Source organism: Streptomyces sp. JH34 (assembly GCF_029428875.1).
Taxonomy (GTDB): Bacteria; Actinomycetota; Actinomycetes; order Streptomycetales; family Streptomycetaceae; genus Streptomyces.
Genome location: NZ_JAJSOO010000001.1, coordinates 4615889 through 4670668, shown reverse-complemented (window position 1 = coordinate 4670668; position 54780 = coordinate 4615889). Strand labels below are relative to the sequence as shown.

General features: G+C 72.4%; 54 protein-coding genes and 3 tRNA genes (2 of these 57 only partly in view). 27 read left to right on the top strand and 30 right to left on the bottom strand.

From position 1 onward, the window contains the following. Together LWJ43_RS20900 and LWJ43_RS20895 are read right to left on the bottom strand one after the other, a co-directional pair. Positions 1 to 307, bottom strand: the 5' end (the start) of a protein-coding gene (locus LWJ43_RS20900; protein WP_277333746.1) for a sensor histidine kinase. It extends 1154 nt beyond the left edge of the window; the window shows 307 of its 1461 coding nt (coding positions 1-307); the start codon lies at positions 305 to 307; its stop codon lies beyond the left edge, outside the window. Beyond that, positions 304 to 1011 carry a response regulator transcription factor gene (locus tag LWJ43_RS20895; RefSeq protein WP_277333745.1) on the bottom strand — a complete coding sequence of 236 codons (708 nt, stop codon included), beginning with the start codon at positions 1009 to 1011 and terminating at the stop codon, positions 304 to 306. Before LWJ43_RS20895 ends, LWJ43_RS20900 begins: the two co-directional genes overlap by 4 nt. A gap of 78 nt (positions 1012 to 1089) precedes the next feature. Between LWJ43_RS20895 and LWJ43_RS20890 the strand changes: the two genes are divergently transcribed. Beyond that, entirely contained in the window at positions 1090 to 1644 is a 555-nt protein-coding gene (locus LWJ43_RS20890) for a hypothetical protein (protein ID WP_277333744.1), read from the top strand. Between the two features lie 54 nt (positions 1645 to 1698). Here the strand turns inward: LWJ43_RS20890 and LWJ43_RS20885 are convergent, their stop codons facing one another. Together LWJ43_RS20885 and LWJ43_RS20880 are read right to left on the bottom strand one after the other, a co-directional pair. Beyond that, complete coding sequence (locus tag LWJ43_RS20885; protein ID WP_277333743.1) at positions 1699 to 2586, bottom strand: spermidine synthase; 888 nt, start codon at positions 2584 to 2586, stop codon at positions 1699 to 1701. 87 nt (positions 2587 to 2673) lie between these two features. After that, positions 2674 to 3036: a hypothetical protein gene (locus tag LWJ43_RS20880; RefSeq protein WP_277333742.1), complete on the bottom strand. Its 363-nt coding sequence runs from the start codon at positions 3034 to 3036 to the stop codon at positions 2674 to 2676. A gap of 253 nt (positions 3037 to 3289) precedes the next feature. On the opposite strand from LWJ43_RS20880, the gene LWJ43_RS20875 reads away from it, so the two are divergent. Then, entirely contained in the window at positions 3290 to 4642 is a 1353-nt protein-coding gene (locus LWJ43_RS20875; protein ID WP_277333741.1) for a tetratricopeptide repeat protein, read from the top strand. A 33-nt stretch (positions 4643 to 4675) separates the two neighbouring features. Here the strand turns inward: LWJ43_RS20875 and LWJ43_RS20870 are convergent, their stop codons facing one another. Next, a complete protein-coding gene (locus LWJ43_RS20870) occupies positions 4676 to 5272 on the bottom strand; it encodes a histidine phosphatase family protein (RefSeq protein ID WP_277333740.1) in 597 nt (198 codons plus the stop codon). A gap of 311 nt (positions 5273 to 5583) precedes the next feature. On the opposite strand from LWJ43_RS20870, the gene LWJ43_RS20865 reads away from it, so the two are divergent. The 7 genes from LWJ43_RS20865 to LWJ43_RS20835 all read left to right on the top strand — a co-directional run bounded on the left by LWJ43_RS20865 (position 5584) and on the right by LWJ43_RS20835 (position 11947). Continuing rightward, positions 5584 to 6543 carry a phosphatase PAP2 family protein gene (locus LWJ43_RS20865; RefSeq protein ID WP_277333739.1) on the top strand — a complete coding sequence of 320 codons (960 nt, stop codon included), beginning with the start codon at positions 5584 to 5586 and terminating at the stop codon, positions 6541 to 6543. Beyond that, entirely contained in the window at positions 6440 to 7624 is a 1185-nt protein-coding gene (locus LWJ43_RS20860) for a hypothetical protein (protein WP_277333738.1), read from the top strand. The genes LWJ43_RS20865 and LWJ43_RS20860 overlap by 104 nt, the downstream gene beginning before the upstream one ends. Next, positions 7615 to 9261: a hypothetical protein gene (locus LWJ43_RS20855; protein WP_277333737.1), complete on the top strand. Its 1647-nt coding sequence runs from the start codon at positions 7615 to 7617 to the stop codon at positions 9259 to 9261. Before LWJ43_RS20860 ends, LWJ43_RS20855 begins: the two co-directional genes overlap by 10 nt. Then, entirely contained in the window at positions 9258 to 10592 is a 1335-nt protein-coding gene (locus tag LWJ43_RS20850; RefSeq protein ID WP_277333736.1) for an AAA domain-containing protein, read from the top strand. The genes LWJ43_RS20855 and LWJ43_RS20850 overlap by 4 nt, the downstream gene beginning before the upstream one ends. 73 nt (positions 10593 to 10665) lie before the next feature. After that, on the top strand, positions 10666 to 11007 hold the full coding sequence (locus tag LWJ43_RS20845) for a hypothetical protein (RefSeq protein ID WP_277333735.1): 342 nt from the start codon (positions 10666 to 10668) through the stop codon (positions 11005 to 11007). A gap of 171 nt (positions 11008 to 11178) precedes the next feature. Beyond that, positions 11179 to 11883, top strand: coding sequence for a hypothetical protein (locus LWJ43_RS20840; protein WP_277333734.1), 705 nt, complete (start codon positions 11179 to 11181; stop codon positions 11881 to 11883). Further along, a tRNA-Lys gene (locus LWJ43_RS20835) sits at positions 11874 to 11947 on the top strand. Before LWJ43_RS20840 ends, LWJ43_RS20835 begins: the two co-directional genes overlap by 10 nt. 61 nt (positions 11948 to 12008) lie before the next feature. Here the strand turns inward: LWJ43_RS20835 and LWJ43_RS20830 are convergent. After that, complete coding sequence (locus LWJ43_RS20830; protein ID WP_277333733.1) at positions 12009 to 13250, bottom strand: M6 family metalloprotease domain-containing protein; 1242 nt, start codon at positions 13248 to 13250, stop codon at positions 12009 to 12011. 423 nt (positions 13251 to 13673) lie between these two features. On the opposite strand from LWJ43_RS20830, the gene LWJ43_RS20825 reads away from it, so the two are divergent. Continuing rightward, complete coding sequence (locus LWJ43_RS20825; protein ID WP_277333732.1) at positions 13674 to 15512, top strand: putative bifunctional diguanylate cyclase/phosphodiesterase; 1839 nt, start codon at positions 13674 to 13676, stop codon at positions 15510 to 15512. A gap of 5 nt (positions 15513 to 15517) precedes the next feature. Here the strand turns inward: LWJ43_RS20825 and LWJ43_RS20820 are convergent, their stop codons facing one another. Next, a complete protein-coding gene (locus tag LWJ43_RS20820; protein WP_277333731.1) occupies positions 15518 to 16618 on the bottom strand; it encodes an LLM class flavin-dependent oxidoreductase in 1101 nt (366 codons plus the stop codon). A 90-nt stretch (positions 16619 to 16708) separates the two neighbouring features. Continuing rightward, positions 16709 to 17473, bottom strand: coding sequence for a maleate cis-trans isomerase family protein (locus tag LWJ43_RS20815; RefSeq protein ID WP_277333730.1), 765 nt, complete (start codon positions 17471 to 17473; stop codon positions 16709 to 16711). 184 nt (positions 17474 to 17657) lie between these two features. On the opposite strand from LWJ43_RS20815, the gene LWJ43_RS20810 reads away from it, so the two are divergent. From LWJ43_RS20810 to LWJ43_RS20780, 7 genes are all read left to right on the top strand, one after another. Then, complete coding sequence (locus tag LWJ43_RS20810) at positions 17658 to 18617, top strand: D-2-hydroxyacid dehydrogenase (protein ID WP_277333729.1); 960 nt, start codon at positions 17658 to 17660, stop codon at positions 18615 to 18617. Positions 18618 to 18837: 220 nt separating this feature from the next. Further along, positions 18838 to 19740 carry an ectoine/hydroxyectoine ABC transporter substrate-binding protein EhuB gene (ehuB, locus tag LWJ43_RS20805; RefSeq protein WP_277333728.1) on the top strand — a complete coding sequence of 301 codons (903 nt, stop codon included), beginning with the start codon at positions 18838 to 18840 and terminating at the stop codon, positions 19738 to 19740. Between the two features lie 19 nt (positions 19741 to 19759). After that, complete coding sequence (ehuC, locus tag LWJ43_RS20800; RefSeq protein WP_277333727.1) at positions 19760 to 20494, top strand: ectoine/hydroxyectoine ABC transporter permease subunit EhuC; 735 nt, start codon at positions 19760 to 19762, stop codon at positions 20492 to 20494. After that, positions 20491 to 21135 (top strand): ectoine/hydroxyectoine ABC transporter permease subunit EhuD, encoded by a 645-nt coding sequence (gene ehuD / locus LWJ43_RS20795; RefSeq protein ID WP_277333726.1) that lies wholly within the window; start codon positions 20491 to 20493, stop codon positions 21133 to 21135. The genes ehuC and ehuD overlap by 4 nt, the downstream gene beginning before the upstream one ends. After that, positions 21125 to 21958: an ectoine/hydroxyectoine ABC transporter ATP-binding protein EhuA gene (gene ehuA / locus LWJ43_RS20790; protein WP_462100898.1), complete on the top strand. Its 834-nt coding sequence runs from the start codon at positions 21125 to 21127 to the stop codon at positions 21956 to 21958. The genes ehuD and ehuA overlap by 11 nt, the downstream gene beginning before the upstream one ends. A 176-nt stretch (positions 21959 to 22134) precedes the next feature. Continuing rightward, on the top strand, positions 22135 to 22893 hold the full coding sequence (locus LWJ43_RS20785) for an IclR family transcriptional regulator (RefSeq protein ID WP_277333725.1): 759 nt from the start codon (positions 22135 to 22137) through the stop codon (positions 22891 to 22893). A gap of 136 nt (positions 22894 to 23029) precedes the next feature. Beyond that, positions 23030 to 23103 (top strand) — tRNA-Lys (locus LWJ43_RS20780). 63 nt (positions 23104 to 23166) lie between these two features. On the opposite strand, the gene LWJ43_RS20775 is transcribed toward LWJ43_RS20780, so the two are convergent. From LWJ43_RS20775 to LWJ43_RS20765, 3 genes are all read right to left on the bottom strand, one after another. Continuing rightward, the gene (locus LWJ43_RS20775) at positions 23167 to 23757 is read right to left on the bottom strand and encodes a lytic polysaccharide monooxygenase auxiliary activity family 9 protein (RefSeq protein ID WP_277333724.1); all 591 of its coding nucleotides are present in this window, start codon (positions 23755 to 23757) and stop codon (positions 23167 to 23169) included. Between the two features lie 165 nt (positions 23758 to 23922). After that, positions 23923 to 25755 (bottom strand): SPFH domain-containing protein, encoded by a 1833-nt coding sequence (locus LWJ43_RS20770; protein ID WP_277333723.1) that lies wholly within the window; start codon positions 25753 to 25755, stop codon positions 23923 to 23925. A gap of 37 nt (positions 25756 to 25792) precedes the next feature. Then, positions 25793 to 27076 carry a peptidoglycan-binding protein gene (locus tag LWJ43_RS20765; protein ID WP_277333722.1) on the bottom strand — a complete coding sequence of 428 codons (1284 nt, stop codon included), beginning with the start codon at positions 27074 to 27076 and terminating at the stop codon, positions 25793 to 25795. Between the two features lie 170 nt (positions 27077 to 27246). Here LWJ43_RS20765 and LWJ43_RS20760 point away from each other — a divergent pair. Further along, positions 27247 to 27320 (top strand) — tRNA-Lys (locus LWJ43_RS20760). 319 nt (positions 27321 to 27639) lie between these two features. Then, the gene (locus LWJ43_RS20755; RefSeq protein WP_277333721.1) at positions 27640 to 27999 is read left to right on the top strand and encodes a hypothetical protein; all 360 of its coding nucleotides are present in this window, start codon (positions 27640 to 27642) and stop codon (positions 27997 to 27999) included. A gap of 109 nt (positions 28000 to 28108) precedes the next feature. On the opposite strand, the gene LWJ43_RS20750 is transcribed toward LWJ43_RS20755, so the two are convergent. The 9 genes from LWJ43_RS20750 to LWJ43_RS20710 form a co-directional block, all read right to left on the bottom strand. Next, positions 28109 to 28420, bottom strand: coding sequence for an SCO5918 family protein (locus LWJ43_RS20750; protein WP_277333720.1), 312 nt, complete (start codon positions 28418 to 28420; stop codon positions 28109 to 28111). A gap of 49 nt (positions 28421 to 28469) precedes the next feature. Further along, positions 28470 to 28874 (bottom strand): CBS domain-containing protein, encoded by a 405-nt coding sequence (locus tag LWJ43_RS20745; protein WP_277333719.1) that lies wholly within the window; start codon positions 28872 to 28874, stop codon positions 28470 to 28472. Between the two features lie 313 nt (positions 28875 to 29187). Continuing rightward, entirely contained in the window at positions 29188 to 29391 is a 204-nt protein-coding gene (locus LWJ43_RS20740) for a cold-shock protein (RefSeq protein ID WP_277333718.1), read from the bottom strand. 479 nt (positions 29392 to 29870) lie between these two features. Further along, on the bottom strand, positions 29871 to 30206 hold the full coding sequence (locus LWJ43_RS20735) for a MerR family transcriptional regulator (protein ID WP_277333717.1): 336 nt from the start codon (positions 30204 to 30206) through the stop codon (positions 29871 to 29873). 924 nt (positions 30207 to 31130) lie between these two features. Continuing rightward, on the bottom strand, positions 31131 to 31808 hold the full coding sequence (locus LWJ43_RS20730; protein ID WP_277333716.1) for a class F sortase: 678 nt from the start codon (positions 31806 to 31808) through the stop codon (positions 31131 to 31133). Position 31809: 1 nt separating this feature from the next. Next, the gene (locus LWJ43_RS20725; RefSeq protein WP_277333715.1) at positions 31810 to 32373 is read right to left on the bottom strand and encodes a hypothetical protein; all 564 of its coding nucleotides are present in this window, start codon (positions 32371 to 32373) and stop codon (positions 31810 to 31812) included. A gap of 66 nt (positions 32374 to 32439) precedes the next feature. Then, entirely contained in the window at positions 32440 to 33234 is a 795-nt protein-coding gene (locus tag LWJ43_RS20720) for an HAD-IIA family hydrolase (protein ID WP_014156087.1), read from the bottom strand. 147 nt (positions 33235 to 33381) lie between these two features. Beyond that, positions 33382 to 34248: a hypothetical protein gene (locus LWJ43_RS20715; RefSeq protein WP_277333714.1), complete on the bottom strand. Its 867-nt coding sequence runs from the start codon at positions 34246 to 34248 to the stop codon at positions 33382 to 33384. A gap of 173 nt (positions 34249 to 34421) precedes the next feature. Then, entirely contained in the window at positions 34422 to 35615 is a 1194-nt protein-coding gene (locus LWJ43_RS20710; RefSeq protein ID WP_277333713.1) for an ROK family transcriptional regulator, read from the bottom strand. Positions 35616 to 35671: 56 nt separating this feature from the next. Between LWJ43_RS20710 and LWJ43_RS20705 the strand changes: the two genes are divergently transcribed. Continuing rightward, positions 35672 to 36778: a Gfo/Idh/MocA family oxidoreductase gene (locus LWJ43_RS20705; protein ID WP_277333712.1), complete on the top strand. Its 1107-nt coding sequence runs from the start codon at positions 35672 to 35674 to the stop codon at positions 36776 to 36778. Next, on the top strand, positions 36775 to 37254 hold the full coding sequence (locus tag LWJ43_RS20700) for a heme-degrading domain-containing protein (RefSeq protein ID WP_277333711.1): 480 nt from the start codon (positions 36775 to 36777) through the stop codon (positions 37252 to 37254). The genes LWJ43_RS20705 and LWJ43_RS20700 overlap by 4 nt, the downstream gene beginning before the upstream one ends. Positions 37255 to 37334: 80 nt before the next feature. Here LWJ43_RS20700 and LWJ43_RS20695 read toward each other — a convergent pair whose 3' ends face one another. From LWJ43_RS20695 to LWJ43_RS20680, 4 genes are all read right to left on the bottom strand, one after another. Continuing rightward, complete coding sequence (locus LWJ43_RS20695) at positions 37335 to 38195, bottom strand: fumarylacetoacetate hydrolase family protein (protein WP_277333710.1); 861 nt, start codon at positions 38193 to 38195, stop codon at positions 37335 to 37337. A gap of 125 nt (positions 38196 to 38320) precedes the next feature. Further along, on the bottom strand, positions 38321 to 39091 hold the full coding sequence (locus LWJ43_RS20690) for a YidC/Oxa1 family membrane protein insertase (RefSeq protein WP_277333709.1): 771 nt from the start codon (positions 39089 to 39091) through the stop codon (positions 38321 to 38323). Between the two features lie 85 nt (positions 39092 to 39176). After that, a complete protein-coding gene (locus LWJ43_RS20685) occupies positions 39177 to 39509 on the bottom strand; it encodes a DUF6412 domain-containing protein (protein ID WP_277333708.1) in 333 nt (110 codons plus the stop codon). Positions 39510 to 39552: 43 nt separating this feature from the next. Further along, positions 39553 to 40086 (bottom strand): winged helix-turn-helix transcriptional regulator, encoded by a 534-nt coding sequence (locus LWJ43_RS20680; protein WP_147963612.1) that lies wholly within the window; start codon positions 40084 to 40086, stop codon positions 39553 to 39555. A 132-nt stretch (positions 40087 to 40218) separates the two neighbouring features. On the opposite strand from LWJ43_RS20680, the gene LWJ43_RS20675 reads away from it, so the two are divergent. Both LWJ43_RS20675 and LWJ43_RS20670 read left to right on the top strand, forming a co-directional pair. Then, on the top strand, positions 40219 to 41622 hold the full coding sequence (locus LWJ43_RS20675; protein ID WP_462100955.1) for an MFS transporter: 1404 nt from the start codon (positions 40219 to 40221) through the stop codon (positions 41620 to 41622). Between the two features lie 125 nt (positions 41623 to 41747). Beyond that, positions 41748 to 42755, top strand: a complete 1008-nt coding sequence (locus LWJ43_RS20670) for an SEC-C domain-containing protein (protein WP_277333706.1) — start codon at positions 41748 to 41750, stop codon at positions 42753 to 42755. Positions 42756 to 42795: 40 nt separating this feature from the next. Here LWJ43_RS20670 and LWJ43_RS20665 read toward each other — a convergent pair whose 3' ends face one another. From LWJ43_RS20665 to LWJ43_RS20655, 3 genes are read right to left on the bottom strand one after another with little or no spacing between them, the layout of a single operon-like run. Continuing rightward, positions 42796 to 44232 (bottom strand): extracellular solute-binding protein, encoded by a 1437-nt coding sequence (locus LWJ43_RS20665; RefSeq protein WP_277333705.1) that lies wholly within the window; start codon positions 44230 to 44232, stop codon positions 42796 to 42798. Continuing rightward, entirely contained in the window at positions 44229 to 46871 is a 2643-nt protein-coding gene (locus tag LWJ43_RS20660; protein WP_277333704.1) for a vWA domain-containing protein, read from the bottom strand. The genes LWJ43_RS20665 and LWJ43_RS20660 overlap by 4 nt, the downstream gene beginning before the upstream one ends. Positions 46872 to 46876: 5 nt before the next feature. After that, positions 46877 to 47416, bottom strand: coding sequence for a hypothetical protein (locus LWJ43_RS20655; RefSeq protein WP_277333703.1), 540 nt, complete (start codon positions 47414 to 47416; stop codon positions 46877 to 46879). A gap of 237 nt (positions 47417 to 47653) precedes the next feature. Between LWJ43_RS20655 and LWJ43_RS20650 the strand changes: the two genes are divergently transcribed. Beyond that, positions 47654 to 47881 carry a DUF4287 domain-containing protein gene (locus LWJ43_RS20650; protein ID WP_277333702.1) on the top strand — a complete coding sequence of 76 codons (228 nt, stop codon included), beginning with the start codon at positions 47654 to 47656 and terminating at the stop codon, positions 47879 to 47881. Positions 47882 to 47892: 11 nt separating this feature from the next. On the opposite strand, the gene LWJ43_RS20645 is transcribed toward LWJ43_RS20650, so the two are convergent. Further along, positions 47893 to 50205, bottom strand: a complete 2313-nt coding sequence (locus tag LWJ43_RS20645) for a SpoIIE family protein phosphatase (protein ID WP_277333701.1) — start codon at positions 50203 to 50205, stop codon at positions 47893 to 47895. Positions 50206 to 50401: 196 nt separating this feature from the next. On the opposite strand from LWJ43_RS20645, the gene LWJ43_RS20640 reads away from it, so the two are divergent. Continuing rightward, entirely contained in the window at positions 50402 to 50959 is a 558-nt protein-coding gene (locus LWJ43_RS20640; RefSeq protein ID WP_277333700.1) for an SMI1/KNR4 family protein, read from the top strand. 95 nt (positions 50960 to 51054) lie between these two features. Here LWJ43_RS20640 and LWJ43_RS20635 read toward each other — a convergent pair whose 3' ends face one another. Both LWJ43_RS20635 and LWJ43_RS20630 read right to left on the bottom strand, forming a co-directional pair. Then, positions 51055 to 51234 carry a hypothetical protein gene (locus tag LWJ43_RS20635; RefSeq protein ID WP_277333699.1) on the bottom strand — a complete coding sequence of 60 codons (180 nt, stop codon included), beginning with the start codon at positions 51232 to 51234 and terminating at the stop codon, positions 51055 to 51057. 82 nt (positions 51235 to 51316) lie between these two features. Then, positions 51317 to 52885 carry an MFS transporter gene (locus LWJ43_RS20630; protein ID WP_277333698.1) on the bottom strand — a complete coding sequence of 523 codons (1569 nt, stop codon included), beginning with the start codon at positions 52883 to 52885 and terminating at the stop codon, positions 51317 to 51319. Positions 52886 to 52999: 114 nt separating this feature from the next. On the opposite strand from LWJ43_RS20630, the gene LWJ43_RS20625 reads away from it, so the two are divergent. Next, positions 53000 to 53917, top strand: coding sequence for a TetR/AcrR family transcriptional regulator C-terminal domain-containing protein (locus tag LWJ43_RS20625; RefSeq protein WP_277333697.1), 918 nt, complete (start codon positions 53000 to 53002; stop codon positions 53915 to 53917). 87 nt (positions 53918 to 54004) lie between these two features. After that, positions 54005 to 54780, top strand: partial view of a DUF3427 domain-containing protein gene (locus tag LWJ43_RS20620; protein WP_277333696.1) — the beginning only. It continues 2362 nt past the right edge of the window; the window shows 776 of its 3138 coding nt (coding positions 1-776); it begins with the start codon at positions 54005 to 54007; the stop codon falls past the right edge of the window.

Sequence of the window (54780 nt, the reverse complement as noted above, 5' to 3'; positions counted from 1 at the left end):
CGGTCTCCAGGTCCTCGCGGGTGACGCGGCTGGTGCCGATCTCCAGCCGGGGACTGCCCGTCCCGGCGGGGACGTGGACCGCGAGGCGCCCCCGGCCGCCCGGCTCGGTGGACAGGACGGCGCGGGTCAGCTCCTCGCGGTCGGTGGTGATGGTGAGGGTGGGGCCGATGGTGGCGGCCTGCCGCTCGGCGTCGGAGAAGGCACGGTCGCGGGCCATCTCCTTGATCACGAGCCCGAGCGGCACCGCGAACGCGATGACCACCATGGCGGTGACGGCCAGGCAGACCTTGACCAGGGCCCATCTCATGCGCCGGGTCCTGCTGCGGCCGGTGGTTCGAGCTTGACGCCGACTCCGCGCAGCGTGTGCAGATAGCGCGGCCGGGCAGCCGTCTCGCCCAGCTTCCGGCGCAGCCAGGAGAGGTGGACGTCGATGGTCTGGTCGTCCCCGTACGACTGCTTCCAGACCTCGGCGAGAAGTTCGCGGCGGGGGACGACGACCCCGGGGCGGCCCGCGAGGAAGGCCAGCAGGTCGAACTCGCGGCGGGTCAGGTCCAGGGCCCTGCCGTCCAGTTCGGCCTGGCGGCGCAGCGGGTCGATGGAGAGCCCGCCGACCTGGAGGACGCGCGGGGGCGGTGCCTGCCCGCCGGCGCCGCGGGTGCGGCGCAGGACGGCCGCCATGCGGGCGGAGAGGTGCTCCACCGAGAACGGTTTGGTCAGGTAGTCGTCGGCACCGTCGTTGAGGAGCCTGACTATCTCGGCCTCGTCGTCCCGCGCGGTCGCGATGATCACGGGTACGTCGGTGATGGAGCGCAGCATCTTCAGTGCCTCGGCGCCGTCGAGGTCGGGAAGTCCGAGGTCGAGTACGACGACGTCGAAGCGGAAGTGCGCGACCTCGCGCAGCGCTTCGAGGGCGGTGCCGACGCTGCGCACCGTGTGCGAGGCCTCTGTCAGGTGCCGGATGAGGGCGGAACGTACGAACTGGTCGTCCTCGACCACGAGCACACTAGGCATGCGCCGCACCGTAGCCCATCCGGAGTAACGGGGTCCCCTCCAGGACGGGGCCCGTGCGGGTGGTGCAGGATGTGCCCGATGCGACGAGGACTCGTACACGCGATCGCGTGGTCGCTCGCCACGGGTGCGGCGGTCACCCTGTCGTGGTGGGGCGTGCACACGGTCATGTCCGGAACCGTGTACGACCCGCCCCGCGCCGTTCCGATCTCGGTGGGAGCCGGGGGCGGTCAGGTGTCGGAGGAGCCGGTGTCGTCCTCGACGCACCGCGCCCTGCCGTCGACCTCGCCGAGCCCGACGGCCTCCCGCGCCACGCCCACCCCTTCGGCCACACCCTCCCGCCGGCCGTCCTCCCGGCCGTCGGACCGGAGCCCGGGCCCCGCGAAGTCCTCGTCGCCCCCGGCGGACGCGGGCGATGTGAAGAGCTATCCGACGCGCGGCGGCAGGGTCGTCCTGGAGCTGGCGGACGACTCGGCGAAGCTGGTCTCGGCGACACCCGAGCCGGGGTGGTCGATGCAGGTGTGGACGAACCCGGAGTGGATCCGGGTGGACTTCAGCGACGGGGCGGGCGCGACGGTCTCCGTCTTCTGCACCTGGAACGGGCATCCGCCGACGGTCGAGGTCGTCGACCAGTGACCGTGCCGGCCGGCGGCTGTCACCCGCCGTCCTCCACGGTCACGCGGATCCGGTTCAGTCGAAGGCGTCCGGCGGCGGGGCCGGGGACGCCTTGGCCGCCGCGTCGGTGACGACGGCGGCACCACCCGTGAAGTCGGCCAGCACACGGCCCTGTTCGACGCGGCCGGGGTGCGGGTCGCTCGCGACCCGCCTGGTCAGTTCGGCGACCGCGATCGGCAGGTCCGAGGCGACCAGGACCGCGTTGCCGAAGCGCCGGCCGCGCCAGACGGCCGGATCGGCGGCCAGGGCCAGCTCGGGGAAGAGGGAGGCGGCGGTGGCGACCTGTCCGCGCAGGTGGGAGAGCGGCGGGCCGTCGGCGAGGTTGGCGGCGTACTGGCCGCCTGGCTTCAGCACCCGGCGTACCTCGGCGAGGAATTCGACGGAGGTGAGGTGCGCGGGGGTGCGGGCGCCGCCGAACACGTCGGCGATGACGAGGTCAGCCCAGCCGTCCTGGATCCTGCCGAGCCCTGCGCGTGCGTCCGCCGAGCGGACCCGTATCCGGGCCTGCGGGTCCAGGGGCAGCTCCCGGCGCACCAGTTGGACGAGGGGCGCGTCGATCTCCACGACCTGCTGGGTCGAGCGGGGGCGGCTCGCGGCGACGTACCGGGCGAGCGTGAAGGCTCCGCCGCCGAGGTGGACCGCCTGGACGGGACGGCCGGGCGGCGCGGCGAGATCGATGACGTGGCCGAGTCTGCGCTGGTACTCGAACGAGAGGTGGGAAGGGTCGTCCAGGTCCACGTGGGACTGCGGGGCGCCGTCCAGCAGCAGGGTCCAGGCGCGCGGGCGTTCACGGTCGGGCACCAGCTCCGCGACGCCGCCGTCCACCGTCGCCGTGACGGGCTCCGGACGGCGCTCGGACCGCTTGCGGTCACCCGCGCCCCTGGCGGGTCCTCGACGTGCCACGCGCGTTCTTCCTCGCTCACCTCTCGGGCCGGCCGCCTGGGACGTCCGGCTGCGGCGGGAACTCCGCCCACCTGGCCATTATGGGCCTCAGCGGCAGTTGTCGGCCGCCTCGATGAGCCGGGCCGCCTGGTCGAGGGCGGCCCGGAGTACGGCCGGGTCGGTGACGGGGGTCTCCGCGGCGGGCGGCAGGAGCCAGCCCCCTCCGACGGCGGGCGGCTCGGCCGGGATGCGCAGTCCGCGGCCGTCCGTCCGCGTGCAGGCGCTCCCGGGGACGTCCCACGCCTCCGCCGTGCCGGGCGGGACGAGGAAGCCGAGTACGGCGCAGGCCCCGTCGTGCAGGACCGGTCCGACGGGCTCGTTCTCCGCTCCCCTGCGCAGGATGTCCACGGCTTCCAGACCCTGACGCGCGGGGACGGTCACCAGATCGCACGGCGTGGTTTCCGGGCCCATGTGAGGCAAGGGAACCCCTCCTCTCGTCTCGCCGAGTCGGGGCCACGCCCCGTCTCCGCATGGACCAACGCGCCGACGGCGTCAAGGGCTACGGCGGCACGCCGCCGCAAAGGGTGGCAGTTCATGGCAGATCAAGGGTGAGATGTCCGCTTTGTTGCTAAACGCTGCGCGTGCGCGTCGTCACAGCCGGTACGTTCTTGCTCCGCCGGGACACCGGAAGCAGGAGCCCGGCCGCACCAGAGAGGGCCCCGCCATGGTGTCGACACGGGCAGTTCCCAACCTCGTCTTCCGTCGGCTGCGCGGTCAGCGCTCCGCCGGGGAGTTCGCGGCCGCGGTCCGCCGGGCCGCCCGCGAGATCGGTGAACAGGTCGCGTGCGACGCCCGGTACATCGGACGCGTGGAGTCCGGCGAGATCCGTTGTCCCAACTACGCGTACGAACGGGTGTTCCTGCACATGTTCCCCGGGGCGAGCCTCGCGGACCTGGGCTTCTCGGACCGCGGGAGCGTGCGCGGCCGGGGGGCCCGCACGGCATCCGCGCCTCCGTCCACCACACCTCCCACGCTCGACAGCGACATCCACGAGGAGAGCGACGTGCTGCGTCGCGTGTTCATGACCGGCGGTACCGCCACGGTGGCCGCGTCCCTGGGGCTGGGCGGCCGTTCCGCCGCCGCCGACCCCCTCGCCGTCCCCGCCCAGCGCCGGGTCGGCGAGGCCGAGGTCAGCGCTGTGGAGAAGGCGGTGCGCCGGATCCGCCTGCTGGACGACCGCCACGGCGGGGACGGCCTCTACCGGCAGGCCTCCCAGCCCCTGCGGGCCGCCTACGCCCTCCTCGACTCGGGGGCCGTCACGCGGGGCAGCACGGCTGACCGTCTGCACGCGGGCGCCGGTGAGCTGGCGATCTCCGTGGGATGGCTGGCCCACGACTCGGGCCGCTTCGACGACGCGCGTTCCCACTACGCGGAGGCGCTGGCGACGGCGCGGCTGGCCGGGGACGCGGCGCTGGAGGCGCACGCGTTCTGCAACGCGTCGTTCCTGGCCCGCGACACGGGGCGGGCCCGCGAGGCGGTCCGCGCCGCGGAGGCCGGCCGGAGGGCGGCCCGCCCGCTGGGCTCACCGCGGCTGCTGGCCCTGCTGGCACTGCGGGAGGCGGGGGCCAGGGCGTGGCTCGGGGACCGTACGGGGTGTGAACAGGCGATCGGGCGTGCGCGTGCCGCCTTCGACCGCGGTGCGTGCGACTCCGACCCGGAGTGGATGTCCTTCTTCCGGGAGGCCGAACTGGAACTGCTGGAGGCCCAGTGCTGGTCGGCTCTGGGTGACTGGGCGCGGGCGGCACGGCACGCACGGCGGGCGACCCGGCTGCAGGACCCGCACTTCACCCGGAACCTCGCGCTGTACCGCGCGCAGCTCGCAGGCGACCTGGCGCGCGCCGGCACGGCAGACGAGGCCGCGGCGGCGGGGCACCAGGTGCTGGACCTGCTGGACCGGGTCCAGTCCTCCCGGATCCGCGGCATGCTGTCGAGCGCCGTACGGGTGCTGAGGCCGAGGGGCGGGCCGGAGGTGACGGCCCTTCTGGCCCGCTACGAGGAACTGCCGCCCGGCGCCTGAGGTCCGCCCCGCCCGGGGCCGTCCACCTCCGGTTCAGCGGTCCAGGTGGCCGGTGTCGTTCCAGCGTTCCAGCGCGGGGAGGCCGTACGCCCAGCCCAGCACCGAGAGGGACGTGGGCTCCAGGCGGATCCGCGCGGCGAACGACACGTCCTCCCCCAGCCAACGCGCCCCCAGCACGCGCAGGATGTGCCCGTGGGCGAAGACCAGCACGTCACGGTCGGCGGATCGCGCCCACTCGACGACCTCGTCGGCGCGGGCGGATACCTCGGCGAGCGTCTCGCCCCCGGGGACGCCGTCGCGCCAGATGAGCCAGTCCGGCCGGTCCGCCTTGATCTGCGCGGGGGTCAGCCCCTCGTAGTCCCCGTAGTCGAACTCCATCAGCGCGTCCCACGGCTGTGCCCGCTCGCCGAAACCGGCGATCGCACAGGTCTCCGACGCGCGGACCAGTGGACTCGTCCGCACCTCGACGCCGGGCAGGCCGCCCCAGGGCTCCCGGTGCAGCCGCTCGCCGAGCAGTTCGGCGCCCTTACGGCCTGCGTCGAGGAGGGGAATGTCGGTCCTGCCGGTGTGATTGCCCTGGACGGACCACTGGGTCTGTCCGTGCCGGGCCAGCAGGATGCGCGGTGCCATGACGGCTCTCCCTGAAATTACGAAGATCCGAAGATGCGAGGACCCTAGGATCTGGTGGGTCCGGGACAGCGGCGTCCGGGACGGCGAAGGGGCGCGAACGCGGGCGTCCGGCGGAGGACCGGAGCGGGCCCGGGCCCCGCCCCATCATCCCGCACCCGTCCCAGGAGCAACCCACGGGGCGTCGGCGGCGTCCCTCCGTGCGCATGACCGGGGCCTCGGCGGGGGAATGCCCCGGCGGAAATCGAGGCATACGACCACCGTACGGTTGAACGCCCGCCGTCGACCGAATGAACCATGGGGAGAGCTGCCGGATGCCGCACGCCACCGCCGCGACACCGTCCTCCGGTCACCGGCCCCGCTGGTGGACGGAGCTTCCGCTGATCGCGGTGGTGTACGGCCTGTACTCCCTGGGCCGGCTGCTGGTCCACGAGAACATACCGGCGGCCGTCGACAACGGCCTCGCGATACTCCGCCTGGAGAAGGCGCTGCGTCTCAACGCCGAGCACCCTCTCAACCGGCTGCTGACCGCCCACCCCTCGCTCGGCATACCCGCCGACTTCGCGTACGCCTCCCTGCACTACCTGGTCACCCCGGCCGTGCTGGTCTGGATCTTCCGGCGCCGCGGCGCCGCCTACCGGGCGGCCCGCACCTGGCTGATGACCTCCACGCTCCTCGGGCTGGTCGGCTTCACGCTGATGCCCACCTGTCCGCCGCGGCTCCTCGACGCCCACCACGGCTTCGTCGACACGATGGCCCAGTACAGCTCCTACGGCTGGTGGGGCGCGGGAGCCAGTGCCCCGCGCGGGCTCAGCGGGATGACCAACCAGTACGCGGCGATGCCGAGCCTGCACGTCGGCTGGGCGGTGTGGTGCGGCGTCCTGCTGTGGCGCCACGGCCGTCACCCGCTCGTGCGCGCGGCGGGCGCCGCCTATCCGCTGCTCACCGTCCTCGTCGTGATGGGGACCGCGAACCACTACTTCCTCGACGCCGTGGCCGGAGCCGCCGTGATGGGCGTGGGCGCCCTGCTGACCAGGCCGTTCATGCGGCTCGCGGACCGCGTCAAGGACCGGGTGCGGGTGGTGTCCGCACGGGTTCCCGCATCCCTCACCCCCGCGAGCATCCCCGCGAGGTCCACGATTGTCAGTGACGGATGCAAGACTTCCGCGGGTGAGCGAATACCCGGCCAGCGGACCGCCTCCGCAGATTCCAGCGACGCGCGCACCCTCTCCGCAGCCGAGGCCGACGACGACGCTCCGGCAGCGGCTCGCTGAGCTGCGCGGCCCGTCCGTCGCGCCGCATCCGCTCGACGCCCGCGCGCTGGCCGCGCTGGCCGCCAACCCGGGATGCAGACGGCGCGCCCTGCTCGACGGCGCGGGTGTCGACAAGGCCGGGCTGGCCACCGCGCTCGGCTCCCCCGCCGCGTTCGGCCAGTCCCAGTTCGCGTTCGTGCGGGGAAACGCCTTCGAGGCGAAGGTCAAGGCCGACGGCGGCACGGAGCTGCTGCGCCTCCTCGTCGAGCGGCTCGGCGGCGGCGCCGAGGCCCCGGCCGAGGCGAAGGTGCCCGATCTGACGGCCGCCGGCCCCGAGGGCCGCGCCGCGCGCACGGCGCTGGCGCTGCGCGAAGCCACGGCGGCGGGCGACTGGGCCCTGCTCGACCATCCGATGCTGGCGCTCGAGGTCGCGGGCTCGCCCGCCTACCTGGAGCCGGACGCCGTGGTGGTGCACCCCGACGGCACCTGGACGGTCGTCGAGATCAAGTCCTTCCCCATGATCGACGGTTCCGCGGACGCGGCGAAGGTCGGTGCGGCGGCCCGTCAGTCCGCCGTCTACGTCCTGGCGCTGGAGCGGATCGCGGCAGTGACCGAGGGCGCCGAGGTCTGCCATCAGGTCCTGCTCGTCTGCCCGAAGGACTTCTCCAACCTGCCCACGGCCTCCGTCGTGGACGTGCGCAAGCAGCGTGCCGTGACCGACCGTCAGCTGACCAGGCTGACCCGTGTCGAGGACATCGCGGCCGCCCTGCCCGAAGGCACGACCTTCGACCCGGACCGCTCCCCCGAGGAGCTCGGCACCGCCGTCGAGACGGTCCCCGCCGCGTACGCCCCCGAGTGCCTGGCCGCGTGCGAGCTGGCCTTCCACTGCCGGGCGAAGGCCCGCGCGGAGGGCGCGGTGGAGTCCCTGGGCCGCAGTGTGCGCGGCGAGCTCGGCGGCCTGACGACGGTCGCCGGGGTCCTGGCCGCGGCGGCCGGCAAGGAGGGCGACCCCGCCGACCCGACGGTGGCCGCGCTCCGCAGGGCCGCCGCCCTGCGCGCCGAGGCCCTGGCCGGAGTGAGCGGCGGTGTCGCATGTCGCTGATCAGCACCCTCGCCCGTCTTGAGGCGGTCGACAGCGGGCGTGCCCAGCCGCTGGCCACCGTGCGCCACCGGCATCTGACCGATCAGCCGCTCGTGCTCGTGCCGCTGACGACCGCCGGTGAGGCGGGGGCCCCGCTCGGCGCGCTCGTGGGCACGGACCGTGCGGCGCCCCGGCTGCTGGCTGTGCCGCAGCCCCGCGACCGCGATCTCCGGTTCGCCTTCCTCGCCGAGCTGGCCGAGGCGGTGCTGCCGCACATCGAGTCGTACGCCGACGCCGTCGAGCCGGCCGAGCGCAACGAGGTCGATCCCGGGACCGGCAAGAAGGTCAAGGTCGAGGTGGAGCTGTGCGCGGACGCCGCCCAGCTGATCGTGCCCAGCAGGGCGGGCGTCGACTTCGTCCGCCTGCTCGGTCGGTCCATGCGGTTCCGGCGGACCGCCGAGGACGATCCGGACACCCCTTTCCCGGCTCCCGCCCGCGTTCCGCTCCTCGGGCGCTGGCTGACGCACTACGGCGAGCGGTCCAGGGTGCCGGGTTCCTCACTGCTGCTCGCCGCGACGGACCTGCTGAACCGCCACTGGGCGACCGGGCAGAGCAGCCTGGAGGACCAGCACCTCGGCGCGCTCCTCGCCTGGGTCGACCCGCCGGTGGGCGGGTCGGGCGCGGAGGCCGCCCTCCGCGCGGAGCTGGAGCGAGACCGGGACGGTCAGCTCCTCTGCCCGCCGGCCGGGCCCGCGACGGATCCGGCGTTCGACAACAGGCTGCTGGCGCCCGCGATCGAGAAGTACGACCGGGCGCGCTCGGCGCTGGCCGCCGCGGAGGACGGCCTCGACGCGGACACCCGGCTCGGCGAGCTGAGCGCCGCCGAGCGGGAGATCAGGTCACTGCTGGCGGGGGTGCTGCTGCCCACCTGGGACGCGGTGTGGCGGGGACTCGACCTGCTGCGGGAGCTGCCGGAGGGGGCCAGGGCGCAGGACCGCTGGACCAGGGACCGCTGGTCGTTCACCGGGCACCGGGACCGGGTGCTGGCGGGCGAGCCGCCGCAGCCGCGCCGGGACGACGCGGTGACGGCGGCGCAGAAGCTCGCCTCGCGGGAGACGGCCCAGGCGCAGCTGGACGCCCAGGAGGCCCTCGACGATCCGCTGGTGCTGGCGGGGCGGAGGCTGGCGGGCGAGGCGTTCGTCGGGGTGGTGACGGAGGTGGAGATGGCGTACAGCGAGTCGAAGCGGCCCTCGCCCCGCCCCCTAATCACGGTGCGGACGGAGGAGCGCCCGCATCTCGGTGAGCGGACCAAGGTGTACCGCTCCCTGGACGGCGATCCGGGCAGGGCGCAGACGGCGGAGTTCGTGACGTACGCGTCCGGTGCCACCGGGGAGCCCGAAGACGGGGACGGGGAGGGGACGGCTGTTCTCGTGCTGCGGATCATGGACCGGATGGGCCGGGGCAAGGAGCCCGCGCCCGGTTCGGTGCCCGGGCCCGGCGACCGGATCGCCTGGACCCTGTTCGAGCACGACCAGCGGGGCGGCCCGAAGCTGCCCGACCCGGAGGACACTCCGTGGACCCATGGCGGCCCGCCGGGCGCCGCCGGCACCGGGCCTGCCGAGCGGCCCGATCCCGTGACCGCGGAGGACCTCCTGTGACATCCGTTCTCGACCCGGGTGCCGCGGCCGCGCGGGCGACCGACGCGATCCTCGGCGACACCCTGCGCGGCACGGCGCGCGGCGTCGTGGTGGACTCGCCGCCGGGCGCGGGCAAGTCGACGCTGGTGGTGCGGGCCGCGCTGGAGCTGGCCTCGGCGGGCCGCCCCCTGATGGTGGTCGCGCAGACCAACGCCCAGGTGGACGACCTGGTGGTGCGGCTGGCCGAGAAGGCACCGAGCCTGCCGGTGGGCCGGCTGCACAGCAGCGACTCCGATCCGTACGACAAGGTCCTGGACGGCCTGGACAACGTGCGCACGTCCGCGAAGGCGGCGGATCTGGCGGGCCTGGACGTCGTGATCTCCACGGCCGCCAAGTGGGCGCACGTGAAGAACGTGGAGCCGTGGGGCCACGCCATCGTCGACGAGGCGTACCAGATGCGGTCGGACGCCCTGCTGGCCGTGGCCGGGCTGTTCGAGCGGGCGCTGTTCGTGGGGGACCCGGGCCAGCTGGACCCGTTCTCGATCGTGGGCGCCGACCAGTGGGCCGGCCTCACGTACGACCCGTCGGCGAGCGCCGTCTCGACCCTGCTGGCGCACAATCCGGAGCTGCCGCAGCACCGGCTGCCGGTGTCGTGGCGGCTGCCCGCGTCCGCCGCGCCGCTGGTCTCGGACGCGTTCTACCCGTACACCCCCTTCCGCAGCGGCACGGACCACGGCGACCGGCGGCTGTCGTTCGGCGTCCCCTCGGACGGCTCGGGTCCGGACCGGGTGCTGGACGAGGCGGCGGAGTCCGGCTGGGGGCTGCTGGAGCTCCCCGCCCGCCACACCCCCCGCACGGACCCCGAGGCGGTCCGGGCCGTGGCCCTGGTGGTCCGCAGGCTGCTGGACCGGGGTGGTGCGGCGACGAGCGAGCGCGGCCCCGACCCGGTTCCGGTGACGGCGGAGCGTGTCGCGGTCGGCACGGCCCACCGCGACCAGGCGGCCGCGGTGCGGGCGGCGCTCGCCGAGCTGGGTGTGACGGGCGTGGCGGTGGACACGGCGAACCGGCTCCAGGGCCGCGAGTTCGATGTCACGGTGGTCCTGCACCCCCTGTCGGGCCGTCCGGACGCCACGGCGTTCCACCTGGAGACGGGCCGCCTGTGCGTACTGGCCTCGCGGCACCGGCACGCCTGCGTCGTCGTGTGCCGGGCCGGGGTGGCCGACCTGCTGGACGAGCACCCGTCGACGGAGCCGGTGCAGCTCGGCGTGACGGTGAAGTTCCCCGACGGCTGGGAGGCGAATCACGCGGTCATGTCCCATCTCGCCGAGCATCGCGTGCATTGGTCGCCCTGATCCTGGGCAGCGCTCTTGCGCCGGGCTGGACAATGGAAGGTGGCCGTCCGGCCGTACGAGAAGGGAAGACCACATGGCACAACCCGAGCGGAACGAGCGGCAGAGGCTACGTCCGGCGCCGCTGCTCTTCGAGCCGTCGGAGGCGGCAGCCGACCCGGAGCACTTCTTCGACCTGGAGTCGATGGAGGATCCGAAGGAACTGCTGGCCCGTGCGACGGAGCTGACGCTCGCCTTCCGGGCGGCGACCGACCGGGCCGTGGAGTTCCAGGCGGTGGCCGCCGCCCAGCTTGCCGATCCGCGCCGGTTCGACCGGCTGACGGCCGCGGAGATAGCCGGGCGCGCGGAGTGGACCGAGGACTACGCCAAGAAGATGATCGAGTTCGGCCGGTCCCTGCTCGACGACCCCGCGCGCTGACCCGGGCACCGCGCGGGCCGGGTACCGCGGCCCGGGTACCGCACGACCGTCCGTCACCGTGGGTACACCCCTGGCATATTCAGCGGGGCAAGATACTCCGTCACTCCGCGCCCTGTCCCGCTTTCGGCGACTCTGCGGGACAGGAGCGTCACAGCCGGTAGACATGACGCCATGAGCGCCTGGCTGAACGACGAAACGACCCTGCGGACCGGCACCGCCGCCGCCCCGCACCGCGGTGTCGACATCTTCGCCCTGCTGCGGGACCGTACCGACCACCGCGCCGACGACCGGGCCGCCCAGGTCACCGCGTCGGGAGCCGCGTGGCTGGCGGGCGCCTCCTCCCACCCCCGCAGCACGCTCTCGCAGTGGGAGACCCGCCCCTCCGCACCCGGGGTGCTGCCGTGCGGCTCCGTCTTCGACGTGGTGAACGTGCCGGCGCTGTTCGGCAGGCGCATGCTGGAGCGGCTGTGGGCGGAGGGCCCCGGGTCGGGCCCCGTCGCCACGCATCGGGGCCGGATGCTGCTGTTCGCGGCTCCGGGGACGGCCCAGCGCCTCCCGTCCCTCCTGGCGTGGGAGGAGTGGGGCACCGGTTCCGCCGACGGGTTCCGCGCGCACCAGGGCGCCCTGGTGCCGGTGCTCTGTCACGGCACGGGTGACGCGGTCACCGTCCCGCCCCTGACCGGCGGCGCGGACGCCGGCGGACCCCGCTGGGTGGTTGCCCCCGACACGCGTAGCCCCTGGCTGCCGGGGCCGGACGTGCTGTTGTGGGCCTGCGTGCGGGTGGGCCGGTCGGCGGCCCCGTCGACCACCGGGAATTCGATTTTTCCTCCCGCCGATCCGGGTGCTAATGTCTACGACGTCAGCAGGCGCCGTTAGCTCAGTTGGTTAGAGCAGCTGACTCTTAATCAGCGGGTCCGGGGTTCGAGTCCCTGACGGCGCACCGACGGAAGAAGCCCCCTCGCGGAAGCGAGGGGGCTTCTTCGTGTGCGCGTCCTCCCAGGTCAGACGCCGGTGGTGACGCGGACGGTCCAGGCTCCCGACGGGGTCCGGTCGGCGACGTCGATACGGATGCGCTCGCCCGGCACGGTGTAGCGCTCGCCCTCCCGGAGGGGGGCGTCGGCGAGCGGCGGATAGACCGACCGGTCCCAGCAGGCGTCCGACTCGGGGTGGGTGTCCAGCACCTCGACCGGGCCGCCACCGGACGGCGTCGCGTTGCGGATGCGGTAGACGAGCACACCCTCGGTGCAGGTCGTCCGGTCGTTGCCCGTGGCGCTGCGGGCCTCGATGGCCAGGGCGCTGTCCGTGCCCGTCCTGACGACCGCGAGCCGGGTCCCGACGGACGCCCCGGGCAGGGGCACCTCGGCCATGGGCTGCAGCGTGAGGTCGGCGGCGCCCTGCACGCACACCACCTCCTCGCCCTCCAGCCAGCCGAGCTTCCACTTGTGCCAGCCGAACAGGTCGGGCGACAGTCCGAACTGGCTGCCCATCACGTCCCAGTCACCGACGTAGGTGTCCCAGTCGCCCTTCCCGTCCTCCGGCCGGTGGTACAGGTCCGCCAGGTCGAAGACGTGCCCGGTCTCGTGCGCGAGGACGTTCCGGTCCGGCGGGTGCTCCTCGAACACGGTGACCACGCGCCTGATGTCCGTGCCGTCCGCGCGTACCGGCCGGTCGAAGTTGACGACCTTGGTGGCGTCGGAGTCGACGCCGGGGGCGTCCGGGTCGGCGACGAGGTAGACGACGTCGTGCGCGGCGAAGTCGGTCTGCTCGTCGGCGGCCCTGATCGCGTCGCGCAGGTAGGCGCTGCGGCGCTCGGATCCCCAGTCACGCTGTATGCCGTACCAGGTGGACGGATGGGGCATGGCGGTCCACTGCCGCTGCGGGTGGGCGCGCAGGGTGAACTTCCCGTACGAGGCGCGCCGGAAGAAGCGGGTGGTGGAGGGGAAGTAGTCGGCGGCGAGCACCTCCGGGGACACCACGGGCTCGGAGTCGGGGAACGAGAGGAAGACCATGACCGCGTCGAGACCGTGTTCGGGGCGCGGGTAGGCGCCGTTCCAGGTGTCGAGCCCGAGGGAGTGGTGCGCTCCGGTCCTGGGCAGGGCGCACGGTCCCGCGTCGCGCGTGGCCGCCACGGCCGGCCCTGCGACCAGTCCGGTGGCGGCGAGCGCCAGGAGGGAGGTGAGGGCAGCCGCCGCACTGCGCAGTCTCGGCCTCTCCGGTCCCCCGGGTCCGTGCTGACGCGGCACATCTACCTCCGGGTGGCGAATGCGGGGCTTCCTCCTCACCCTGTGCCGATCCGGTGGCGCACGCCCTGTTGTGCTGCCCCACACGGGTCAGGGGAGGCCTGGCGGGCCATCCCCAGAAGGACGATCACATACACAGACAGTCACATTTGCTCACCCAGAAATTCGCAGGGAACAGATCGCCAGAAAATAGATCATCTCTGACCAATTCGCTGGAGCGCACCCTGACCGGCGCGGGCGCCACGCGGGCGTGGGCCATGCGCGTACCACGTGTCCGAAACGGTGGGCGCGCTGGAACGGCCGGCGCGCGACCCTCTATGCTTCACCTCGCTTTCCTGCGTGGTTGCCGCCCCTGGGACGGCGCTCCACTCCACGCGCCTGCCCGGCCATACCTGTTCACGACAATCTGCACAGCGGGAGCGAGCGGTGAGCGGAACCGACGAAGGGCCGACACCCCGGGCGGGCACGCCTCCCGGCTCCGGGCCACCAGAGGTCACACAGCGTGATCACCCGAGGCCGGGTCTCTCCGAGTTGCGCGACTACCGGGCCGCGTTCGCGGCGGCCGCCCTCCCGATGGCCGTCGTCGACCTCCGCGGCCAGGTCGTGACTCCGAACGACGCGCTGGGCGGGCTGCTCGGCAGGGACCCGGCGGCCCTGACCGGGCAACCCGCGGCAGACCTCGTCGGGCTGTCCTCGGACGGCCCCACCTGGCGGGCGTACAACGAGGTGCTGCGCGGCACCCGGCCCAGGCTCCGGTGCACCAGGCGGCTCAAGCACGCCGATGGCCGGCCGCTGTGGGCGGAGGTCACCGTCGTGCCGATGGGCGACCCCGCCGACGGCGCGGAGCGCGTGCTGCTGTCCGTCGCCGACATCAGCGACCGGCGGGAGCTTCGGGAGCGGCTGCGTCATCTGCGGATGCACGACCCCGTGACCAGGCTGCCCAACCGCACACTGTTCTTCGAACGGCTCGCGAGCGCCCTGGAGGCGCCGGACGCCGCAGGTACGCCGGAGGCGCCGCCCGGCCGGATCGGTCTCTGCTACCTGGACATCGACGGCTTCAAGGCGGTCAACGACACCCTGGGCCACCGCACCGGCGACCGGTTGCTCGCCGCCGTCGCCGCGCGGCTCACCGACTGCGCCGAGGCCGACGGGCACCGCACCGGCGGCCATCTGGTGGCGCGCCTCGGCGGTGACGAGTTCGCCATCCTCGTCGAGAAATCGTCGGGGACGCACCAGCTCACCGAGCTCGCCCGTTCGGTATGCGCCGCCCTCCAGCGGCCGTTCGAGGTGTCCGGACACCGATTGTCGGTCTCCGCGTCGATCGGTGTGGTGGAGCGGTCGTCCGCCGACACCTCGGCCACCGCCCTGATGCAGGCGGCGGACACCACGCTGTACTGGGCCAAGGCCGACGGCCGGGCCCGCTGGACCCTGTTCGACCCGGAGCGCAACGCCCACCGGATGACCCGGCAGGCGCTCTCCTCCACGCTCCGCCCGGCCGTCGACCGCGGGGAGTTCACGCTGGAGTACCAGCCGCTGGTCGGCATGGCGGACGAGGTCGTACGGGGTGTGGAGGCCCTGGTCCGCTGGAACCACCCGCGGTTCGGGCTGCTGGCTCCCAGCCGGTTCGTCCCGATCGCCGAGGAGGACGGCACCATCGTCCAGCTCGGCCGCTGGGTGCTGCGCACGGCCTGTCTCCAGGCGCGCCGCTGGCAGCTCGAACACCCGGAGGATCCCGCGCTCTTCATCAGCGTCAACATCGCCGTGCGGCAGCTCCGGGACTCGGATCTGGTCGCCGACGTCGCGGAGGTCCTGGCCGAGACCGGTCTGGAACCCGGTCTGCTGCAACTGGAGCTGACCGAATCGGCGGTCATGGGCTCCCCGGGCCGGCCACTGCGGGTGCTCGAGGCGCTCAGCGACATGGGGGTCCGCATCGCGATCGACGACTTCGGTACGGGCTACTCCAACCTCGCCTATCTGAGCCGGCTGCCCGTGTCCGTGCTGAAGCTGGACGGCTCCTTCGTACGCGGGTTCCGCCACGAGGGCGGCGCCCACCCCAGCCCGGCCGACGAGACGATCGTCGAGGCGATGGTGCAGCTGGCGCACCGCCTGGGCCTGACGGTCACCGCGGAGTGCGTGGAGACGTCGGGCCAGGCGGAGCGGCTGCGCCGGATCGGCTGCGACACCGGGCAGGGCTGGCTGTACTCACGTGCGGTGGCCCCGGAGCGGATCGCCGAGCTGATCGGCGCCAGGCCGCCGGAGGGCTGACCGGGTCAGCTCGCCCGGGGCAGGCCGTAGGCGTCGGCGATGAGCTCGTACGAGCGCAGCCGGGCCTCACCCCCGTGCGCGTTGGCCGTGATCATCAGCTCGTCGGCGCCGGTGCGCTTGGCCAGGTCGTCCAGGCCCGTGCGGACCTCGTCGGCCGTGCCGTGGACGATGTCCTTCAGCCAGCCGTCGACGAACTCGCGCTCCATGGGGCTGAAGTCGTACGCCTCCGTCTCCTCCGGGCTCGGCACGAGGCCCGGGCGTCCGGTGCGCAGCCGGACCATGGACAGGGCTCCGGTGAGCACCTGGCGCCTGGCCTCGCGCTCGTCGTCGGCGGCGAGTGCCGCGACCCCGATGAGGGCGTAGGGGGCGTCGAGCACCGCGGAGGGCTTGAAGGACTCCCGGTACAGGTCGAGGGCCGGCACCGTGTTGCGGGCCGAGAAGTGGTGGGCGAAGGCGAAGGGCAGGCCGAGGACACCGGCCAGCCGGGCGCTGAAGCCGGAGGAGCCCAGCAGCCAGACGGGCGGCCGCGCGGGCGACTGGACGCCACCGGGCGAGGTGGCCTGCACGGGTCCGGGGACGGCGTGGATGCGGGCGTAAGGGTGCCCGTCCGGGAAGTCGTCGTCCAGGAAGCGGGTCAGCTCGGCGAGCTGCTGAGGGAAGTCCTCGGCCCCCTCGTTCAGCCGGTCCGTGCGGCGCAGGGCGGCGGCGGTGGCGCCGTCCGTGCCGGGAGCGCGCCCCAGGCCGAGGTCGACGCGGCCGGGGGCCATCGCCTCCAGGGTCCCGAACTGTTCCGCGATCACCAGCGGGGCGTGGTTGGGCAGCATCACGCCGCCGGAACCGAGCCGGATGCGCTCGGTGTGGGCGGCCAGGTGCGCGAGGATCACGGCGGGGGACGAGGAGGCCACGCCGGGCATGGAGTGGTGCTCGGCGACCCAGAAGCGGTGGAAGCCACGGCTCTCGGCGAGCTTGGCGATGTCCACACTGGTGCGCAGGGCCTGGGTCGCCGTGCGGCCCTGGCCCACGGTCACCAGGTCGAGCACGGAGAGGGGCACGGAGGCCGTACCGCCCTTCGTGCCGCGAATCTGGTCGCCTCGGTTCTCGTCCACGTGTTCGGCCTCTCCGGTGCTACGTCTGTGTACCGGAGGGCAAACAGGAGGATGACTCCGCTTATTCCCGCGGCGGCCCGTCCGGGGCGTCTACTCCCGCACTTCGATGCCCTTGGGTTCGGCGGCGCCCAGCGGGGGCTCACGGGTGGCGAACAGGGTGCCCAGGGTGGGCGCCCAGATACGGCGTTCCGCCAGCCGGAGGCCTTCCCAGACGGCCACCTGGTTGGCGGTGAGCACCGGCTTGCCGAGGAGTTCCTCGAGCTCGGGGACGTGGGCGGCGGTGTGCAGGGCGTTGTCCGGGAGCAGGACCACCTCGGCGTCGGGGTGGTCCCCGGCCACGGCCAGCTCCTTCACGAGCTCCACGTCCGCGGCGGCGGCCTCGGACGCCGCGATGATGCCCCTGCCCCGGGTGGCGGCCACCTCGACGCCACCGGACTCCAGGAAGCCGGCGAAGAGCGCGGCGATGTCCTCGGAGTAGGTGGCGGCGACCGCGACCCGCGAGGCGCCCAGCTCACGCACGGCCTGGACGAAGGCGACGGAGGAGCTGGACGCGGGGAGCCCGGCCGCCCTGGCCAGGCCCGCCGCCTGCTCGTGCGCCCCGTCCCAGCCGTAGGCGAAACTGCCGCCCGAGCAGGCCCAGACGAGCGATTCGGCGCCTGCCAGGCGGAGTTCCTCGACACCGGCGCTGAGACGGTCGGGCGCACCCGCCTCGCGCAGGTTCTCGACCCTGCGGGCGTCCTCGTCGATGTCCGTATGGAAGAGCGGCACTCTGATGTCGCTGTCGAGCATGACCTCGATCCGCGGGAAGTCGTCCTCCGCGGCATGGCCCGGGTACAGAAGTCCTACGGTCGTCATGTCCGTCCTTCCCGTACGTTCCGGATGTCCCGCGGGCGCTCGCGCCACCGCTGCCCCTGCTGGGACAAGTATTCCCCTTCCGGCCCCCTGCCGTCGCCCGCAACGGGCGTGACCTGCGGTTCCTCCCGCAGGGTGAAGGCCCTGTTGACGGGCGTGTGCCCCGGTGCGAGCGTGGTCATTCCTGATGGCCACTCCCGTGATCCTCGTCCTGGACACCGACCCGCCACCGCGCCTGGGCAGGCTGACGGGCCGGGCCGTCGTGCGGCACGCCGACGGGCGGACACTGGCCGGACTGCTGCCCGAGGCGGACGTGCTGCTCGTCTGGGACTTCGCCTCCGACGCGGTCCGCGCGGCCTGGCCGGGGGACGGCCCCCGCCCCCGCTGGGTGCACACCGCGAGCGCCGGGGTGGACCGGTTGCTCTGCCCGGAGCTGGCCGCCTCCCCCACCGTCGTCACCAACGCCCGGGGCGTCTTCGAGCTGCCGATCGCCGAGTACGTCGCGGGGCTGGTGCTGGCCTTCGCCAAGGACCTCCCCCGCACCCTGGAACTCCAGCGGCAGCACCGGTGGGGCCACCGGGAGACCCGAGGGCTCGCCGGCACCCGCGCCGTGGTGGTCGGGGCGGGTCCGGTCGGCCGGGAGATCATGCGGCTGCTGGACGGCCTCGGCGTCCAGGTGGCACTCGTCGGGCGTACGGCACGGCGCACGATCCACGGCGTCGAGGACCTGGACCGGCTGGCGGCCGGTGCGGACTGGGTGATCGGCGCGGCCCCGCTGACGGACGCCACGCGCGGCATGTTCAACGCCCGCTTCTTCGGGCTGCTCCAGCCCTCCGCGCACTTCGTCAACGTGGGGCGCGGAGCGCTCACCGTCGAGGAGGACCTGGCCGAGGCCCTGCGCCGGCGGTGGATCGCTGGCGCCGCCCTCGACGTGTTCCAGCGGGAGCCCCTGGGTGCCTCCAGCCCCCTCTGGGGCGTGCCCCGTCTGCTGGTATCCCCGCACATGAGCGGGGACACGGCCGGCTGGCGCGACCGGCTGGGCGAACAGTTCGTCTCGATGTACGAACTCTGGGCCTCCGGTGCGCCGTTGCCCAACGTCGTGGACATGAGGAGCGGTTACGTACCCTCCACCGACATTCCGGACTGACGATCGGACATAACGGGTAGTCATGAAGACGGACCGCACGGGGAATACGCGCTGCGACCCGGCCGTCGCCCTGCGCCCATGACGAGACACGGGAAGGTCACCCTCCGGCCACCGTTCGATTACATGGCGGCGCTTGCTGCATAGGCGCCCCGGATCGGGCAGGTGCTCACCCTGTCCGGACCGTTCGAACATCCCCGATTTCTCCAGGAGACCGCGAACCATGGCTGACTTCCCTCACCTGTCCCGCCGGGGCTTCCTCAATCGATCCGCGGCCGTGGGAGGTCTGCTCGTCGTTCCGGGCCTGCTCTCCGCGTGCAGCAAGACCGACGCCGGCGCCGCTGACGGTGAGGGCGCGCTCGACAAGCTCCGCAAGCAGGGCTTCGTCCGGGTCGCGTACGCCAACGAGGCCCCGTACGGCTTCATGGAGGGCAAGGAGCTCAAGGGAGAGGCCCCCACCCTGCACCGGGAGATATTCAAGGCGCTCGGCGTCGACGAGCTGAAGCCCACCCTCTCGGAGTGGGACGGCCTCATCCCCGGCCTGCAGGCGGGCAAGTACGACGTGGTCAGCGCGGGCATGGCGATCACCCCCGAGCGGTGCGCCAACGCCCTCTTCTCCGAGCCGGAGTTCATCTCCCCCACCGCCCTGATGGTGAAGAAGGGCAACCCGAGGAAGGTCACCGACCTGGCGTCCGCGAAGGCGGCGGGGATCACCGTCGGCGTGATGTCGGGCGCGGTCGAGGCCTCGTACGCCAAGGGCGCGGGCATCGCCGAGGGCAAGATCAAGACGCTGCAGAAGCCGCAGGACGGCGCGGACGCCGTCAAGGGCGGCCGGATCGACGCCTTCCTGCTCACCGGCATCTCGCTGCGCTGGCTCGCCAAGACCAACCCGGACACCGAGGTCACCGAGGCGTTCGTCCCCGAGCTGGACGGCGAGCAGCAGTTCTCCCCGGGCGGCGCGGTCTTCCGCCAGGGCAACGAGGACCTGCGCGACTCCTTCAACCGCGAGCTCAAGAAGATCGTCTCGGACCGGTCGCGCTACGTCGAACTGCTCCAGGACTACGGCTTCGGCGCCACCGAGATCCCGCCGGCCACACTCAAGACGGCCGACCTGTGCAAGGGCTGACAAGGGCGGACCACACCGTATGAGTGACTTCTTCTCCACCCTTCTCGACGAACTGCCCCAGGTCGGCGCCGGCCTGTGGGTGACGGCCCAGGCCACCGTCCTGGGCTCCCTGCTCACCCTCCTCCTGTCGTTCACCCTGGGTCTGGCGGCCGGCAGCAGGCTGCTGCTGGTGCGCGGGGTCTCCCGGACCGTCGTGGAGTTCTTCCGCGGCACCTCGCTGTACATCCAGCTGTTCTGGCTCTACTACGCCATGCCTCAGCTGACGGGCTACGAGCTGACCCCGCTGCTCTGCGGTGTCGTCGCGTTCGGCCTGAACTACGGGGCGTACGGCGCCGAGATCGTGCGCGGCGCGGTCAACTCCGTGCCCCGCGCCCAGTACGAGGCGGCCGTGGCGCTGAACATGACGCCGCTGCACCGGATGCGGAAGGTGATCCTGCCCCAGGCATGGGTGCAGATGATCCCGCCCTTCACCAACCTGCTGATCCAGCTGCTGAAGTGCACGCCGCTGCTGTGGCTGATCTCCGCCGCCGACTTCATGACCACGATCGAGCACATCCGCAGCCTCACCGGTGAGACCGTCACCGCGTATCTGCTGCTGCTGGTCGTCTACTTCGTGCTCGCCTACACACTGACCCTGCTGATGAACCTGCTGGAGCGGTCGGCCAAGCGCCGGCTCGGCCTCCACACCGGCGGGCGCGGCCTGTTCAGGACCCGCACGGCGGAAGCCGTCACCACGGCCGGAGGTGCCCGGTGAACCGGACATTCGACTGGGACGCCGCCGGGGACGCCCTTCCCCTGCTGCTCGAAGGATTCCGGGTCACCCTGCTCGCCACCGTGCTCGGCACGCTCGTGGCGGCGGTGCTCGGGCTCGCCATCGCCGTGGCCGGCCGTGCGCCCTCCCGGTTCGTGACGGTGCCCGTGAAGGCGGTGATGGAGTTCGTGCGCGCCACCCCTCTGCTGGTCCAGCTGGTCGGCGCGGCGGCCCTCTTCACCTCCGTGGAACCGCTGACGATCGGCATCGTGGTCCTGGGCGTCCACTACGCCACGTACACCTCCGAGGTGTACCGGGCCGGGATCGACGGCGTGCCGAAGGGCCAGTGGGAGGCCTGCCGGGCGCTCTCGATGTCGCCCCGCCGGACCTGGCGGGCCGTGATCCTGCCGCAGGCGGTGCGCAACGTGCTGCCCGCACTCGGCAACTACGCGATCTCGATGTTCAAGGAGACCCCTTTCCTCGCCGTGATCACGGTGCACGAAATGGTCTTCGAGGCCCGCGGCTACGGCGCCGACCACTTCGCCTACACCGAGGCATTCACACTCGCCGGACTGGTCTTCCTGGTCGCGAGCTACCCCACGTCGCTGCTGATGAGAAAGCTGGAGAAGCGCCTTGGCCACTGAACCCGCCCCCCTCGAGAAGGTCACCGACGCGGCTGCGGACCCGCTGCTCACCGGTGTCGAGCCGCTCGTCCGCTTCGACAAGGTCGTCAAGCGCTACGGCGACCACGTGGTCCTGGACGAGCTGGACTTCGGCGTGCGGCGCGGCGAGCACGTCACGCTGATCGGGCCCAGCGGATCGGGCAAGACCACCATCCTGCGGCTGCTGATGACGCTGGAGAAGGTCAGTGACGGCGTGATCTGGGTGGACGGCTCGCCCCTCTCGCACGTGCGCAGGCCGGACGGTTCGCTGAGGCCCGCGGGCGAGAAGGAGCTGCGCGAGTCCCGGAAGAAGATCGGGATGGTCTTCCAGCAGTTCAATCTCTTCCCGAACATGAAGGTCCTCCAGAACATCACCGAGGCGCCGGTCAACGTCCTCGGCATGGACAAGGACGAGGCGGAGTCGCGGGCCCGGGAGCTGCTCGACCTGGTCGGGCTCTCCGGGAAGGTCGACGCCCACCCCTCCCAGCTCTCCGGCGGTCAGCAGCAGCGCGTCGCCATCGCCAGGGCGCTGGCCATGCGGCCGGAGATCCTGCTGCTCGACGAGGTGACGTCGGCCCTCGACCCCGAACTCGTCGCCGGGGTGCTGGACCTGCTGGGCGACATCGCCAGGACCACCGACATCACGATGCTCTGCGTGACCCACGAGATGAACTTCGCCCGGGACGTCTCGGAGAAGGTCCTGATGTTCGACGCGGGACGGGTCGTGGAGTCCGGCACACCGGAGAAAATATTCACCGACCCCGAGCACGAACGTACGCGCGAGTTCCTCAACGCGGTGCTGTGACCTCCCCTTCGGCGTGAAGCTCATGACAACGGCATATGCCGACCGGATGCGCCCCAGCTGACGGAGCCGGGGTGTGACGCCAACTCCTCTACAGGGCCTGTAATTCGGCCACTTGGCGACTATCGTGGACCGCGAGCTTCCGGTCACAACCTGGTAGAGGCCCTGGAGGGGGAACCGTGGCGTTGAAGCCCGAGCCGCAGGCGCCGTTCCATTCGGTGCACTACGCCCTGCGGGTGCTGGAGTCGGTGTCCGCGCACGGCGACGGGGTGACGACGGCCCGGATCTCCCGGGAGACGGGCCTCCCTGCCGGGCATCTGGCCCCTCTCCTGCTGACCCTGCGCCGCGAGGGGTACGTCGAGCAGATCGCCGACGGCGCGTACGTCGCCGGATCCTCGCTGCTGGAGCTCGGCTCCGGCACCGCCCGCAGGCGGGCCCTGGAGGCGAAGCTCCAGCAGACGCTGGTGCAGCTGCGGGATTCGGTCGGCGCGGCGGTCTACGTCAGCCGCTACGTCGACGGCGAGATCCGCGTCACACAGGTGGCCGACGGACCGCGCACGCCCGCCGTCAACGAGTGGGTGGACTTCCGCTCGGCGGCGCACGCCAGCGCGATCGGCAAGTGCCTGCTGACACAGCTCGACCAGAACGGCCGCCGCGACCACATGGCACGCCACCGGATCGCGCGGCTGACGTCCCGGACGATCACGAGCGAGAAGGTGCTCTTCTCGAAGCTGGACAGCCAGCCGGCGACGGTGCCGGTGCTCGATCTGCAGGAGTACGCCGTGGGCACGGTGTGCGCGGCCGTCCCGCTGACGGCGGGCTCGTCGGCCGGTTGCCTGGCCCTGTCCCTGCCGATCGAGCACGCGCACCGGCTGCGGGCCGCCGCGGCCACCCTGAACCGGCGCGCGGCACCGGTCCTGCTGTCACTGGCCCTCTGAGCGGGGATCGTCCTGCCCGCGTCCACCCGGGGCGGCGCCGGGCCCAGGGGCGTGGGGCTTCCGGGCGGAGTGCGGCAGGGTGCGGGCGCGTGTCATCAGCACCCCTGGGGACCAGGTATTATTTTCGAGTCAGCAGGCGCCGTTAGCTCAGTTGGTTAGAGCAGCTGACTCTTAATCAGCGGGTCCGGGGTTCGAGTCCCTGACGGCGCACAGACACCACAGTGGGCGGTCTCCTTCCGGGAGACCGCCCACTGTGCTTCGTGCCGCGTCCTGTCAGAACTGGACGTCGGAGCACGCGTAGAACGCGTTGGTGGTGTCCGCGACGTTCCAGACGGCCAGGACGATGTGCCTGCCGGTCTTCTGGGTGGGCATCGAGCCCTGGTGCGTCAGCGTCGCCGGGGGCTGCTGGTTCCCGTACGGCACCGTCATGAAGGGCTGCGATTCCAGGGCGGCCCTGGTGAGCGGCTTGGTGGAGTCCCAGCCGTTCTTGGTGATGTAGTACCGGAAGTCGCTCGTGGAGTGCCGGGCGGTGAACTGCCAGCGGAAGCTGTAGCCCTGCCCCGCGGTGACCTTGGTGGCGGGCCAGGCCCCACCGCGCGGGTCGTCGAGCTGGGCGAACTGGCTGTTCCCGCCGGAGCAGATCCTGCCGTCCGCCGGTCCTGCCGCCGGGAAGCCCTTGGGCCCCTCGACGCTCTGCGGCTCCCACTGGATGTTGCCGCAGTTGGCGACCGTGCCGTTGGCACAGAGCTTCTGCCGGCTGATGGGGGAATCCGTGTAGCCGTGACTGGTGGCGCTGCCGGTCGCGAACATGGAGACGCCCGCTATCGCCAGGCCGATGACGGCCGCGCTTGCCCTTTTCCGCATGAGTGTCGCTCCTCGAGAACGTGGGGGAAGTTCTGGGGATGTCCGGAGCGGTGCCGCGCGTACCGCCCGTGCGGTCTAGACCAAGTCCAGATTATTGACACGACATGGACATGTCCAGACCGATGTGGGCCGGGTTTCGGCGCGCCCCCGGGCGACCGGAGGCGGTCACACCCCGTCCCCACCGCTCCGGCCGGTGTAGAAGGCCACCGTCAGATCTCTGACCAGCGCCTTGTGCTCGTAGGCGTCGAGCTCGACGATGCCGCGTGCCGTCAGCCTGCCGACCGTGTCGTCCACGGCGTCGACCACGGAGGTCAGCACCCCGTCCCGGTGCTTCGCGTCGATGGCCGCCACCCGGCACCGCCGCATCGCCGCGGCGACCTCCGGGGCGTACTCGATACCGGTCGGCTGCGCGGAGTACACCTCGACGCCCACGGGCGCGCAGTCCGCCTTCAGCATCCGGGTCAGGGCGTCGCCCACCGCCTCCGCGTCGCGGAGGGTGTGGGTGTCCTCGTGGAAGGCGTCGGCGGGCAGCTGCGAGAGGACCCGGGCCAGGGCCGCCTCCACCTGGTCGCGCAGATAGCGCTCGTGGTCCGCGACGCCGAGCGCGGCGCGCGCGGTGTCCTTCACCCGCCAGACGACGAGGATCTCGACCCGCAGCGCGGTGCCGCTGGCGTCCACGGCGGGCAGCGGCTCGCTGCGCCAGTGCCGCAGGCGCACGTCGATCCGTCGGCGCCGCAGCAGCGGGGAGATCCAGAGGAGGCCGGTGCGCCGGACGCTCCCCCGGTAGCCGCCGCAGAGTGTCAGCACCGAGGCGTGTCCGGCCCGGCCCCGCCCCAGACCGCAGCACGTGAACAGCACCACGACCACCAGCAGGGCGAGCAGGGCCCAGGCCCCGGTCCCGATGCCGCCGTCCGGACGCGCCCCCAGTCCGAGCCGGCCGGTCACGGCGGCGGGCAGCGCGCCCTGCCACCACAGCACGGCGAGCCCGGCGGCCACCCCGGCGGCCGCCGTGAACAGCGCGGCCCACCCGGGCAGCACGGGGCCGGGCCGCTCGGTGAGCCGGGGGTCGGCGAGGGGTGAGGGCCTGGTGGGAGCCTGCACCTGGGGCGATCGCGGCACGGGGGGACGGCGGTCGCCGGGGCGCCGCGCGGCGCCGGTCCCCGCGGTGGTGCCGCCCGGGCCGGCGACCCTGGTGCCGGGGCCGTCGTCGCGGAAGAGCAGGTGCACGGGGATGGTCGCGGTGGTCTCGGTGGCGATGACGGGCTGCCGCCGCGCGGTACCCCACCAGGCGACCGGGTCCGCGGCACCGACGGTGAGCGCCACGGGGGCGCCCATCTCGTCACCGGACAGCCGGGGCGTACCGGGCGCGGTCCTCCCGAGGCCAGGCACCCCGCCACCGGGGTCCTCCTCCGCGCCCTCGCCGGGGTCCGCCACCGTGCCGGGCAGCGAATCCGGCACCTGCTCCATCAGCGCCGGCTGCGGCAACAGCGGCTCCGGCGGCACCGGTCCGGGACGCGGGCCCGGGGCCGGCGCACTCGGACCGGGTTCCGGCCCCGCACCCACGTCGAGATCGAGTTCCACCGGTGCGGCCAGGCCGACCACTGCCACCGCGTCCAGGGCCGGTCCCAGATCGGCCGGGACGTCCTCGTCCGCCACGGCCGCGGGCCCGGGCTCCGGGGAGGATTCCGGGTGCTCCGGGCACCCGGAGCATGCCGCCGTCGCGCAAGGCGGGGCATCCACCGCGGGAAGCGCCTCCTCCACGAGGGGATCAGCCGCCGCCGGTACTTCCTCCGGAGGCACGGCGTCCACCGGGGCATCCGGCGGAACCACCACCACCACCGGCTCCGGCTCCGCGCCGGGCTCCGGGAGGCGTACCCCGTGGTCGCCCGTCACCGCCTGCCCCGGCGCGCCCCCCGTGCCGGGCCCGGGCACGAGCACCCGCGTCTCCCGCTCGCCCAGCTCGTCCCACTCGCCCCGTACGTTCTCCGTGGATCGCATTCCCGCCTCCGTCATGTCCGTTCCGTCACTTCAGCCGTCACGCGAAGAGCCGCCGCCATGTCTCCGGTCCCGGATAGCCGTCGGCCGCGCTGCCGCTCCAGCCCTGGGCACGCTGGAACGCCTCGACGTTGCGGCGGTCCGCCTCCGTCCAGTGCGGGCCGGGGCCCGTCACGTAGTGCGTGCCGTATCCCCTCTTCACCAGCCGGTCACCGAGCTTCCGCACGTGGTCGTTGGACTGCCCGGGAGCGAAGAACCTCTTCCCCGGGTAGGCCACGGTGCCGCCCGGGGTGCTGCCGGTCCCGGCGGCGGGGATCCTGTGCCCGGTGCCCTTGACCAGCAGGCTCCAGGTGCCCGGGCCCGGGAGGCCGTCCGCCTCCTCGCCCTTCCACCCCTGTGCCAGCTGGAACGCCTGCGTCGCCCGCTTGTCCGCGTCGCTCCAGCGCGGCCCCGCACCCGTCGTGTAGAAGCGCTTGCCGCCCTGGGCGATCAGCAGCTGCCCGAGCCGGGTCACGTGCGCGTTGTTCTTCCCGGGGCCGAACTTCGAGGCCCCGGGGAACCCGGTCGACCCGCTGCCGCTCGCGCCGCTGACGATCCCCTTGTAGCGGTAGGCGACGTACTTCGAGGAGTTGCTCCAGTACGCCATCGGCGTCGTCGCCTTCCTCGCGTGCGGGCTGGTCTGCTCGTAGGCGAGGTAGTGGGTGTGCGTGAGGTCGGTCCAGCCGCCGAAGACCGTGACGTGCGATCCCACCGAGGGGTCCGCCGGATTGTGGAAGAGGAGGATGTCGCCGGGCTCCAGATCGGCTCGGGCGATCTTCGTACCGAAGTCGGCGAGGCTGCCGGTCCACTCGTTCGTGCCGAGGTTCCACGCCATCGACACGAAACCCGAGCAGTCCTGGCGGTAGCCGTCCGACCAGTACGCCGCCATGTCGTACGGGACCTTCGCCGTCACCCACTTCTGGGCGCGGTTGACGATGTCGGTCCGGGTCGTCGTGCGCTGCGCGGTGCCCGGGGCGGAGGGCGGTCCCGAGGCTCCACTGCCACTGAGGGGCCCCACCGCGCCCTGCGGACTGCCCGGCTGTGGGTCCACCGCCGTGTCGGCGCGCGCGCCCCGTCCGGCGGCGGTCGCGGCGGCCTGGCCCGCCCCGCAGGACAGGACCACGCCGGCCGCGGTGACCATGACCAGCGCCCGCCGCGCGCCGTGCGCGCCGCGGTGGCCACCATGCCGTACGGGCAGCGTCGCGGCGGTACGACGACGCCGGGCGCAGCCCGGACAGCCGCAGTCGTCAGGGGGTTCGTACTCCTCGAAGACCGGCACAGTCATGCGGCTCCTCTTTCCCTTCGGCAGTCGTCCAGATCTTCCATCGATCAACATTCACGGCATATCTCATGTTGACTGACTAAAGGGACAAAACGACCATCCGACAGGCCGCATCGAAGAGGAATTGGTCAGGAGCAGTCCCGCACGTCGGGTAAAGTTCTCCAGGTCAGCAGGCGCCGTTAGCTCAGTTGGTTAGAGCAGCTGACTCTTAATCAGCGGGTCCGGGGTTCGAGTCCCTGACGGCGCACGCCAAAGCGAGGCCCCCTCACCGAGTGTGAGGGGGCCTCGCTGCTGTGCACGACGGCGCGGAGCGGGCATCCGCGAGTCTCCGGGGCGAGGGACGGACACGGATCAGCGGTGTCACGGGCAGAGACCCCACCGCCGTGCGCACAGGCAGGAGTCATGCAGGGCCACCGCGTGCGGGCGGGTGCCCATGACGTCGACCGCGTCGGCCGACCGGCGGCACCAGGCCTCCTTCCCGGACGGCCCAGCCGCGGGTTCCCTCCGCATCCGCATGCCGGGAGGCCGCGACGCGGGACGAGCGGCGTTGACTAGAATCGCTTGTCATGTCGAAACCTGACGAACTGCTTGTCGAAGTCGCGGCCTTGGTGGAGTCCGGGCACAGCAACCAGATGACTCTGACCGTGGTTGCCGGCGGCGCTGTCATCACGGGTCGGCTGGCTCCTGAAGCCGTCTGGAGGCAGCGGGTGTCCGAGGTCCTCGCGGACTCGGCGCGCCTCAATGCGTTCTCCGCCGCCTTCACCACTCGGGCATCCGAGGAGAAGGCGCCCACACATCTGCATTTCCATGTGGCGCGCATTCTGCAGGGCACGGTGGGGATCCCGGAGACAGGCGGCATGTACCGCGTGGCGATCGAAGACGTCAGCGCCTGGACGGTGGGCGACTTCAGCTACTCCGACCAGTGAGACACCGCGCCGCGTGCCGACGGGCCACGCGGCAAGGGTGAGGGTCCGGCCGGCGGATGCCGGCCGGACCCTCACCGTTGTTCAGTCGGCGGCGCGGGCTGCCCGTCGGTCAGACGGCGGCAGGGGCGCCGAGCATCTCGGAAGCATGCTGGAGCGGGCTGAGGACAGGCTTGGCCTCGGCGTCCTGACGCGGTCCGGGGCAGGTGAAGCCGAGCCGGGTCATGGCCCGGAGAACTTCACCGGCGCTGAAATCGCGGCGGTCCTGGCCCGTGATGAGCTGCCCGACCTGCTTGACCGGGTAGGTGCGGCGGCCGATGATCACGGACTCGCCGGTGACCTGTTCGGGCTTGACGCCCTTCATCGCTTCCATGACGCCGCTCTTGGTGAGGTCGAACGGGAAGCGGGCGATGACACAGCGCATGATGCCTCACAGGGAGAAGGAGAGGATGGTTCCACCGCGGTGAGGCGGTTCAGCGGGCAACGGCGAGGAGGCCCCGAGCGCTGCCCTGGTGCGCGACGACCGGCAGTGCCGTGAGCCGGCGGTCCAGGAGCGCGTCCTCGGTCGCGACGACCGTGGTCACGGGTGAGGTGAACGGCCCACTGTCGCCGAGGATGTCACGCAGCTGGACCCGGTCCGTGTACGCGGAACTGTCACGGACCGCGGTGAGCTGGTCCAGGGTGACCAGGTGGACGCACAGGCCGTCGTTGTCGCAGACGACCAGGTGCCCCGTGCGGGCCCCGGCCATGACGGCCAGAGCGACTTCGATGGTCATGTCGTCGCACACCTGCGGTGCGCCCGGGTCCGCCGGGTCTGCCGCAGTCCTGTGTGAGCGGGTGCCGTCTGTCGAGCGGGACTGCATCTGAACCAGCGTCAAAGGGTGCCTCCGGCAGTGGTGGGTACATTTCCTGATCACAAAGGTTTTCAGGCCGCCGCCCACGGGCCGGAATCGAATTCGAAAGCGAAGTCGCCATGCGGTTGATTCCGTGCGGGGCGCAGACGATGAAAATGGGTGCCGCCCTCGGGTGCGAGATACCGGATTTCGGCCCGCGCGGCCCCGAAACAGCGTGGACCCCTGGAGAAGAGCTGGGAGCGACTCTGCCCCACAGATGGCATCACTGGAGGAAATTCCCGCAGCTGGGGCCCGCACCCCGAGGGATGCGGGCCCCAGCTGCACGTGCGCGCCGACGTCAGGCGGGAACGATGTTCTCGGCCGTCGGGCCCTTCTGGCTCGGCACGATGTCGAAGGTGACCCTCTGGCCTTCGAGCAGCTCACGGAAGCCCTGGGCGGCGATGTTCGAGAAGTGTGCGAACACATCAGCGCCTCCACCGTCCTGCTCGATGAAGCCGAAACCCTTGGCCGCGTTGAACCACTTCACAGTGCCGGACGCCATGTCTTGTCTCCTTGCGGGGCAGTACGCCGACACCCGCAATCACGGATACCGGGTCGCCGCGATGATGCCCCACCCGGAGAAAAACCGGATATATAAAAACGCTTCCGCGAGTAACTGTCGGCGCACGCGTTGAAGTTTTCGGGAACCACAACTGCAACTGCGACCGAGAGTAGCACGAGGTAGTGACCCGCGTACGGCCGGTAGAGCAAATTCGTTCGCTGTGATAAACACGCTGCCCGCGCGGCGCATTTAACTCTCGTCCCGCGGTAATAGATATTGCCTCACGCGCGACACAGTGTTCCCGGAAGCAGTGGCCCCACCTGCGCTTCGGCGGGCACGGGTACCGCGGCGGCGCCCGCCCCCGTCCGACGCGACCGGCGAACCCGCCCTGATGCGTTCAGGGCCGCCGCCCTCCGTCCCGATTCCGCCACACCCGCCGACCGGCGTTCATGGCGTGCCGGACGGAGGGCCGGACCGTCTCAGCCCGCGGCCGTCGGGTTCCCCGAAGCGGCGGCGCGGTATTCGGCGTTGATGCGCTGGGCTTCTTCGAGCTGGTCTTCGAGGATGACGATGCGACAGGCGGCTTCGATGGGTGTGCCCTGGTCGACGAGTTCCCGGGCTCGGGCGGCGATGCGCAACTGGTAGCGGGAGTAGCGCCGGTGTCCACCCTCGGAACGGAGCGGGGTGATCAGGCGAGCTTCGCCGACGGCGCGGAGGAAGCCCTGCGTGGTGCCGAGCATCTCGGCGGCCCGGCCCATGGTGTAGGCGGGGTAGTCGTCGTCGTCGAGACGACCGAACGAGTCGCCTGCTGTCATGTACACCTCTCTGTGGAACGCTCGAGGGGCCCGGGTGCCGTACGGCACCCGGGCCCCGAAGAAACAACTACACCACCTGCCGACCGTGGTTACTGCGTCGGCCCTCTGTTTCCGCCGACCCGACCTGGAAGCTGTCGGGTACGCGGGGATCGCGGTTGCTTGACCGGAGACCACCTCACTATCGATGTCCTGCGGTACCCGGGCTCAACGCTTCCACCCGGGCGATCCTGATGGCGCCTGGTTCCTCCGTCCTTCCCTCTGGATCAATCACTTGCGTACATCTGGTACTGCTCACGGCGGCCCCTGACGACTGCGGGCCACCCGGTCCGGCCGTCAGTCCCGTCGCCGCCCTGCAACAACCATGGCTTCGGAACTCCACCGCCGTACCGTCCTGCTCACTGCGGATGCTGCCGCCCGGCAGTTCGTCTCTGCCGGGCCCTGCCGTCTCTCTGGCTACGAGAGAAACCATATCCACGTCATGACCCAATGTCTACTCCCGCCGACATAGATTTCCGGAACCTGGGTGATGAGATAGTCGGTATCTGCCACGGGTCAGTCGTGGCATGCGCCACCGATGCGCGGCGGAGCGCGAACCGAACGGTGGCACCGGAGGTTTCGGCCGATCCCGGCCTGACCGCCCTGATCCGCCGCCCCTCGTGCCGGCGGGCTCACCGGCCGCAGGCCCGGCCGGCCCGCGAAACGCTCCCGCCCGGATCCGGACATCCTGCCGGAACCACTCGGGGCTCCGGGCGTCGTCGCCCTACAGTGTCGTGTCAGTGCACGGCCCGACCTCCCGCGCCGTGTCCGGGCCACTCCCGCGGCCCGGACGCCTGCGGTCGAGGACCGGCCCGGCCGGCGACTCCGAGGGGGAGCGGACGCCGACCGGGCCAGGTGTCCCGTCGCGGGCGGTTCGGACGTGGCACGTCAGGTGGTGCGGGACTCCCGCGCGGACTTCTCCGCCGTCAGGTACGCGGAGACGACGACATTGGCCGTGTACGCACGGGACTTGTGGTCGTACGTACCGCCGCAGGTGATCAGCCGCAGCTCCGCCCGCCCGTCCTCACGCGGTCCGTACGCCTTCTGCGCGTCGAAACGTTCCCGGGTGAAGACCTGCACGTCGTCGATGGTGAACTCGGCGGTCTTCCCGTCGGACCGGCTCACCCGGACCTTCTCGCCGGGCTTCGCGGCACTGAGCCCGTAGAACACGGCGGGCTTCGTCTCGGTGTCGACATGACCGACGAAGAGAGCGGCGCCCTCCGTCCCCGGTTCGGTGCCGTCCGCATACCAGCCGACGGCCTTCGGCGTCTCGAACGGCGGGGGCTCGATCGCCCCTTCGGCGTCGAGGCCGCGCGGCACGACGGTCGCGTCGATCCCGACGGAGGGGATCTGGACCCGCTGCGGCGCGGCTCCGTCGAGCGGATCGTGGGCCGGGGGCAGTGGTACGCCCAGGGGGCGGCCGACCGCGGCGACGTCACCGGTCGTCGGGGCCGAGTTGCCGGCGGTGGCGGCGCGGCCCCACAGCCACAGCCCCAGCAGGAGAACGGCCCAGGTGACACCCGTCAGCAGGCGGCCGGTTCCGGCGGGGCGCTCCGGGGCGGACATGTCAGTGGAGCGCCGAGCGACGGCGGCGCACGCCGCGGAACGCGACGGCGACGGCCGCGACGGCGCCCAGTCCGAGACCGATCACCGCGTGCCGGGTGCCGGGGCCCTCGTCGGCAGCGGCCTCCTCGGCGAGCACCGCGGTGCCTCCACCGCCGGCCCGTACGGGGGCGACGGGCGAGGGGCGGCCGTGATGGACGACCGTGACCGTGCCGGTGGCCTTGCCGTGGCCGTCCTTGCAGGTCACCCAGATCTCGTAGTCGTCGGGTGCGGCGTCCGAACGGATCCGGGCGTGGGCGACGAGGCCTTTGCCGTCGGCCGGTTCGAAGCGCGCTTCCGAGGCGAAGGCCTCGGAGTTGCCTCGGGCCGACCTGTCCTTGCCACAGACGTCGACCCGGAGTTCCACCTCCCCGCCGGGGGAGACACGGGACGGGCTGACCGAGACCGTTCCCGGACGCTTCTCGCCCGAGGGGTCGTCGGCCTGCGGAGCGGCCAGTGCGGCGGACGTGGGAAGGGCTATCGTCCCGGCCACGATCGCGGCACAGAAAGTGAGGGGCAGTGAACGCATCGTAAACCTCCTGAAGGAAGGTTCACGCCTGCGAGGCCGTCCCGCATCCGCTGTAGCCCGCTCGGGTCACGGCATGGGCAGGTCGACCAGGTCGACGAGGTCCGCGATCGAGTCGACCACCGTGGAGGGCCGGAACGGGTAGCGGTCCATGTCGGCCTCCGTGGTCAGGCCGGTGAGGACCAGGAAGGTCTGCATCCCCGCCTCCAGGCCGGCCAGCACGTCGGTGTCCATCCGGTCGCCGATCATGGCGGAGGTCTCGGAGTGGGCGCCGATCGCGTTGAGCCCGGTCCGCATCATCAGCGGGTTGGGCTTGCCCGCGAAGTACGGCGCCTTGCCGGTGGCCTTGGTGATCAGCGCCGCGACGGAACCGGTCGCGGGCAGCGGGCCCTCGGCGGACGGGCCGGTCTCGTCGGGGTTGGTGCAGATGAAGCGGGCACCGCCGTTGATCAGCCGGATCGCCTTGGTGAGTGCCTCGAAGCTGTAGGTGCGGGTTTCCCCGAGAACGACGTAATCGGGCTCGTGGTCGGTGAGCACGTAGCCGATGTCGTGCAGCGCCGTGGTGAGGCCCGCCTCGCCGATGACGTACGCCGTGCCGCGCGGCCGCTGGTCGTCGAGGAACTGGGCGGTGGCCAGGGCGGAGGTCCAGATGTTCTCCACGGGCACGTCCAGCCCCATGCGCTTGAGGCGCGCGTGCAGGTCGCGGGCGGTGTAGATGGAGTTGTTGGTGAGGACCAGGAAGGGCAGTCCGGAATCCCGCAGCCGCTTGATGAAGGCGTCGGCCCCGGGGATCGGCGTGCCCTCGTGGATGAGGACACCGTCCATGTCGGTCAGCCAGGATTCGATCGGCTTGCGCTCTGCCATGTGACGGGCTCCTGCCGTACGCGCTGTGCACTCAGAGGTGCTGGACGCCGGCGGCACCGCGTTGTGCAGCGCCGACGCCCCCGATTTTAGGCTGCCCGTTCTTGCGGACGGAACCGGTTGATCACACAGACCTGGCGTACCGGATGATCAGCGGCGTCCTGCGCGCAGGCGCCGGGACCAGAGCAGGGCGGCCGCTCCGGTGAGGACGAGCGTGACGGCGGCGAGACCGGCCCGGAGCGCGCGGGCCTGGCCGGTGCGGGCGAGTTCCGGCACGGGGTCGCCCTCCGCGTCCATCGTGGCCCCGTCGTCCCCCGGCGCCTCGATTCCGCCGTCGACGACGACGAAGGAGTAGGCGGCGGACTCACCCACCCAGTCCCCGTCGCCGCCGGTCCGCTCCGCGTCGTCCTCGGCGGTGCGCCGCTGGACGATGGCGGCGTGGGCCGTGACCTCGCCCGGCCGGGTGTCGGAGGTGAACGCCATCCGGACCTCGACCGTCACGGTCTGCTTCGCGGGGACGGTGAAGCCGGGGAAGTCGTCGTCGTGCTCCCCGCTGCCGAAGACGCCGATCTGTTCGTCACGGTCGGTGGACTCCCAGCTCACCCGGTGTTCCTCGTCGGGGTGCGCCCGCTCGGTGAACTCCAGCTGGATCTGCTCGGCCGTGAGCGTCCGGTCCTCGTCGGTGAGCACCAGGACGGGGTGGATGGAGTGGCACGACTCAGAGGTCGTGTTGGTGAGGTCGAGGAACCAGGTCCCGTAGCCGCCGCCGGAGGCGTAGGTGTCGGGGCCACCGTGGATCCGTGTCTCGATGGGGAAGTCCTCGGCGTCCGGATCGCCGCAGGCGGGAAGGTCCGGGGCCCCGAGGGCCACGGCACCGGTCGCGGCGGGCACGGTGACCGGGATGGCGACGGCGGCCGGGACACCGAGGAGGCTCACCGGGACGACCAGCCCGGCGGCGAGTCCGAGGCGGGTGAGGGCACGGCCGTCGCGCAGCCGTGCGGGGGGTCTGCTGGACATGGTGGATCACCCTTCGCTGCTCGCGAACGGCCGGGCGGGGCCACCCGCTGGGGCGGCGGCACCGCCACACGCGGCCGGACGTACGGCCATGGCGACACGTTTCAGTGCGCGACGCTGTCACGCGCGCGCACGGGGCCGCCATCGCTCGGCGGCGTGCACCGCCCGTTCGGGGGTCACGATCCGCTCGATCGGCCCCGCCCGGTGCCCCCCTGCCGCCCCTGTGCGACCGGGGTCCGCTCGCCGCCGCCCTCCCCGGCCCGGCCGAAGAGCGGGGCGAGCACCAGCTGGGCCGCTCCCTCCGCGACGGACCGGTCCCCGCCGCCGGCCACGGTGACGGGGACCGCGGCGGTGACGCCCTCCCGCCGCGCGCGCTCCTCGATGACGGCGCGGACCCCGCTCACGTAGGCGTCCTCGTGGGCGGCGACGGTGCGCCCGCCGAGGACCACCCGGTCGATGTCGAGGAGCCCGACGAGGTTGGCGGCGCCCGCTCCGAGGACCCGGGCCGCCTCGGCGATGTCGCCGCGGGAGTCGGCCGTCAGGCAGAGCGCCTCGATGCAGCCGCGTCCGCCGCAGTCGCACGGGGGGCCGTCCAGTTGGAGCGTCTGGTGGCCGAACTCCCCGGCGCCGGTGCGGGCTCCGCGGTGCACGGCCCCTCCGAGGACGAGCCCGGCGCCGAGCCCGGTACCCAGGTGGAGATAGGCGAAGTCGGCGTCGGCCCGCTCCCTCAGTGCGAGGCCGAGGGCGGCGGCGTTGGTGTCCTTGTCGACGACGACGGGCAGCCCGGTCCGTTCGGCGAGGGCGTCGCGAAGCGGGTAGCCGTCCCACTGCGGGAAGCCGGTGACCCGGTGCAGCACCCCGCCCCTGTGGTCCAGCGGGCCGGGCAGGGCTGCGCCCACGCCGAAGACCTGGGGGGCCGCGGTCCCGGGGGGCCGTGGGGCGTCCGCCCGTACCGTCTGCACCGCGTGGGCGGCCGTGGTGAGGACCTCGGCTGCCGGGGCTCCGAGGTCGAGCGGGAAGGCGCGGGTCGCGACCGTGGTGCCGGCGAGGTCGGCGAGGACGGCGGTGAGTTCGTCGCGGTCCAGGTGGAGCCCGACCGCGTATCCGGCGTCCGGGACCAGGCGCAGGACGGTGCGGGGCTTGCCCCCGGTGGAGGCGAGCCGGCCCGCCTCCGCGGCGAGGCCCTCCGCCCTGAGCCGGGCGGTGATCTTGCTGACGGCCTGCGGGGTGAGTCCGGTGCGCTCGGCGAGCTCCAGCCGGCTGATGCCCTGCTCACCGGCCACGCGCAGCAGGTCGAGGACGAGCGACGCGTTGTGGTGGCGCAGGGCAGGGAGATTCGCCCCGTCGCTCCTGCTGTTACTCCTGTTCACCGCACCATTGTCCCCATCGCTTGCACTTTGGCAACAGCGTTGCTTAAGTGGTTCGCATGACTGCCAACGCTCCTCTCCGCGTCGGGCTCGTCGGCTACGGCCTGGCGGGTTCCGTCTTCCACGCCCCGCTGGTCTCCGCGACCGGGGGCCTCGTCCTCGACACGGTCGTCACGTCGAACGAGGAGCGGCAGGCTCAGGCCCGCGCCGAGTTCCCCGGCCTGCGGCTGGTCTCCTCGCCCGAGGAGCTGTGGAAGCGCGCGGACGAGCTGGACCTGATCGTGATCGCCTCGCCGAACAGGACCCACGTCCCCCTCGCGAAGGCCGCCCTGGAGGCGGGGCTTCCGGTGGTCGTGGACAAGCCCCTCGCCGGTACGGCCGCCGAGGCGCGCGAGCTGGCCGCGCTGGCCGCGGAGCGGGGGCTGCTGCTCTCCGTGTTCCAGAACCGCCGCTGGGACAACGACTTCCTCACGCTGGCCGGCCTGATCGAGCAGGGCGAGCTCGGCGAGGTGCTGCGTTTCGAGTCGCGCTTCGAGCGGTGGCGCCCGCAGCTGAAGGGCGGCTGGCGCGAGTCGGGCGACCCGGAGGAGATCGGCGGGCTGCTGTACGACCTGGGCAGCCATGTCGTCGACCAGGCGCTCACCCTGTTCGGACCGGCGGTGCAGGTGTACGCGGAGTCGGATGTGCGCCGCCCGGGCGCGGCGGCCGACGACGACACCTTCATCGCGATCACACACGTCAACGGGGTGCGCTCGCACCTGTACGCGAGCGCCACCACGGCGCAGCTCGGCCCGCGGTTCAGGGTGCTCGGTTCGAAGGCCGGCTATGTGAAGTACGGCCTGGACCCGCAGGAGGCGGCTCTGCGCGAGGGTGCGCGTCCGACGGCCGGCGAGCCGTGGGGCGAGGAGCCCGTGGAGCTGTGGGGGCGGGTCGGTTCCGGTGAGTCCCCGCTGACCGGCGGCGGCGACCCGGTCCGCACGCTGCCGGGTGACTACCCCGCGTACTACGCCGCTGTGGCCTCCGCCCTGCGCGGTGAGGGCGAGAACCCGGTGACGGCGCTGCAGGCCGCCGCCGCGCTCGACGTCCTGGAGGCGGCACGGCGCTCGGCCCGCGAGGGCGTGTCCGTGACCCTCCTTCCCCACGACGACGAGGAGCAGCACGCATGAGCACCGATGCACCGACCGTGTCCGAGCTGATCGCGCAGGAGCGGCGTCTGACGCTGCCGCGCTTCGGCTACGACGACGCGTACGCCTTGGGCGGTCTGCTGGTCGCACTGGCCCGTGAGCGGCACGCCCCGGTCGCGATCGACATCCGGCGGGGCGCCCAGCAGCTCTTCCACGCGGCGCTGCCGGGTTCGAGCGCGGACAACGACGCCTGGATCGACCGCAAGCGCAGGGTCGTGGAGCGGTACGGGGAGAGCTCGTACCTCGTCGGGACCCGTTTCCGGGCGAAGGGCACGACGTTCGAGCAGTCCTCGCGACTGGACCTGGACGTGTACGCCGCGCACGGCGGCTCGTTCCCGATCGCCGTGGAGGGTGCGGGCGTGATCGGTTCGGTCACGGTGTCCGGTCTGCCGCAGGCCGAGGACCACGCGCTGGTGGTGCGGGCGCTGGAGCAGTTCACGGCGCGCCCGCAGGACTGAGGGAAGGCGCACCCTCAGGCGTGGGGGACGGCCGAAGCGGCCGCCGGGAGACCCCGGCGGCCGCTTTTGTGCGGACAGCCTCAGGCGTCCTTGAGTTCCTGGCGCTGGCGTCCGAGCCCCTCGATCTCGAGCTCCACGACGTCGCCCGCGCGGAGATAGGGCTTCGGCTCGGGGTGGCCCATGGCCACACCGGCGGGGGTGCCGGTGTTGATCACGTCGCCCGGGTAGAGCGTCATGAAGTGGCTCAGATAGCGCACCACCTCGCCGACCGGGAAGATCTGCTGCGCCGTCGTGCCGTCCTGCTTCAGCTCCCCGTTGACCCACAGCTTCAGCGGCAGCGCCTGCGGGTCGGGCACCTCGTCGGCTGTGACCAGCCAGGGACCGAGCGGGTTGAACGTCTCGCAGTTCTTGCCCTTGTCCCAGGTGCCGCCGCGCTCGATCTGGAACTCCCGCTCGGAGACGTCGTGGGAGGTCGCGTATCCGGCGACGTGCCCGAGCGCCTCCTCGGCGGTCTCCAGGTAGCGGGCGGTGCGGCCGATGACGACGGCGAGCTCGACCTCCCAGTCGGTCTTGCGGCTGCGGCGCGGTACGAGGACGGTGTCCTCGGGGCCGACGACGGTGTCGGGGGCCTTGAAGAACAGGATCGGCTCGTCCGGGATCGCGGCTCCCGTCTCGGCCGCGTGGTCGTGGTAGTTCAGCCCGATGCACACGATCTTGCCGATCCGCCCGAGAGGCGGTCCGACCCGGAGGCCGTCCGCGTCGAGCGGGGGAAGAACGTCGGGCGTCTGTGCCGCCTCGCGTACCCGGGCCAGCGCCGAGGCGTCGGCGAGGAGCTCGCCGTCGATGTCGGCGACGAGGCCCGAAAGGTCACGCAAGGTCCCGTTACGGTCCAGCAGCGCAGGGCGTTCCGAACCCGCGGCACCCACTCGAAGAAGCTTCAACGGTCCATCTCCCCTTGGTCGTGTTCGAGCCCGTCGATGGGTTGCGGCCGACGAAGGGCTTGGCTGATCCTCCAAGACATCGGATCACTCCGCAAGACCCTGTTCACGCACTGGACCCGGACCGCTCAGACGGCGGGGGCGACGGCGGCCTCGGCGGCCGGGGTCTCCCGGTAGAGGTAGGCGCGCTCCAGGGCCGTCCAGGTGGTACTCGTGACGATGTACAGAGCCGCCGCGAGCGGCACGTAGGCGACGGAGACGAGGGTCAGGAAGGACATCAGCGGCATGACCTTCGTCATCGCGCCCATGCCGGGGACGGGCTGTCCGTCCGGGCCGGTGGCCGGCGTCATGGGGTTCGCCGCCATCTGCCGCTTGGTGCGTCCGTAGTTGAAGGTGGCGACGGCGGCGACGATCACGAAGAGCCCGAGGTAGACGAGTCCCTGCTGGCCGAAGGGCCCGCCCGCGGAGAGCGCGTGGTGCCAGCGCTCGCCGAGCGGGGCGCCGAAGAGCTCGTGGCCGAGCAGCGAGTTCGGGTCGCCGCCGATGCTCTGACTGGAGAAGAGGTGGTACAGCAGGAAGAAGGCGGGCATCTGGAGCAGGCTCGGCAGGCATCCGGAGAGGGGCGAGACCTTCTCCTTCGCGTGGAGCTCCATGAGCGCCTTCTGCATCCGGTCGGGGTTCTTGGAGTGCTTCTTGCGCAGTTCGGCGATCTGCGGCTGGAGCTTGGTGCGGGCCTTCTGCCCGCGCGCCGCCGCCCGCGAGAGGGGGTGGACGGCGAGCCGCACGAGGGCGGTGAACAGGACGATCGCGGCGGCGGTGGACGCGTTCTGGAAGAGCGGCTGGAGCAGGTCGGCGAAGGCGCCGACCAGGCTCGCGAAAGCGGACATGAAAGCGGACATGGGTGAGCCCTCCGGGGGTCTCGTCGTGCCGGGGAGTGATGACTCGGCAGGACGACCCGCGCGGGGGGCGTGACGGATGTGCCCTCTACGCGGTCGTCAGGAGGGCGGTCCCGGGCGCTCGGGGCCTGGTGCGGCCCCGGGCGTCGGGGTCGCGTTGCGGGAGGAACGCGGTGCGCTTCTCCCGGTCGCGCATGGCGGTGCGCACTCTCGTACGGGGCACGGGGGCGGCGCAGCGGGCGCTGATGACGGCGCAGACGAGGAGGGCCGAGCCGGCGGCCGCGGTGGCGGCGAGCGCGACGGCGGCGGAGAAGCCGCCGCCCTCGGCGAGGAGTACCTCGGTCAGGAACAGGACGAGGAAGGCGGCGGGGCGGAAGAGGCGGACGACTGCCCGGCGTACGCGGTTCATGTCGTCGTTCATCGGCCCTCCCCCTCGCTTCGCGTTCGATCGTGTCCTTCAGCCGTTATACACGATCGGCGTCCAGCGGCTGAAGGAGCCGGCGGGGGGAGAGCAGCGCCCGGCTGACGGGGTCCTCGGGATCGGGGTCGAGTCCGGTGCCGGGCCGCATCTCCACGTCCTCCAGCGGTACGCCGGTGTTGCCGCAGGCCGGGCACTGCCCGTAGACGCCGAGCTCGGTGCCGCAGTCGGCGTGGAAGAAGAGGCGCATGGGGAGGGTGCCCTCGATGTGCTCGCGGCCCCAGAGACCGAGGGAGCGCACGGTGGGCCAGAGGGCCTTGCCGCTGTCGGTGAGGACGTACTCGTCGCGCGGCGGCGACTCCTGGTAGCGCACCTTGGCCAGGACCCCGGCCTCGGTGAGGGCCTGGAGGCGGGAGGCCAGGACGGCGCGTGGGATGCCGAGGTGGCCGAGGAAGTCGTTGTAGCGGCGTACGCCGTAGAAGGCGTCGCGCACGACGAGCAGGGTCCAGCGTTCGCCGACCACTTCGAGAGCGCGGGCGATCGAGCACTGCTGTGCCGCGTAGTCCTTGCCGAGAGCCATGGACACGACTTTACCCCCTTCGGTTCGGTGAATGAACCTACCCGTGCTAGCGTGTGCCGCTCAGTAGGTTCATTCAACGAACCTTCGGCCATGAGCCTGGTCAGCAGGCGGGCCGATCCCCGGAGGGACGTCATGACCCAGCAGCCCGTACGGACCGCCACCGCTCCCGCGCCACGGCCCGTCCGCCTCCGCCCGCCGCACCGGCCCGGTGCGACCCTCGCCGTCACCAGCGCCGCCACCGCCGTAGCGCTGATGAACTACACCGCGCCGATGGCGGCGCTCCCCGCCCTCTCCGCCGCCTTCGCCACCCCGCCGGCCGCCCAGGCGTGGCTGCTCAACGGGGCGCCGCTCGGTCTCGCGGTGCTGCTGCTGGTGGCGGGCAGCCTGGCCGACGACTTCGGCCGTCGCAGGCTGTTCCTCATCGGCACCTTCGGCCTCGGCGTGACCACCGCGCTCGGCGCCCTCACCACGAACACCGTCGGCTTCACCCTCGCCCGGGCCGGTCAGGGCGCCGCGAGTGCGGCGATCCTGGCCACGAGCCTCGGGCTGCTGGTCGGCGCCTATCCGGTCGGCCATGCGCGGATCAAGGCCATGGGGGTGTGGGGCGCGTTCGTCAGCGCCGGGATCGCACTGGGCCCACTGCTCGCGGGCTCGCTCGGCGGCCTCGACTGGCGGCTCACGTACCTCGCCCTGGGCCTCGGCGCCCTCGTCACCGGGATATTCGCGGTCCGGACGCTCACCGAGTCCCGCGCGCCCCGCGCCGGGCGGCCCGACATCGTGGGCGCCGCCGTGCTCGGTCTGGCGATGACCGCGCTGCTGACGGCGCTGACACTCGGCCGTGACGGCTGGCTGCGCGCGCCCGTCGGGCTGCTGCTGCTCGCGGCCCTGGCGCTGACCGCCGTGTTCGCCGTGGTGGAGCGCCGCGCGGCGGCCCCGCTGATCGACCTGGCGCTGTTCCGCAGCCGCGCCTTCCTGGCATCGGCGGTGGGTGGCCTGTTCACGGGGCTCTCCGTGATCGGCCTGTTCAGCTATCTGCCGACCCTGCTCCAGCACGCGCTCTCGATGTCCGCGCTCGACTCGGCCTGGCTGTTCCTGCTCTGGTCCGGTACGTCGTTCGCCGTGGCCCTGCAGTCGCGGCGGCTGACGGGCCGGGTCTCGGCCCGGCACCAGATGGCGGCCGGTTTCGCGTTCCACGCGGTGGCGGTGCTGCCGATGCTGGGGACGCTGACCGGCGCACCGGGCGACACGGGGGCGTCGGTGTGGGCGCGGCTCGTCCCGGCCCTGGTCGTGGCGGGCGCGGGCAGCGGCCTGATCAACGCGGCACTGCCCCGCCTGGCGGTCGAGTCCGTACCGGCGGAACGCGCGGCCATGGGGTCCGGCGCCAACAACACCGCCCGCTACCTCGGCTCCTCCGCGGGTGTGGCCGTGACGATCGCGGTGGCGACGACTCCGGCGGGCGCCGACGGGGCGGTGCTGCTGTCCGCCGTCATGGCGGTCGTGGCCACGGCGGGCGTCCTCCTCCTCCGGGAGCACTGAGCGCCATCCCGGCCCGCACGCCCCCGGGCTCCGGGCCGGGTGTTCTCCCCACCGCCCTCCAGCCTTCATCAGCACTGCGGCCCGCGCCCTCTCACCTCACCCCGGTCCCGCAGTACCGTGTGGCCATGCGCCCCGACACGCCTGCCGACCACATCACCGAAGCCGAGCGCCTGCTCCGCACCGCGGGGCAGTATCCCGAGGACCACGAACCGCTGTTCCTCCAAGCCGCGGCCCACCTGGAGCTCGCCGGAGAGCGCGCCCGCGCGAGCACCCTCTACGACGAACTGCTGGCCTCCACCGACATCGCCATCGAGAACCCGCACCGGGTCAAGGCACTCAAGGCGTCCAACCTGTGGGAGTACGGCCACGAGGCGGAGGCCCGCGCGATCATCGACGGCATCCGCGCCGCCGGTCCGCTCGACGCGGCACCGTGGGAGATCGCCGCGGAGACCCTCGAGGCGCACGACGAGCTCGAGGCGGCCCACGACTTCTTCTCGACCGCGCTGACGCTCCTCCTCGCGCCGGGCGAGGAAGTCCCGTACGCCACCGAGTCGCTGCTGATCGGGCGGCACCGGGTGCGCAGGCTGATGGGTGTCGCCCATGACGCGTGGGACGAGCTGGCCGACACCCTCCACACGGCCGCCGTCCCCCTCGACGAGCTGCACGACCCGAAGCGCCTGTGGGCCCTCGGCTCCTCGGACCCGGGCGAGCTGCGGGCGGAGATCAACCGACTGCGCGCCGAACTGGGCACCTACCGCAGCGCGTTGTCCCGTCCGTTCCCCGTCGCCGTACTGCACTGGCCCGAGGACGAGCTGCGTGAACTCCTCGCCGCCTACCCGGAGCTGGCCCAGGAGTACGTCTCGCACGAGGACCATCTGGCGCGCCTGGAGGCCGCGTTGCGGGATCTGCACGCCGCGGGCACACCGAACCTCGGCATCGTGACGGGCACGGTCCCCTCCTACGAGGCGTTCGCCGCCTCGGAGGCCGCGTCCCCCTCCGACCCCGATCTGCTCCCCCAGTACGCGACGACGCTCGCGGCCCGGGGCCGCGCCGTCCCGTGGCCGCCGGCACGGAGCGCGGCGTGCTGGTGCGGTTCGGGGCGTCCCTACCGCTCGTGCCACGGGGTGAGCTGAGAAGTCCCGCACACCGCGGGTGGGAGGGCCCCAGCCCCTCTCACCTGCCCGCGAACACGTCCCGGAGTGCGTGGTCGAGATGGTCGGCGGCCGCCGCGGTGTCGGGTCTCTCGGCGGCCAGCAGCGCGTGCACGTGGGACTGCAGGACCTGGGTGAACGCCCCGTAGTACGGGGTGCGCGGCCGCTGCACGGCCTCGGTCAGCGCCGCGCCGAGGAGCCGGATGTACGCTTCGCGCGCCTGGGTCCCCTGTCGCCCCGTGGTCCCTGCCTCCGTCGCCGCCGCCTTCGACGAGCCCCCGGCAGGGCGGAGGGCGGCGGCAACGCGTGGCCAGCACGGCTTCGGCGTGCTGCCGTAGACGGAGGCCCGGGTCGCGGCGAAGCCCGCGTCGAGCAGGCAGCGCTCGCTCTCCCGCGAGGTCAGGAAGGTGATGAGGGCCCGGGCGTTCCCGGCGCGCGGCGAGTCGGCGGTGACGGCGAGGTTCTGCCCGCCTAGCACGGCTTTCCCCGGCAGCCGGTTCACGGCGTACTCCTTCGCCTTCATCAGGCTCCCCAGGGCTCCGTAGGCGTAGGGCCAGTGGCGCAGGAAGACGGCACGGCCCTCGGCGAAGTCGGTGAGGGACGCCGTCTCGTCGGAGGTGAGCGCGGCGGGCTGGACGCGGCCCCGGCCGACGCGGTCGAGGAGCGAGTCGAGCCCCTTCTTCAGGTCCTCCGGGCCGGAGCTGTACCGGCCGTCGCTGTCGGTGAGGTGGACCCCGGCGTCGGCGAACGCCTCGACGGTGTTGACGGTCAGCCCCTCGTACTGCTTCAACTGCGTGGTCCAGCCCGCCCGTTCGTCGCGGCGGACCGGGTTCAGGCCAAGGGTCTTCACCGAGGAGTAGAGCTGGTCCCACGTCCAGTTGGCGGTGGGCTGTTTGTCCGCCTCTATGTCGGCCTGGGTCAGGAGGTCGGGCCGGTAGTAGAGCAGCCCCACGTCGGTGTTGAACGGCCGGGCGTAGGAGCGGCCCTTCCACACGGTGGTGGCGTGGACCTGCCGGATGAAGTCGGCGTCCTCGGTGGCGGCGCCGCTCCCCGCGACGGGCAGCGGGCTGATCAGTCCGGCCTCGGCGAACTCGGGGATCCAGGTGATGTCGAGGTTCACCACGTCGTAGCGGGCACTGCCGGACTGCAGGGCGCCGAGGAGCTGGCTGCGCTGCTGGTCCGCGCCACCGGGCAGCTCCACGAGCTTGGCCTGCTGGTCCTTCGATCCGGCGTGCCTGCGGTTCCACTCCTCTATCAACTGCTGCCGCACACTGCCGGAACCGGTGACGTCGAGCCCGCTGGCGACGACGATGGGGCCCGCCGCCGTTCCGTCCTGGCCGGACTCCCCGGAACCCCCGGACCCGCCGGTGCAGGCCGCGGAGACGAACGCGAGGAGACAGCAGAGCACCACCGCCGTCCTGGCCCGGCGGTGGCCGGACCGACGGTCGCCGTACGTCATTCCGCGTCCCCCGTACCGGTCTTGGCGACCTCCGCCGCCAGTTCGGCCGCGATGTCGTCGCCGGGATCCAGGCAGCGTCCGCCGCTCGCCACGGCCAGCCGGTCGCCGAACCGGCCGCGTGTGCAGGCACCGTCCTGCAGCGACACCGTCACGACCCTGACGGGCGGTGTCCTCCCCGCCTCGGCGACCAGTCTCCCCTGTTCGCCCCTCCCGACCGCTTCGAAGTCCTCGCCGTCGGTGACCAGCACGAGGAGCCGCGGCTGTTCGGGCGCGGCGGAGTCACCGCGCAGGGCCGTGAGCGCCGCGCCGAGCCCCTCCCCGATCCGCGCGTCGAAGGCGGCTGTCCCGGCGCCGGCGACGGCCTTCTGCGCACCGGCCCTGGCGTGCGGCCCGAGAGCCACGAGTTCCGTCATCGGCTTCTTCGCGTCGACCGCGGCCGTCCACACCCCGTACGCGTCCTTGGACCCCAGGGAGCCCATCGAGCGGGCCACCAGTTCCTTGGCGCCCCCGGTGCCGTCCCAGAGCCGTTTGTCCGCCATCGAGGTCGAGTCGTCGAGGAGGTAGAGCACCCGGCCGGGCCCGAGCGCACCCCGGTAGCGGCTCAGGGTCTCGGTCAGTGACGCCGACGCGTCGGCGTCCGGGCCGGTCGTGGGGATCCGTTCGCGCACGGCCGTCGTGTTGTCCTCGGAGCGCAGCACCGAGTCGTCACCGGGCTGCGCCGGCCCGCCCTTGCCGACGCCGCGGAAACCGTCGTCGGTGAAGCACTTCTGGGCCTCCCGGTCCGTGGTCAGCCAGTCGTAGAAGTCCTCGACGGCAGCCTTGCGGGCGTCGGCGTCCCGGTCGGCGCCGGCCCAGGTGACCCGGACGAAGGGCAGGTCCAGCATCGGCACGTCGGAGGGGTAGTGGGCCACCCGGTGCGCCAGCGCCTCCGTCGCGCAGGCGGGGCGGCCGGCCTCGCCCGCCGAGAGGTTGAACTGCGCCAGGGTCTGCTCCGGCACGAGCACCGCCGCCCGGTCCTCCAGGTCGTTGTGCGTACCGTCGGCGAGGGCGCACATCAGTTCCCGCGCGGTGGAGGGCATGGGCCGCAGCACCCCCGCCATGCCCTGTTCGACCGTGGCCGCGTGCCCGTCGGCGGAGGTGGCGTAGAGCGCGTCGGTCGCCAGCAGAGCGGCCTCCGTGACCTCGGGGTCGGGACGCAGGACGTCGACCTCCTGGGCGGCCTCCAGCCCGGTGATGATCTTGCCGAGAGGATCGTCGGTCTGCAGGCTCTGCGCCAGAAGCAGGGTGTCCGGCACCCCGAGGACCATCGGCGTGTAGGCGACGGAACCCAGGCGGTCGAGCTCCACGACACTCCTTCCCGTGCCCGCGGACGGCTTCCCGGTACCGCCGCCCGCCCCTTCGGCCGTGGCCCGTTGCCATGCGCTGCCGGCGGCCGGGATCCAGATGTCGGGCTGCGCGCCGATGTCCCGCTGGGGCCGCGGGCAGGCGCCGGAGGCCGGGCAGGCGGCAGGCGGTTCCTGCCAGAGCGAGGAGGAACGGAGGGCGGACACCGCGTCGGTGGCCTTGGCGTCGTACACGTTGATGCCGACGGACCGGCAGCCGTGGGCGTCCCTCTTGGGATAGGCGTCGGCGGCCTTCTGCACCGTGGGTCCGAGATCGGGGTCGGTGAGCACCCGCAGCTCGAGGGGCGAAGCACAGGCGCCGTCGGCGGAAGCGCCCAGGAGGTACCACGTCCCTCCGCCGACCAGAGCGACGACGGCCGCCGTCACGACGGCGGCCGTCCACGTCACACGGCGGAGGAGGGCGGCCGGTCGCCGCCCCCATCTCGTGGCCCGGTTCTGCGAGCGGTGTCCCCCCGGCTTCACCGCGGGCCCGGGGCCCGCGGCGCGCGCGAGCACCACGTCGTCGCCGTGCCGCCTCTCGTCCGGGACCCACGGATGCCCGTCGACGGCCTTGTACGGCGCCATGGCCTGGCGGACGCCGGTGACGATCCGCGTGAAGGTGACCGGCTCCCCCTGCCCCGTGGTCAGCAGCCGGTGCAGGGAGGCCGTGAACTCCGTGCCCGTGGCGGGATCGCCGGACGGGATCTCCACGCCCGGTTCCGCCGCGGTCAGCAGCGCGAAGTTCTGTCCGGCGGCGGGGCTGAAGGCCCAGAGTGCGTTTCCGGCGAAGCAGCAGTCGAGGATGACGACGACCCAGTCGGCGCGGGCGTAGCGCAGCTCGGGCATGATGTCGTCGCGCCAGGACAGGGTGTCCACGAAGGGGTGGCGCCGGTCCCTGGTAACCCGGGATTCGGTGAACATCAGGTTGAGGTCGCTGCCGTCGGGGCGGACGATGCCGTGCCCGGCGAAGTAGACCACCAGCAGGCCGTCGACCTCCTCGCGGGCCGCGGCCAGGGCGGCGCGCACCCCCAGGGGGCCGACGGTGGCCGCCGGGCCGCCGTCGGAGGGGACCTCCACGAGGTCGTCCGGCCGGAGCATGCCGGTGCGTTCGGCGGTCAGCGCCTCCCGCATGAGCCGGAGGTTCCTGGCGACGGCCGGAAGGTCGTTCCGGGCGCCCTCGTAGTGCTCCACCCCGATCAGCACGGCTCGGTGCCGCTTGGCTCTGTTCGCCTCGCCGCGCGCGTCGTACGGCGGCACGGCCGCTAGTCCTGACCGGGCTCGTCGCCGCCGCGCGGCCGGGCCGGCCCGCCGGATCCGGAACCCGGCACGGCGTCCGGGCCCCCGTCGCGGCCTGCGCGGGTGCCGCGGCTGCCGGTGTCCCCCGTGCCCGTGGCAGCGCTGCCTGTGTCGCGGCTCAGGCCGGAGCCCGGGCCCTCGGACGGCCCGTCGAGGGTGACGCGGGGTGTCTCCTCGGGGTCGGCGAACCGGCGTCGGTTGCGCAGCCAGGTCTCCACGGACCGCCACGCGTTCTCGGACACGGAGCGCGCCACCTCGACGGAGACGACGAGGATGATGTCCTGGATCAGCTCCCCGCTCATCGCCTCGGTCTGTGTGAGCGAGTCCTCACGCGCCAGGCCGGCCTCGCCCCGTTCGAGCGCGTCCTCCAGGAGCGGCGCGGTCTTCAGCCAGGTGTGGAGGGCTTCGAGGTCGTCGCGCCGGGTGTGCGTCCCGCTCACGGCGATCCGTAACTCGACTTTGTCCCGCACCGGCTCCCGCGCGCCCGTGTCCGCCCCGTCCGCCATTCCCGCCCCCATTGGCCTCATCGGCCCCATCGCCCTCGCCCCGCAAGGGGCTGGTCTCTGAACACACAAGTATTTCACGGGCGTTGACACCCGGCACCCCTTTGTTCCGGGTTCTCTGAGGGCTGTCGCGCGTCCGCCGATGAGTTCTGCCTCCGCCCTCGGTCATACGCACTGACAGACTCACGACCGCCTCGTGGTGCCCACCACGACGGCCCCCTGACGACGGGACGCGACGCCATGACCGAAGCAGTGAAGGGCCCCGCCGGCTACTTCCCCTCGATCGAGAAGAAGCACGGCCGCCCGATCGCGGAGTGGAAGGACCTCGTACGCGCTTCGCCACTGACCAGGCACATGGAGATCGTCGCCTGGCTGAAGTCCGAACACGGCCTGGGCCACGGCCACGCCAACGCGCTGGTCGCGCACACGCTCGCCGAGGACAAGGCGGCCGGCCAGGCCCGGGCATAGGTCCCTCCGGCTCAGGCCCCTTTCCCGGGGATCGTCTGTTCCGACCAGACGGTCTTGCCCTCGGGGGCGTAGCGGGTGCCCCAGAGCGAGGCGAGCTGGGAGATGATGAAGAGCCCCCGCCCGCCCTCGTCGACCGCCCCGGCGTACTTCATGTACGGCGCGGTGGTGCTGCCGTCCCGGATCTCGCAGGTCAGACCCCGGTCGAGGATGAGTCGGAGCTCCACCGGCGGACTGCCGTAGCGCACCGCGTTGGTCACCAGCTCACTGACGATGAGCTCGGTCGCGTCGCCCGTGTCGCCCTCCAGGTGCCAGTCCGCCAGCGTCTTGGACGTGAGGCGGCGCGCCGTCGCCGGGGCCGACCTGTCGTAGGGCAGCTCCCAGGCGGCGTACCGGTCCTGGGGCATGGCGTGCGTCCGGGCCACCAGCAGAGCGGCGCCGCGGAGGTCCGGGTCGTCCGGCAGTGCGTGGGCCACCCCGTCGCACAGGTCGCGCATCGGCCGGTTCGTGGGCAGGAGTGCCTGGCGCAGCGCACCCGAGGAGGGCTGCGCGTGGCCGCGCAGCGCGTTGCTGTGGAGCACGACCAGGCTGCCTTCCTTCAGCGACAGGGAGACGGCGGCGACGGGTGCCCGCTCGGAGGTCCCCAACGGCGGTCCGACGGGCAGCCCGACGACGTAGGCGGCACCGTCGGGTTCGACGACGAGGGGGGCGGGGTGGCCGGCCGACGCCACGGCGCACGTCTCGGTGAACGGGTCGTACACCGCGTACGCGCAGGTCGCGGCCAGCGGTTCCTGGTTCAGCGGGTCGCTCTGGGGCAGTTGGGCCCGTTCCTCCGCGAGCCTCGCCGCCGTGTCGTACAGGCGGGCGAGGAGCTCGTCGGGCTCCAGGTCCAGGGCGGCGAGCGCGTGGACGACGGTGCGCAACTGCCCCATGGTGGTGGCCGCGTGGATGCCGCGCTCGGACACCTCCCCGATGACGAGGCCCGTTCGCGCCCCGGACAGGGCGATCGTGTCGAACCAGTGGCCGGCGTCCCCGCCGGGCAGCAGCAGATGGTCCGTCTCCACGGCCGGCTGGGGCGCGGTGCTCTGCGGCAGCAGCCGGCGCTGGAGGGCACTGGCGATGGTGTACTCGTGCACGTAGCGGCGGGCGTTGTCGATCCCGAGGGCGACGCGGGAGGCCATCGCCGACACCACCGGGACGTCCGCCTCGGTGAACGGTTCGGAGTCGCCGCACCGGTAGAGGCTGACCAGCCCGAGGACCGCCCCGTGCACCATGAGCGGTGCCACCAGCAGTGTGTGCGCACCGACGTTCCGCAGGGAGCCCGCGCGCGCGGCGTCGGCGTCTGCCCACGGGGCGTCCTCCAGCGACAGGACGCGGATCTTCAGGTCGGACAGTGCCCGGTGGTAGGGGGTCCCGGGGGCCACCGTCCGTATGTCCCCGACCGGGTGGGCGGCCTGCCCGATGCCGCCGTACGCCGCGCGCCTCAGCGGTACCTCCAGGCCGAGCGGCCCGGGGTCGGGCGTCTCGCCGCGCAGCACCGCGTCGACGACCTCGACGACGCCGACGTCCGCGTAGTCGGGGACGAGCGCCTCCACGAGGTCACGGCAGGTGGAGTCGACGTCCAGCGTCCCGCCCACGTCGTCGCGGACCGCGTCGAGCGCCACGTCCCGGCGCAGGCGTCTGACCTGTTCGCTGATGTCGACGACGGACACGGTGACCCCGAGCACCGTGCCGTCGGCCCCGGGCCGCGCCCCGTTTCCCTTCTGGAGCCGGAACGCCGTCAGCGCGAGGGTACGGTGCCCGCCGGACACGTCGCCGCGGGCGGCCCGGAAGGGCCGGTCGACCCCGGGTACCCCGGTGCGCAGGACCTCCCGTACGAATGCCTCCGCCTTCTCCGGTTCCTCGACGGCGCACACGTCGCGGAAGGGCCGCCCGCGCAGCCTCTCGCTGTCGTCCGTGCCGGGGTCCGCGGAGGGGTCGCTGATCCGCAGGACGCGAAGGTCCGGATCGAGCAGATGGACCCGCACGCGCGCCTGCGAGAACATCACGTCCAGCAGGGCCGCCCCGATCGCGTCGTCGTCACGGCCGGTTCCGGGGCTCTCGTCGGCGGCCCATACGGCCCACCCGGCCCCCGCGAGGGGCTCGAACCGCAGTGACGGGGGCGCCTCGCCGTCCCCGTCCGACCGCCGGGTGTCGCCCGCCAGGACGTCCATCAGGCGCAGGCCCAGCGCGGCGGCGGTCGTCGGGCCGAACCGCCGCTCGGCCGCCCGGCTCCACCCGGTGACCACGCCGGCGCCGTCCACGACCATCAAGGGCGCATCAGCCATGAGCGCAGCTCCTTCGCCCCCTCACGGGACCCGGACCGGACCTCCGCGCACGGAACCCGGAAACGGGCCTCCGCACACGTCGGCACGTACGCAACAAGCATCGGTCCCAGCTCCGCCGCACGCGACCGGAGGCGGGCCCGGCCCGTGCCACGCCGGACTCCGGCTCCGTGTCGGTGGGGGCGCATAGTCTGCGGCCATGAGCAGCGCGACTGATACGGACCGCGTCTTCCCTGCCGCCCTTGCCGCGGTGGCCGAGGTGGACTTCTACGACGACCACTACCTCAGCGTCGACGAGGACGAGGACGAGTACCACCGCTTCGACTTCGAGCCGACCGCGTACTTCGAGTCGGCCGAGTGGACGACCGGCCTGTTCAGGAGCTGGACGGGAAACCCCGAGGCGGAAGGCGACGCCTACCTCCCCTTCGGCCAGGACGGCGCGGGCGGCCGGGCCATGGTCTGGCGCGCCCGGCCCGGCCGTTCCCTCGCCGACCAGCCGATCGTGTTCCTCGGCTCGGAGGGCGAGTGCGGGGTGGTGGCGGGCAGCCTCTCCGACTTCCTGTGGGTCCTGGCCGACGGCTACGGCCCGATGGAAGCCGCGCTCGCCGAGGAGCTCGTGTCCCGTCCCGAGGAGCCTCTGGCCCGTCTCGCCGAACGCCACGCGACGACACCGCGACGGACGGCTGAGGAGATCGTCACGGAGGCCCGGGCGGAGTTCCCCACCTTCAAGGAGGACATCTACGCGATGTGCCGGTGACAGCGGCCGGCACCCCGCGCGTACTCGGTCACTCGGCCGGGCTCAGTCCGCTGTCGCTCCTGGCCGGACTCGGTCCACTGTCACTCCGGCCGAACTCAGTCCGCTATGTCGATGTTCAGAAGGCTGACCTTCGCGGGTCGGCTGCTGTTGACGACGGTGACGAGAATCGGGCTTTTGCCGGGCACGCCCTTGGCCTTCTCCACAAGCTCACGCAGGTCGTCGAGGGTGATCTCTTTACCGGTCTTGGGCTTCAAGTGGACGCTCACAGGTGGCATTTACCCATCATTCCTCTAGATGACTTCCAGGTCATAGATGCCCGACGAGGGAGCTGGACAAGCCCCTTGGCGTACCCGTTCGTCAGTGCGGGACCGAGCTCGTGCTCCTCGGTTCGGCGTCCGGTGCCGACGAGGACGCGGTCGTCCCACCGGCGCCCCGCAGGAAGCCGACCGAGAGGGCGGCGGCGCATGCCATGACCAGGGCCGCGCCGACCGCCGCGATGCCCAGCCCGTGGGTGAAGGCGTCTCGCGCGGCCGTCAGCACGGCGTTTGCCGCCGCGGGCGGCAGTTCGGCCGCGACGGCGGACGCGCCGCCCAGGGTCTCGCGTACCGCGTCCGCGTGCGGCGTTCCCGCGGGCAGGGCGTCCGCCATGTCCCGGCTGTACACGGCGGCGCCGACGGATCCCAGGATCGCCATGCCCAGGGCCCCGCCCAGTTCCTGCCCCGACTCCAGCACGGCCGCCGCCGACCCGGCACGCTCGGGCGGGGCCGCGCCCAGCGCGAGTTCATTGGCCAGGGTCATGGCGGCGACCAGGCCGCCCGCGTAGACGGCCCCGCCGACGAGGGCGACCCACAGGGGCGAGTCCGTACGCAGCTGCGACAGCCAGAGGAAGCCGCAGGCCGCGACGAGGAAGCCGCCCGCCATGACGTACGCACGGTCGATCCGCTGGGCGAGTACGGCGCCGACCGGTGCCATGACGGCGACGCCCGCCGCCGGCACCAGGCTCCACAGCGCGGCGGTCAGGGGGCTGAGGCCGAGCACGGACTGCAGGTACTGGGTGAAGAAGACGGCCATGCCCACCGTCGCGAACATGGCGAGCAGATCCGCCAGCACGGGACCGCCGAAGGAACGCCGTCCGATCAGACCGAGGTCGATCATCGGGTGGGCGATGCGCTTCTGCCGTCGTACGAAGACGGCGCCGAGCACGAGCCCCACGAGGACGCAGAGCGCGGGCAACGGCTCGTAACCGTGCCGGGCCCATTCCTTGATGCCGTAGATGACCGCGAGCAGGGCACCGAGCGAGAGCGCGGCGCTGATCAGGTCGAAGCGCCCGCCGACGGTGGTCGCGGTCTCCGGCACCAGGAAGGGCACCAGCACGAGCAGCAGCACCATGGCGGGCAGGTTGATGAGGAAGACCGATCCCCACCAGAAGTGTTCGAGCAGCAGCCCGCTGACGACGGGACCGAGCGAGATACCGGCGGTCATGACGCCCGTCCAGAGGGTCACCGCCTTCCCGCGCTGCTTCGCGTCGTGGAAGAGGTTGCGGATCAGCGCGAGCGTGGAGGGCATCAGAGCGGCGCCACCGAGGCCGAGCAACGCGCGTACGGCGATGAGCACTTCGGCGGAGTGCGCGTACGCGGCGGCCACCGAGGCCGCTCCGAACACGGCCGCTCCCGCCAGGACCAGCGTGCGCCGCCCGATGCGGTCGCCGAGGGACCCCATGACGATGAGCAGGCCGGCGAGCACGAAGCCGTACATGTCCAGGATCCACAACTGCTGCGTGGCGCTGGGCTCCAGGTCCTGACTGATGTACGGGATGGCGAAGTAGAGGATGGACACGTCCATCGAGACAAGGAGCAGCGGCAGCATCAGGACGCCGAGGGCGGTCCATTCCTTGCGGCCCGCGAGGGGGCCGGGTGTGTTCTCCATACTCGGTACGGAAGCGGGCTGCCCCGTACACCGCAAACAGCAACCTAGTGCACCCGCCAGAAGTCGCACGTGGACGGGTTACGACAGCACCAGGTGCACTAGTACGGTGCCCCCATGCCGACCGAGCCGCCCTACCTCCGGATCGCCGGGGAGATCCGCCGCCGCATCGAGTCGGGTGAGCTCGGCCCGGGCGATCCGGTCCCCTCCACCCGCCGGATCACCCAGGAGTGGGGCGTCGCGATGGCCACCGCGACGAAGGCGCTCGGGGCGCTGAACCAGGAGGGGCTGGTGCGGGCGGTGCCCGGCATCGGCACGGTGGTCGCGGAGAGCCGCCGGGAACGCGTGACGACACCCGCCCGCCAGCTGAGCCGGGAGCGGGTCATCCGTACGGCGATAGAGCTCGTGGACGCGGAGGGCCTCGCCGCGCTCTCGATGCGGCGCATCGCGACGGAGTTCGGCACGTCCACCATGGCGCTCTACCGCCACGTCCCGAGCAAGGGCGAGCTCGTCCGGCTGATGGCGGAGGCGGTGTTCGGCAGCGGCCCGACAGGCCCCCCGCCGAAAGGCTGGCGCCCCCACCTGGAACGGGAGGCGCGCTGGCTGTGGAAGCAGTACGCCCGTCACCCCTGGCTGGCACGCGCCATGGCCGGCCTGACCCGCCCGATGGCCTCCCCGAACGCGATGCAGTACACGGAACGGGCCCTGGCCGCCCTGACCGGCCTCGGCCTCACCCCGGAACAGATGCTGCACATCCACCTCACGATCCTCGGCTACGCCCAGGGCATCGCGATGGCCGTCGAGCTGGAGTCCCAGGCGCGCCAGGACAGCGGCATGACGGCGGAGGAGTGGATGACGTCGATGGAACCCCGCATGGACGCGATCCAGGCGACCGCGGCCTACCCGGTCCTGTCCACGTTCTTCGGCACCGCCGACTTCGAGCTGGAACTGGGCACCCTCTTCGAGTTCGGCCTGGCGCGGGTGCTGGACGGGGTGGAGGGGATGGTGGAGGGGGCGCGGGGAAACACCAACTGAATGCACTGGGCGAGCCATCGGCGATACCACCGTCAGTGGCCCTTGATACAACTGCTCGTGTACGTGACGAGATGAGGGGACTCGGCCATGCCCAGCGACTATTCAGGAACCGCCCCCGTGGTCGGGCTCTACGAAACGCTCATCACCCACCGGCTCGAAGAGCGGATGAAGCAGCTCAACGGCACAGGTTGGCGCTCCATCGACGGTCCCGTCAGTCCTGAATCTGTACCCCATGTTCTCGCCCGCCACATCGGCGACACGGTACGGCAGGTCCTGCAAGGGCTCTCACCAACGGAGCAAGTGCTCGCCGCCAACCACATCTTGGAGTCCATTAATACGCTTGAGGGCGCCACACAGTGGATCGACCTCGTCACAGACGGGCCGCCTCGCCAGCTGCTTTCGGTCGCTCAGCAGGAAGCTCCCGGTGTCTACGCCATCCGCCCAGCGACACCGCTGTCCGATACGGCTCTCATCACCAACTCGCCGGAGGACCCGAGTCTCGGCTTCGAGCTTCGCGCCGAGTTGGCCACAGCCGATCGCGTTGATCTCCTGTGCGCGTTCGTCAAGTGGCACGGCCTCCGCGTTCTCGAGGAGTCCCTCGCCTCCGCGCATGCTCGCGGTGTCCCGATCCGCGTGCTGACCACCACGTATATCGGCGCCACGGAACGCCGCGCGCTGGACCGCCTCGTCCGAGATTTCGGCGCGGAGGTGAAGGTCAACTACGAGCTTCGCTCCACTCGACTCCACGCCAAGGCATGGCTCTTCCGGAGGGCGAGCGGCTTCGACACGGCTTACGTAGGCAGCTCGAACCTTTCCAAGGCTGCCCTCCTCGACGGCCTTGAGTGGAACGTACGCCTCTCGTC

What these genes read in the sequence shown, in the direction of transcription:
- LWJ43_RS20895 (WP_277333745.1), bottom strand. Translation starts at nt 1,011, where the DNA reads ATGCCTAGTGTGCTCGTGGTCGAGGACGACCAGTTCGTACGTTCCGCC.
- LWJ43_RS20890 (WP_277333744.1), top strand. Translation starts at nt 1,090, where the DNA reads ATGCGACGAGGACTCGTACACGCGATCGCGTGGTCGCTCGCCACGGGT.
- LWJ43_RS20880 (WP_277333742.1), bottom strand. Translation starts at nt 3,036, where the DNA reads ATGGGCCCGGAAACCACGCCGTGCGATCTGGTGACCGTCCCCGCGCGT.
- LWJ43_RS20875 (WP_277333741.1), top strand. Translation starts at nt 3,290, where the DNA reads ATGGTGTCGACACGGGCAGTTCCCAACCTCGTCTTCCGTCGGCTGCGC.
- LWJ43_RS20870 (WP_277333740.1), bottom strand. Translation starts at nt 5,272, where the DNA reads ATGGCACCGCGCATCCTGCTGGCCCGGCACGGACAGACCCAGTGGTCC.
- LWJ43_RS20865 (WP_277333739.1), top strand. Translation starts at nt 5,584, where the DNA reads ATGCCGCACGCCACCGCCGCGACACCGTCCTCCGGTCACCGGCCCCGC.
- LWJ43_RS20855 (WP_277333737.1), top strand. Translation starts at nt 7,615, where the DNA reads ATGTCGCTGATCAGCACCCTCGCCCGTCTTGAGGCGGTCGACAGCGGG.
- LWJ43_RS20845 (WP_277333735.1), top strand. Translation starts at nt 10,666, where the DNA reads ATGGCACAACCCGAGCGGAACGAGCGGCAGAGGCTACGTCCGGCGCCG.
- LWJ43_RS20840 (WP_277333734.1), top strand. Translation starts at nt 11,179, where the DNA reads ATGAGCGCCTGGCTGAACGACGAAACGACCCTGCGGACCGGCACCGCC.
- LWJ43_RS20815 (WP_277333730.1), bottom strand. Translation starts at nt 17,473, where the DNA reads ATGACGACCGTAGGACTTCTGTACCCGGGCCATGCCGCGGAGGACGAC.
- LWJ43_RS20810 (WP_277333729.1), top strand. Translation starts at nt 17,658, where the DNA reads ATGGCCACTCCCGTGATCCTCGTCCTGGACACCGACCCGCCACCGCGC.
- ehuB (WP_277333728.1), top strand. Translation starts at nt 18,838, where the DNA reads ATGGCTGACTTCCCTCACCTGTCCCGCCGGGGCTTCCTCAATCGATCC.
- ehuC (WP_277333727.1), top strand. Translation starts at nt 19,760, where the DNA reads ATGAGTGACTTCTTCTCCACCCTTCTCGACGAACTGCCCCAGGTCGGC.
- LWJ43_RS20775 (WP_277333724.1), bottom strand. Translation starts at nt 23,757, where the DNA reads ATGCGGAAAAGGGCAAGCGCGGCCGTCATCGGCCTGGCGATAGCGGGC.
- LWJ43_RS20770 (WP_277333723.1), bottom strand. Translation starts at nt 25,755, where the DNA reads ATGCGATCCACGGAGAACGTACGGGGCGAGTGGGACGAGCTGGGCGAG.
- LWJ43_RS20765 (WP_277333722.1), bottom strand. Translation starts at nt 27,076, where the DNA reads ATGACTGTGCCGGTCTTCGAGGAGTACGAACCCCCTGACGACTGCGGC.
- LWJ43_RS20755 (WP_277333721.1), top strand. Translation starts at nt 27,640, where the DNA reads ATGTCGAAACCTGACGAACTGCTTGTCGAAGTCGCGGCCTTGGTGGAG.
- LWJ43_RS20750 (WP_277333720.1), bottom strand. Translation starts at nt 28,420, where the DNA reads ATGCGCTGTGTCATCGCCCGCTTCCCGTTCGACCTCACCAAGAGCGGC.
- LWJ43_RS20740 (WP_277333718.1), bottom strand. Translation starts at nt 29,391, where the DNA reads ATGGCGTCCGGCACTGTGAAGTGGTTCAACGCGGCCAAGGGTTTCGGC.
- LWJ43_RS20735 (WP_277333717.1), bottom strand. Translation starts at nt 30,206, where the DNA reads ATGACAGCAGGCGACTCGTTCGGTCGTCTCGACGACGACGACTACCCC.
- LWJ43_RS20730 (WP_277333716.1), bottom strand. Translation starts at nt 31,808, where the DNA reads ATGTCCGCCCCGGAGCGCCCCGCCGGAACCGGCCGCCTGCTGACGGGT.
- LWJ43_RS20725 (WP_277333715.1), bottom strand. Translation starts at nt 32,373, where the DNA reads ATGCGTTCACTGCCCCTCACTTTCTGTGCCGCGATCGTGGCCGGGACG.
- LWJ43_RS20720 (WP_014156087.1), bottom strand. Translation starts at nt 33,234, where the DNA reads ATGGCAGAGCGCAAGCCGATCGAATCCTGGCTGACCGACATGGACGGT.
- LWJ43_RS20715 (WP_277333714.1), bottom strand. Translation starts at nt 34,248, where the DNA reads ATGTCCAGCAGACCCCCCGCACGGCTGCGCGACGGCCGTGCCCTCACC.
- LWJ43_RS20705 (WP_277333712.1), top strand. Translation starts at nt 35,672, where the DNA reads ATGACTGCCAACGCTCCTCTCCGCGTCGGGCTCGTCGGCTACGGCCTG.
- LWJ43_RS20700 (WP_277333711.1), top strand. Translation starts at nt 36,775, where the DNA reads ATGAGCACCGATGCACCGACCGTGTCCGAGCTGATCGCGCAGGAGCGG.
- LWJ43_RS20690 (WP_277333709.1), bottom strand. Translation starts at nt 39,091, where the DNA reads ATGTCCGCTTTCATGTCCGCTTTCGCGAGCCTGGTCGGCGCCTTCGCC.
- LWJ43_RS20685 (WP_277333708.1), bottom strand. Translation starts at nt 39,509, where the DNA reads ATGAACGACGACATGAACCGCGTACGCCGGGCAGTCGTCCGCCTCTTC.
- LWJ43_RS20680 (WP_147963612.1), bottom strand. Translation starts at nt 40,086, where the DNA reads ATGGCTCTCGGCAAGGACTACGCGGCACAGCAGTGCTCGATCGCCCGC.
- LWJ43_RS20675 (WP_462100955.1), top strand. Translation starts at nt 40,219, where the DNA reads ATGACCCAGCAGCCCGTACGGACCGCCACCGCTCCCGCGCCACGGCCC.
- LWJ43_RS20670 (WP_277333706.1), top strand. Translation starts at nt 41,748, where the DNA reads ATGCGCCCCGACACGCCTGCCGACCACATCACCGAAGCCGAGCGCCTG.
- LWJ43_RS20665 (WP_277333705.1), bottom strand. Translation starts at nt 44,232, where the DNA reads ATGACGTACGGCGACCGTCGGTCCGGCCACCGCCGGGCCAGGACGGCG.
- LWJ43_RS20655 (WP_277333703.1), bottom strand. Translation starts at nt 47,416, where the DNA reads ATGGCGGACGGGGCGGACACGGGCGCGCGGGAGCCGGTGCGGGACAAA.
- LWJ43_RS20650 (WP_277333702.1), top strand. Translation starts at nt 47,654, where the DNA reads ATGACCGAAGCAGTGAAGGGCCCCGCCGGCTACTTCCCCTCGATCGAG.
- LWJ43_RS20645 (WP_277333701.1), bottom strand. Translation starts at nt 50,205, where the DNA reads ATGGCTGATGCGCCCTTGATGGTCGTGGACGGCGCCGGCGTGGTCACC.
- LWJ43_RS20640 (WP_277333700.1), top strand. Translation starts at nt 50,402, where the DNA reads ATGAGCAGCGCGACTGATACGGACCGCGTCTTCCCTGCCGCCCTTGCC.
- LWJ43_RS20635 (WP_277333699.1), bottom strand. Translation starts at nt 51,234, where the DNA reads ATGCCACCTGTGAGCGTCCACTTGAAGCCCAAGACCGGTAAAGAGATC.
- LWJ43_RS20630 (WP_277333698.1), bottom strand. Translation starts at nt 52,885, where the DNA reads ATGGAGAACACACCCGGCCCCCTCGCGGGCCGCAAGGAATGGACCGCC.
- LWJ43_RS20625 (WP_277333697.1), top strand. Translation starts at nt 53,000, where the DNA reads ATGCCGACCGAGCCGCCCTACCTCCGGATCGCCGGGGAGATCCGCCGC.